Below are 54876 nucleotides of genomic sequence, written 5' to 3' on the forward strand. Positions count from 1 at the left end.
TGCGTTGCGGATGTTGTTGGTGGCCAGGCAAACCGTGACACCGCCGTCGCGCAGTGCACGCACCGGTGTCAGGGTGCGTCTGACATTGTGACTGTCACCCCGAGCCCCCAGGTGCAGGTCGGTGGCGGGCAGGCACATCACGCTGATGTCGGCCTCACGTAGCAACGCAATCACCTGTGCCTGTCGCGCTGGCGAGGCGGCGGCCAGGCTGGTCAGATGCCCAACGCAGACCCGTCCCTGGTAGCCTTCGGCAATGGTTCGACGTGCCACGTACTCGATGGTCATGTGCTCGGCGTCATCGGCGAAGTCCTGGTGCAAGTCGATGTCTTTGCCGTAGCGCTTGGCCAAGTCAAAGACGAAATCAATGTGCTCCAGCGGCGACACGTCGTTGTAGGGAATGCCGCCCACCACATCGGCGCCCATCTCCATTGCCTGGGCCATCATGGCCTGCATGCCAGGCAGCTTGAGAATGCCTTCTTGCGGAAAGGCCACGACCTGGATGTCGATCACCTCTCGGAACTGCTCGCGCAACTCCAGCACCACTTCGAGCCCGGTGAAGCCTTGGGCGGGGTCGAACTCGGCATGAGCACGTACATGCGTGGTACCGGCCTGAACCAGTGCCCGCAGCACCTGGATCGAACGTTCGCGGATATCCTCACGGGTCAGTGTGGGCTTCAGTTCGGCGGTGACGGCGATCGCTTCCTTCAAGGTGCCGGAACGGTTGGCCTTGCGCTGCATCACGTTGGCTTTTTCCAGGTGCAGGTGGCCTTCGACAAACCCGGCAACAAGCACTTTGCCGTCGCCTTGGATTTCGTGCGCTGCGGTGGTGGCGATGTGTCGCGCGATCTCGGCGATTTTGCCTGCTTGCACGGCCACGTCTACCAGTGGCTGGGCGTCGTCAATGCGTACATTGCGAAAGATAAGGTCCATCAACTTCAGTCCTCATATAGAGTGCTGCCGCGCTGGGAAGGCCGGGCTCAGTTATTCGAGCAGCCATTGCCCATCACGCGGTACTCAAGCACATGCTCATTGCCTTGGGAGTCTTCGTACGTCATGCGAGCGGGTACCACCTCGCAGACATCAGGTACCTGGCTCATGGAAATGACGCGAGCGATATCGAGGTGCCGGGAGTAGCTGTATTGTTCAACCGGTGCCTGCTCGACCTGCTGCTCGACGTCGGTCGCCATCGCCACGTTGCACAGCCCGCCTAGTATCAATGCGAACAACGCTTTCATTTTTGATCACCTTCAGGTTGGGGCCAGATCAGAACGGTTTGGTGGGCAGGTATTTGCCATCCAGGGTGATCACCGCGCGCGAGCCACCCTCGGGGTCTTCGACTTTCTGGATGTCCAGCTTGAAATTGATGGCACTGATGATGCCGTCGCCGAACTTTTCATGAACCAGCGCCTTCAAGGTGGTGCCGTACACCTGCAACATCTCGTAAAAGCGGTAGATGGTCGGGTCGGTCGGGACGCCATTTTGAATGCTGCCGCGCAGTGGCACGGTCTGCAGCAGTGCAATGCCGTCCGCGTCGAGGCCGAGCTTGTCACCCACCACCTGGGCGGCGGTCGCCGGCAACGGGTGCTGGCCCAACAGTGCTGCGGTGACGAACGCTTCGGACAAGCCGGTGCCTTCGGTGATCTGGGAGAACGACAGGTCTTTGCGGGCTTTGGCCAGAAGGATGACTTCGCTCAGGGCAAGGCGGGCGTTCTGGCTGATTTGCGATTGGATCATGGTGTTTCTCCTTGGTTGAAAAATACTTAGGCAACACGCTTGGGTTGATGGGAAACGGCGTGTACTTCGGGGTTGTGGGCGAGGGATACGAATGTGCCTGTACCGCCATCGAAGGCCTCGATTAGCCCGCTTTCGATGTCGTAGATCCAGCCATGCAATGTCACGCGGCCTTCTTCCAGGGCCAGCCGCACCGAGGGGTGGGTCTGGATGTTGGCAAGCTGGGCGATCACGTTTTCGCGCACCATGGCCTCGACCTTGGCCTGCGGGCCGAAATGGTTGCGGGCTTCGTTTACCACTCGTGCGGAATCGGCGTAGCGCAGCCAGCCGGCCACTGCGGGCATGTGGTCCAGGCATTTGCAGGTGGCGATGGCCGTCATGGCACCGCAATCGGAGTGGCCGCAGATGACGATGTCGGAAACCTGCAGGGCCGCCACGGCGTATTCCACCGAGGCCGATACGCCTCCAGGCTCGGGTCCGTAGGACGGCACGATGTTGCCTGCATTGCGGATGACGAACAGGTCTCCGGGTTCACGCTGGGTGACCAGCTCCGGCACCAGGCGGCTGTCGGAACATGAGATGAACAAAGCACGTGGGCTCTGCTGGCTGGCCAGGTCCTTGAACAGTTTGACGCGCTCGGGGTAGGCCTCTTTCTGGAACTTCAGAAACCCGTCGATGATGTCTTTCATGGTTGACTCCTTGAATGACGCGATGTGTTGAAGCAAAGGTTACGCAGGCCTTTCAATAAGGTAAAAGTCTGATTTATGATCTGGTAGATCAGATAATCTTATAGGTGCGTCCATGCTTGCCCGACACATCCAGTACTTCATCGCAGTGGCAAACCATCGCAGTTTCACGCGCGCTGCAGCGGCCTTGCATGTCTCTCAACCGGCCTTGTCGCAGCAGGTCCGGCAGCTGGAAGAGAGCCTCGGCACAACGTTGTTCGATCGCTCCGGCCGCACCACGCGGCTGACGGATGCCGGCGAGGTGTATCTGCGCTATGCCAAGCGGGCCGCGCAAGAACTGCAGGAGGCAAAGCGAGCCATTGATGACCTCGGCGATCTGAGCCGCGGGTCACTTAGGGTGGGGGTAACACCGACATTCACCAGCTATCTCGTTGGCCCGCTGGTTGAAGCGTTCCATGGCCGCTACCCGAACATCACGCTGGTGGTGCGAGAGATCGCCCAAGAGGCGATGGAAGAATTGTTGTTGGCCGACGAGGTTGATGTGGGCATAGCGTTCGACAACGGCCATCATCTGGACCTGGAGGCCCAAGCGCTCTTGGTCGAAACCCTCGCGCTGGTGGTAGGCAAGCAGCATCCCCTCGCCACGACGGCCAGTATTGGCCTGGAGGCGTTGAACTCAGAATCGTTGATACTCTTGAGCGCCGAATTTGCCACGCGTGAGCAGATCGACAGCTACTGCCGCCAGCACAACATTCGCCCTCACGTACAAGTGGAAGCCAATACCATCAGTGCGCTTATCGAAGTGGTCAGCAGGACCACGCTCTCGACCTTGTTGCCGGCCACCATCGCCCAGGCTCACGAGCAGCTGGTCGCTATCGAGCTTGACCAGCAGCGCTTGCAGCGCACTGCTGTTCTGATGCAACGAAGAGGGGTTTACCAAACGGCTGCAGCGAGAGCCTTTGTCGAACTGGCGATGAAAGTGGCCAAGCAACTTGAGGCGCCCGGCTGCTCCGCCCGGTTGATGTAGAAGGGCGCGATTGACTGCTATCGACCCATAGCTGCCAGTCACAGTGCCTAGAAACCTAAGGCCGACTCTGACTTGGACCTTGAAAGTTTTGATTTCCGAGCGGTGCAGGCGTTTGGGTTGAACTCATCGTCTACGAAATCCTCAGCAGTTCGTATAGTCTGGGCTAGGCCTCATCCAGGTTTCAGCGCTACCGGTGCGCAGACGAGTTGGAAGCGACTCTCGAATTCATTGGCAAAGGAAAATGTTGAGTGTTCAAAGATCAGGTCATCGAGCGGTTTCATCAAGAGTTCGGAAAGCCGGAGCGAATCACCGTGAAAGTTACCGCCTTCAATGTTGCGGGACTGGGTGTCGTTGTTCAGACCGACCAACCCAATCGCGAAGATGCTGCGTTTGTTTGGCTGCCTTATCCCCCAGACGATCAACCAGTACCGGAAATCGCCTTGGAATACGCGGGCGACTCAGGACGGCATAGTGGTACCCATGCTTCCGCGGGTCTGGAAAAAGGGCAGCCTGCGCTCAAGTTGATCCTAAGGTCTGACGCCGAGCTAAATGATGTTGTGGCTTATATCAAGGCCTTTGCCGCGAAGGCCGTGTTACCTTCGGTGATCGCTGCACCTCGGTCTGCCGCTTCACGCGAGGCGAACGCCGAAGGCGTGCTTATCCCCGTTAATATAAAAATGATGCCGCCACCTAAGCCTGTTGCCCCGCGCAGAGAGGCTATTCCCAGAGCCGTGCAGCGTGAAGTCTGGCAACGAGACGGTGGAGCTTGCGTACAGTGTGAGTCTCGAAAATTGTTGTGTTTCGACCATATCGTCCCATTTTCCCACGGTGGCAGTAACACCGTCAGAAATCTGCAATTACTCTGTGAACCTTGCAACCTGTCCAAGGGCAATCGGATCTAGATAATCAATAGGAGATGGTTAGGTGGACATTGCACATCAGCGGATTTTGGAGGGAAAGGTGTTCGAAGCAGTTCGCTCTCGCTCACCCCTAGCCGGAAAACAGATCATCAATGTAGGTTCGGTTAGCGTCTTGTTCGAAGGCGAAACATCAGCCTCGGTGTATCGATTGTCTTCCGACAATGCCACACATAACTTCGCAGCGAAGGCGAAAAAGCTCGGTATACTAGGTGTAGTCCAGCTATTGGCGGATTATGGCGCCGTTGCTCTTTATAAAAAAGACGTCTACTACCCCGATTATCTATGGTTGGCTCATCTAGAACATCTAAATAGCCTAGACACTTACCCCGATCAGCAAGCAGCCGTCGCGCGTCTCTTGCTGCATCTGACCGATAGTGATGACGGGGACCTGCTAGCCACGCCAGAAGACAAACATGCCCTTTTAGCAAGATTGGACGATGCCCCCATCGAGTCGTGCACGCGACAGGCCGTCGAAGCCATGCAACGCCTACTCCCTGAATACATCTTGGAAACAGACGTCGATGTGGATCTTGGAGCCACCAACTTCATGGTCCGCGCAACGACAGGTGACGTAGTATTAAGCGATCCAGCTAGCGGGCTTTCCAACATATCGGAAGAGCGGCGAAAGCGCTTGTTGGTGGACGAGATTGTGGTAGAAGTCTGCAATGAGTGAATCGCTCCGGCTTTTGTAGAGACTCGATGACCGCTCCTGGCCGTTAGCTGCCGTCCGCCAAGGGCAGCTTTGGGTCGAAAGCAGCCACACATGGCTGCTTTCAATCCCGGTCAGTGCTGCGCGCTATCTACCGCAATGCTTTCGCCGGACACTTCCAGGTACCTGGCGCTTCGATTGGCAATGGCGTAATGAATCAATCCGCCCAAACCCGCCCCGAAGAACCAGGAGAACTGCGACAGCGTCTCGAACGCCGGCACCAGTGCCAGCACGATGGCGATCAGCGCAGCGGGTATGAACGCCGCGACGGCGCGCAGGTTGACCCCGCCGCTGTAGTGATAGGCGCCCGCTGTGCTTTCGCTGTACAGCTGCGGCAGGTTCACCCGGCTGCGGCGTACCAGGTAATAGTCGGTGACGATGATGCCGTACAGCGGGCCGAGCAGGGCGCCCAGGCCGCCAAGGAAATACACGATCACGGACGGGCTGTTGTACAAGTGCCAGGGCAGGATCACCACCGCGATGGCGGCGCTGAGCAGGCCTGCGCGGCGGAAGTTCAGCAGGTTCGGCGCCAGGTTGGCGAGCACGTAGGCCGGGGCGACGAAGTTGGCCATGATGTTCACCGCCACGGTAACGATCAGGAAGGCCAGGCAGGCCAGCACCAGGCCGGCGGTGTCGGGGATGGCGGCGACGATTTCGGTCGGGCCCTGCACCAGCTTGCCGTCGATGCTGAACTGCGCACCGGCCAGCACCACGGCGATCAGCGCGAAGCCGAGCATGTTCACCGGCAGGCCCCAGAAGTTGCCCACGCTGATGGTGCGCCGGTCCGGGCAGTTACGGGTAAAGTCGCAGAAGTTGAGAATCATGGTGCCGTACAGCGAGACCCACAACGCAGCGGCGCCGAGCACCTTCAGCCACATTGTGGAGCCGGTTGGCGCGTTGCCGCTCGACCAGGCGATCGTCAGGCCGCTGCGCCAGTACATCCAGCCCGCCAGGCAAGCGAAAGCTACCAGAATGATCGGCCCGGTGATGGACTCGAAGCGGCGCACCATCTCCATGCCGTAGGCGAAGATCGCCACCTGTACGCACCAGATGCCGAGGAAGGTGAGCCAGCCCAGGGTCGACAGGCCGAGGATCGAGTTCTGGTCATAGGCCTTGAGGTCTGGAGCGATGGCGGTCAGCAGCACGCGCAAGACAACCGAGGCGAGGTAGGTCTGGATGCCGAACCAGGCAATGGCGATCACGGCGCGGATCAGCGCCGGGATCTGCGCCCCATGAATGCCGAAGCTGATCCGGCACAGGACGGGGTATGGCAGGCCGGTCTTCTGGCCCATGTAGCCGGACAGGTTCATCAGGCCGTAGATCACCAGCGCGCCGAGCGCGAAGGCGCAGAGGATCTGCGCGCCGCTCATGCCCAGGGCGAAGAGGCCGATGGCGAAGGAATAGTTGGCGATGTTATGCACATCGTTGGTCCACAGCGCAAACAGGCTGTAGCGCCCCCAGGTGCGATTTGCCGCGCGAGTCGGTGCAAGGTCGGCACTATACAGGCGCGGGCTCAACGCCAGCGGGCTGGGCCCAGCCGTATCGGCGGGGAGAGCATCGAGCTGGTCAACATCGGAACGTGAAATCGACGCCATCGGAACTCCGTGATGGTTGTGTACTTTTATTTTTGGATTTGTATACAAACAAGAATCATACCAACCCATGCGTATGGCCAGATCTAGGGTTTCAGCGCCTTCATCCGGCAAGTTCCATGGCGTGCGCTGCGCTTTTGAGTGGGAATTTTGTGCACATTTACTGTGCACAGTTGTTACCACCAGCTCCCGGTCTGGTCGCGTGGTATTCCGACAGCCTGGGCCGGTGCGTTGAACGTGTGGCTTTGCGGGTCATGTTCCGACTAAGCTGGCGGCAGGGTTCTATGGGGGCAATAGGATGTTGCATGTAACGCTCGGGCTGGGTCTGTTACTCACCGCTGCCTTGGTCGAAGCGGCTCCACTGCAGGTGCCCACACCGGCTGCACTCAGGAGCCAGCTTGAAAGCCTCAAGCCTGGCCAGTTTCTCTGGTACCCGCAGGTCTCGCCGGTGGGGCCGGTGACCGTCGTAGTCAGCCTTACCGAACAACGTGCCTACGTTTATCGCAATGGCATTGCCATTGGTGTCAGCACCGTGAGCAGCGGCAAGGCAGGGCGGGAAACCCCCACCGGGGTATTCAGCATTCTGCAGAAGAAGGTCGAGCATAAGTCCAGCCTCTACAACAGCGCACCGATGCCCTACATGGAGCGCCTGACGTGGGACGGCATTGCCCTGCACGCAGGCCATCTACCGGGGTACCCCGCCTCGCATGGTTGCGTGCGCCTGCCGATGGACTTTGCCAAGAAGCTGTACGAAGTCACCGGCTTCAGTTCCACCACCGTCATCGTTTCCGATACCAGCAGTGCCCCGGTGGAGGTCTACCACCCCGGCGTGCTGGCGCCCACGGTCAGCGATGGCAAGGCCCAAGGCCCGCTGATACTGAGCAACCAGCAATTCTGGAACGACCCAGACCCCACGGCAGGGCCCCTGTCGATCCTGATCAGCCGCGCCGACTTGCGTGCCTACGTGTATCGCGGTGGCCAGTTGGTCGGCTCGGCGCCAGCACTTTCGCCTGAAGGCAGCCAGCATCGCAGTGGCATGGCGGTGTATTCCCTGCTGCAAAAACCATCCGCCCTGGCACTCGATGGCGCGCTACCCTTACGGTGGTCGGTGGTGGGCCTGAGCAACCCGGAGTACGGGAATACCCCCTATGAACAACTGGGGCAACTGAACATCAACCCGGAGTTTCGCCGTCATTTACGTACGGCGATGGACGTCGGCACGATGCTGGTGATCACCGACTGGGCGTCCACCCGGGAAACCCGCACCGAAGGAAAATTCACGGTGATCACCACCGAAGGCAGTGAAGAATCTAAACCATTGGTCAAGAAGTGATCGGCTTTCCTGAGGTAATCAAGCAAAGTAGCCGCTTTTGGCTGCAAACAAGGCAAGAAAAGACAGGTTTTCAACAGGGTATTCCATGTCGATGTTCGAACCATTGCGGGGAGCCTTCCGGTTCTCAGCGGCCAGTATTGCCCTGTTTTTCCTCAGCGCCTGGCACGCTGCCTACGCGCAACCCCTGCCTAGCGCTGCCGAGCTGCAGCAGTTGGCGCCTAACGCCAGCCTTTCGACCCTGGCTCTGGCACTCACCGCCTACGCGTGCGCCAGTCACAGCGACGCGGACAAGTTGCTGACGGTGATCGATTACTCCAAGGCTTCGCGTGACAAGCGCCTGTGGGTGTTCGACCTGCGCGCCAGGAAGCTGTTGTTCGAGGAGTGGGTCGCCCATGGCAAGAACAGCGGCGCTGATGTGCCGACCACGTTCTCCAACGCGCCGAACAGCTACCAGTCCTCCATCGGCCTGTATGAAACCGGTCAGACCTACAGCGGCAAGCACGGCCGCTCGCTGCGCCTGCAGGGGCTGGAGCCGGGGTTTAACGATAACAGCATGTCGCGGGCGATCGTGATGCATGCCGCTGCGTATGCCGACCCCAAGGTCGTGCCCGGCCTCGGGCGCCTGGGGCGCAGCCAGGGCTGCCCTGCGGTTCGGCCGGCAATTGCCGGCAAGCTGATCGAGACGCTGCAGCGCGGCAGCTACGTGTTTGCCTATTATCCCCAGCAAGACTGGCTGAAGAAATCGCGTTTTCTTAACGCCCAGAGCTGTCCGCTCGTTAATCAATCGGTTGCCAGCAAGTAACTTGTCTCATTCCCTGGCTTGCGCGGCCCCTCGCAGGACCGCAGCAGCGCACACCACGGCCACAGGCAATCACACGCTGCGTGTCAGGCCGCCGTCGACCTTGATGTTTTGCCCGGTGATATAGGCAGCGCCCTCGCTGGCGAGAAACGCGATGGTGGCGGCGATTTCCTCGCTGGTGCCATAGCGTTTGAGCGGCACGCTGTCGCGGCGTTGTTCGGTGGCCGGCAGGCTGTCGATCCAGCCGGGGAGCACGTTGTTGATGCGCACGTTATCCCCGGCAAAATTGTTGGCGAAGATCTTGGTGAATGCGGCCAGGCCCGAGCGGAAAACAGCGGATGTCGGGAACAGCTCATTCGGCTCGAACGCCCAGGCGGTGGAAATGTTGATGATCACGCCCCCCTTCTGGCGTTGCATGTAAGGCGTTACCAGGCGAGTAGGGCGAATGACATTCAGCAGGTAGGTGTCCATGCCCTTGTGCCAGTCTTCGTCACTGATTTCCAGGATCGGCGCGCGCGGACCATGGCCGGCGCTGTTGACCAGCACGTCGACGCGACCCCACTTTTCCACCACGGCGTCGACCAGGCGTTTCAGGTCATCAACTGACTGGTTGCTGCCGGTTACGCCAATGCCGCCAAGCTCGGCAGCCAGTGCTTCGCCCTTGCCCGAAGAGGAAAGGATGCCAACCTTGAAGCCGTCAGCGGCCAGGCGCCGTGCTGCTGCCGCGCCCATACCGCTGCCACCGGCCGTGATAATCGCAACTTTTTCTACTGACATGCTGCCTCCAACGTGAACGGTTGATTGCTTAGGTGCAACCACCTTAGCAGCAGCCCCAGCGGTGAGGGAGGCAGCCAAACTTTACCGTGGCAGTAGATTAACTATTGTCAGCCTGTTGCTTGAGCCAGCGCTGCACAACGCTTAGCGACTCAGGCTGCTGCAGCTTGCGTGGCCACACCAGATAGAACGACTTATCGAGCCTGAGCTGCTGACCGAAGACCTGCACCAGCCTGCCCGCAACGATTTCATCGCTGACGAACGCCAGGCTGGCCAAAGCAATGCCTTGACCACTGATGGCCGCGTCGATGGCCAATGAAGTCTGATTGAACCGCAGGTTTTTCGCAGTCGGTTGGGTGTGTTGCGGGAACACTGCAGCAAGGTACTGAGGCCAGAAATTATGGGCATCGTGCAGCATGATGAATTCTTGAAGCTGGGCAAAGCTGGCGGGGGCATGAGTGCCTTCAAACAGCTTTGGGCTGGCCACGGCAACGATGCGCTGCTCCATCAGCAGTTCGCTGTTCAAACCCGCGCCGATTTCGGGCTTGCCATAGCGCACTGCGATATCCACGCCATCGGTGCTGAAGTGCGACAGCCGATCTGTGGCCAGCACACGCAGATCGATGTCTGGGTAGCTTTGCGCAAAGCTGCCCAGCCTCGGAATAAGCCATTTGGAGGCAAAGGTAGGTGTAACGCTGACCGTAAGGTGCGACGGCTGCGGCCGGAGCAGGCGGGTGGCTTCATCGATCATCGCCAAGGCGCTGCGAATGCTGGTGCTGTAACCCAGGCCCGCATCGGTCAGCGCCAGGCCCCGGGGCAGGCGCTCGAACAGGCGAAGGTTCAGGTTCGCTTCCAGCCCGCGTATCTGTTGCGCGACTGCCGCCTGGGTCACACCCAGTTCCTCGGCAGCCAGGCGGAAGTTCAGGTGGCGGGCAACCACTTCAAACACGCGTAGCGCGTTAAGCGGCGGCAATTCAGGGAAACCGTTTGGCATGACGAGGGCAATGGCCGGGCTGGGAAGATTCACCGCCGAGGCTACTCCCTGAGCACCTCTAAAGAAACCCGCGGCACCGCTGCCAATCCGGATCCTTGCACCCCTAACCCTCTGTTCGCTGCTGCACAAATTCAGGGTTCGGCTTGACTCGTGAAAATTTTCATGTAATTTTTCATGAAAAATAACTCCAAAAATTTCACGGCAGCCCAATCGATGAAGATGCACGAAGAGGTAGAAGCCCTCGCGATCCTTATTCACGACCTGCGCAAATTCAAGAACCTGACCCTAGGCGAACTGGCCGAGCGCATCAACCGCTCGGTCGGCTTCCTCTCTCAGGTCGAACGCGGTGTTTCGCGCCCTACCGTGGCGGACCTCACGGCCATCAGCGAAGCGCTCGGCGTATCGACCGCGTACTTCTACAACCTGAGCAAGCCCCGCAGCATTGGTTGGGTCACGCGCCCCCACGAGCGGCGCACGCTGTACCTGGAGTCGGGCATTACCGATGTGCTGGCTTCGCCCACCATCGCCGGTGCCTTCGCCATGCTCGACAGCCATCTGGAGCCAGGCGCCACCAGTGGCGAGGCATACCTGAGTGACCGTTCCGAGCAGGGTTGTTTCGTGCTTGAGGGCGAACTCACGGTATGGCTGGACGACGGCGAGGCCGTGACCCTGCAGGCCAACGACTGCTTCCAGGTGCAACCCCACGCGCAGTTCCGTTACGCCAACCTGACGGCAAAACCCACCCGCGTGCTCTGGGTCTTCAATTGAATTCGTTCACCTCACAAGGATAAGAAGATGAGTGTCATCTTTGCGGATCTGCTGGCTGAAGTGCGCTCGTTCCGAGCGGAGCACCCAGAAATTCGTTATGTCGACCTGATTGCGCTGGATATCCCCGGGCACTTCTACGGCAAGCGCTACCCCATGGACATGCTGGAGAAAGTCGCAGCCGGCGCGCCGCTGAAGCTGCCGCAGAACTGCGTGTTGTTGGGTACCCAGGGTGGCCTTTACCCGATTGGCGATTACTGCTTTGCCGACGGCGACCCGGATGCTGCCCGGCGCCTGGTGCCGGGTACCCTGAAGCCGGTGCGCTGGGAAAAGGAAGTGATTGCCCAGATGCTCATCACCTCCGACGGCACCGACAAGCCGATCGAGTTCGAGCCCCGTGAAGTGTTGGCCCGCGTGATTCAGCGCCTGGCCAAACGCGGCATACGCCCGGTGGTGGCTTTCGAGCTGGAGTTCTACCTGTTCGACCGCAAGCTCGACAACGGCCTGCCACAGTACCCGCGGGACACGGCGACCGGGGACGAGGACGACCAGCCGAACATGCACATCGAGCGGCTTTCACGCTTCTCGTCGGTGCTGCACGAGATGGTCGATGGCGCCAACGAGCAGGGCGTGCCGGCAAACGTCATTACCGCAGAGCTGGGCCCCGGCCAGTTCGAGATCAACTTCTCCCACAGCGACGATGCCCTGAGCGCGGCGGACTGGTCGGCGCTGTTCTGCCGCAGCACCCGTGGTATCGCGATGAAACACGGCTACCGTGCCAGCTTCATGAGCAAGCCATACCTGGACGCGCCGGGCAGCGGCATGCATGTGCACGTCAGCCTGTATGACGCTGCCGGCAACAACATCCTGGCCGGCGCTGAACAGCGCAAGCTGCGCCATGCAGTGGCGGGGTGCCTGGAGCTGCTGCCGCACTGCATGCCGATCTTCGCCCCCAACCACAATGCTTACCGCCGCTACGGCGCCATGGTGAACGCGGCGAGCAAGGCCAGCTGGGGCTTCGAAGACCGTGATGCGTGCATTCGCATCCCCGAGTCCGACCCGCGCAACCTGCGCATCGAACACCGCATCGCCGGTGCCGATGCCAACCCGTACCTGGTGTTGGCGGCCATCCTGACCGGCATGGAGCATGGCCTGGACCGCGGCGTCGAGCCCATCGCCCCGCTGAACGAAAACCGTCAGAGCGGCATCGACTTCCCCAAGGATGCCCTCAGCGCCCTGGCCGCCATGCGTCACCACCCGGTGGTCAACGAAGGCCTGGGCAGTGAGTTCGTGATGGTCTATTGCGAAAACAAATACCAGGAGCAACTGGACTTCATGCGCCACATCGATGCCCGCGAATACCGCTGGTTCCTGTAGGTGCCGAAGGTCGAACAGCGACGCTGCACCCTCCCTTTCAACACAACGCGCAATATGGATTTGCCGGAGGAAGATATGCCACGTGTGCCCGTTATCGGCATTACCGCATGCACCAGCATGATCGAGCTGCATGCAACCCAGACCATCAGCGAGAAGTACGCACGCGCGGCAGCCAAGGCAGCGTGTGGGCTGCCCATCGTGATTCCCAGCCTCGGTGAACTGATGGACAGCGCCGATATTCTCGACGTGGTGGATGGGCTGATCTTCACCGGTTCGCCGTCCAACATCGAGCCGTTCCATTACAACGGCGCGGCCAGTGCAGCGGGCACCCATCACGACCCGCTGCGTGATGCCACCACGTTACCGCTGATGCGTGCGGCCATCGCCGCCGGCGTGCCGGTGCTCGGCATTTGCCGTGGCTTCCAGGAAATGAACGTGGCACTTGGCGGCACCCTGCACCAGAAGGTCCACGAGACCGGTGTGTTCATGGACCACCGCGAAGGCAAGGGTGAGCCCATCGACAAGCAGTATGGGCCGCGCCACACCATGCATGTAGAGCCCGGCGGCCTGCTCGACCGCATGGGCTTGCCGGCGGTCTTCGACGTCAACTCCATCCATGGCCAGGGCATCGATGTACTGGCCCCGGGGCTACGGGTGGAAGCGCTGGCACCCGATGGCCTGGTGGAAGCGATTTCGGTCGAGAACGGCAAGGGGTTTGCCCTGGCCGTGCAATGGCACCCCGAGTTCCAGGTCATGGACAACCCGCATTACCTGACCATCTTCCAGTCGTTTGGCAAGGCCTGCCGGCATCGCTCGGTACTGCGCCAGAGGCTGTTGCTGTCGGCCTGAACGCCGACCGTTACCAACTATAAAAAGTACCCGCGCAGCCTGGCTGCGCAACTTGATGGAGTAGAAGTCAATGAGTGAAAAGAATTCGCAGACCCTTGCCTGGCAATCGATGAGCCGCGACCACCACCTGGCTCCGTTCAGCGATGTCAAACAACTGGCCGAGAAAGGCCCGCGCATCATCACCTCGGCCAAGGGCGTGTACCTGTGGGACAGCGAGGGCAACAAGATTCTTGATGGCATGGCGGGCCTGTGGTGCGTGGCGGTCGGCTACGGTCGCGATGAGCTGGCCGAGGTCGCCAGCCAGCAGATGAAGCAGCTGCCTTACTACAACCTGTTCTTCCAGACCGCGCACCCGCCTGCGCTGGAGCTGGCCAAGGCAATCGCCGATGTGGCGCCGCAAGGCATGAACCACGTGTTCTTCACCGGCTCCGGTTCCGAAGGTAACGACACCGTGCTGCGCATGGTTCGCCATTACTGGGCGCTGAAGGGCAAGAAGAACAAGCAGGTCATCATTGGCCGCATCAACGGTTACCACGGCTCTACCGTGGCGGGCGCAGCCCTGGGCGGCATGAGCGGCATGCACCAGCAGGGCGGGGTAATCCCGGATATCGTGCATATTCCGCAGCCATACTGGTTCGGCGAAGGCGGTGACATGACCGAGGCCGAGTTCGGTGTGTGGGCGGCCGAGCAGTTGGAGAAGAAGATCCTCGAAGTTGGCGAAGACAACGTCGCCGCCTTCATTGCCGAGCCGATCCAGGGTGCCGGTGGCGTGATAATTCCGCCGCAAACCTACTGGCCGAAGGTCAAGGAAATCCTGGCCAGGTACGACATCCTCTTCGTCGCCGACGAAGTGATTTGCGGTTTTGGCCGTACCGGTAAGTGGTTCGGTACCGACTACTACGACCTCAAGCCCGACCTGATGACCATTGCCAAGGGCCTGACCTCTGGTTACATCCCCATGGGCGGGGTGATCGTGCGTGACGAAGTGGCCAAGGTCATCAGCGAAGGCGGCGACTTCAACCACGGCTTCACCTATTCCGGCCACCCGGTGGCGGCTGCGGTGGGCCTGGAGAACCTGCGCATCCTGCGTGATGAGCAGATCATCCAGCAGGTGCACGATAAAACCGCGCCTTATCTGCAACAACGCCTGCGCGAACTGGCTGACCACCCGCTGGTAGGCGAAGTGCGCGGCCTGGGCATGCTCGGCGCAATCGAGCTGGTGAAAGACAAGGCCACCCGCGCCCGGTACGAAGGCAAAGGTGTCGGCATGATCTGCCGCCAGCACTGCTTCGACAACGGCCTGATCATGCGCGCCGTGGGCGACACCATGATCATCGCGCCGCCGCTGGTGATCAGCATCGAAGAGATCGACGAGCTGGTGGAAAAAGCCCGCAAGTGCCTGGACCTGACCTATGAGGCTGTTTGCTGAAGACACCGGGGCCGCAAGGCGGCCCCGGATTGCTTGCCTCACAGGCAGCAAATCCTTCAAGCAATTTGCTTTGTGAGATGAATCATGTACTTTTCAGGGCATTATTTTCCCGTCCGAAAGTCGCGATTCAACTATGAAAGTGCACGAAGAAATCGAAGGCCTGGCAGTACTGATTCGCGACCTGCGCAAGTTCAAAGGCCTGACGCTGGGTGAGCTGGCGCAGCGTATCGGCCGTTCGGTGGGCTTTCTGTCCCAGGTCGAACGGGGCGTATCGCGCCCGACCGTGGCCGACCTTACGGCTATTAGCGAAGAGCTGGGCGTCTCGACCGCCTACTTCTACAAACTGGACAAGCCCCGCGAGCTCGACTGGGTCACCCGCCCTCACGAGCGGCGCACGCTTCACCTGGCCGGTGGCATCACCGATGTGCTGGCATCCCCTACGATAACGGGCGCGTTCTCCATGCTCGATAGCCACCTGGAGCCAGGGGCGAGCAGTGGCGAGGAGTACCTGGACGACAGCTCGGAGCAGGGCTGCTTTGTGCTCGAAGGCGAGTTGACTGTGTGGCTGGGTGGCGGCGAGCCGGTAACGCTGCGCGCCAGTGACAGTTTTCAACTGCAACCCCACGCCAGTTTTCGCTACGCCAACCTCACCGACAAGCCTACCCGCGTGCTTTGGGTGTTCAGCTGAGAGGCGTTTGGATGCAGGTCACCTAGGTAAGCTGTTGTCCCGCTCGACAAGATACGACCCAGCGCAGACTATCAGAAGCTTCCACAAGGATGCCCAGGAACGAATGCCATGGATTGCTTGCCGACGCTGTATACCGATCGCCTTGTACTCACGCCCCTGCGACTGGAGGATGCACCTGCAATCCAGAAATTGTTCCCGCAATGGGAAGTTGTCCGCTACCTCGATCGTCGCGTCCCATGGCCATATCCGGAAGACGGTGCGCTGGCCTATGTGCGGGATATCGCCCTGCCTGCCATGGCTGCGGGCCGTGAATGGCACTGGATGATCCGCCTGCGCAACGAGGCTGACTGCACCATTGGCAGCATCAGTTTGTATGAGCAGCCTGGAAACAACAGAGGCTTCTGGCTTGCGCCGCAGTGGTGGGGCATGGGCTACATGCGCGAAGCCTGCAGGGTTATCAACGCCTATTGGTTCGAGGCGTTGTCACGCCCGCTCATGCAGGTTCCCAAAGCCGTTGCCAACCATGCCTCGCGCAAGGTTTCAGAGCATGAGGGCATGCGTAGGGTGAGTACCCGTGATGGATATTTTGTTTCTGGGCCAATGCAGGTCGAGGTATGGGAGATGACCCGCAGTGAGTGGTTCGGCGGGTCGAAAACCGGACAGTAGCTTGAGCATTCTGGTCACTCGACCAAGACAAGCCATGGCCAACGCTCCCGGTAGCTGGCGGCTTTTTCCCTGAACAAGCCTGGCCGTGGGTTCAGCTCGTTCATGTTCAGCAGATCGTGCTGCAGGTCATCCAGGCCATGGGTGCTGTACAACGTGCCCGTGCACACATCAACCCCAAGGCAGGTCGAGCGGATCAGGTAGCGGTCGATGCCATCCGTGACCTTAAGCAATGGCGAGTAAGCACCGCCGAATTTCCCCTGGTACCACAGGTGGACGCGGGCCTGGTTGCGCACTTCCACGTTGACGCCCAAGTGCGCGCAGGCCTGCTGCACCCTTGTGATAACCCGGTCCTCTGCCTCCCAGGACACGTCGGCGTCGAAATAGGCGATGTCATAGTCCTTGATACCCCAGCCGGCAGGCAGCCCTGCGCGGTGGTTCCAGAAGGTCTGGAACAGGGCGCCTGCCACCAGCATGCAGTGGGGGATCTCCAGCGTTGCCAGCAGCGCCAGAAGTGCTCGGTTTACCGGGTTCTCGCGGATGATCGCCAGTACCTGCTCGTCAGTCAGTGAATGCATGGGTACCGTCCTTGATGGTTGCATTGCAGGGGCTGAGCTTACCTGAATGGCGCCAGGCCCATCACTGGATGCCGTACAGTGCGCCGCTACACACGGGCGGGGTCAATACTTCCAGGTCACCGAAGCCGTCAGGTTGCGGGGCGCACCATAGCTGGCGGTTGTCGCGTTGTTGTACAGCGACAGGAGGTATTTGCGGTCGGTGACGTTGTTCAGGTTCAGCGACGTGCTCCAGTTGCTGTCAATGTCGTAGCTGGTCATCAGGTCAACCAGACCGTAGGCGTTCTGGTGGATGGCGCTGTTGGTGTCGTTCTCGACGCCGGTCTGCCAGCTGACACGGGCACCAACCTTCATCTGTGGCAGGGTCGGCAAGCGGTAAGTGACCATGCCGCGCAAGCTGTGGGCCGGCACATATTTGCGCGCACGCTCGCCGTTGTCATCGTCAATACGTACATAGGTGTAGCCGGCGAGCAGGTCGAGCCCTGGCGCCACTTCGCCGGACGCCTGCAGCTCTACGCCGTGGCTCTTGAAGTCGCCCGGAGTGTAAACCTCCTGAACCCCGTCGAATCCGGCATCCACGGCCACGTTGCGCTGCTCGGTCTTGAACAGCGCAGCGGTCAGGTGCAGGCGCTGGTCCATCACGCTGCCTTTTACGCCCACTTCCATGCTCTTGCCTTCCAGTGGGTCGAGCAGCTTGCCGTCGGTACCGACCACGTTGTATTGCGGGTTGTAGATCTTGGTCCAGCTGCCGTAGATGCTCCATACCTCGTTCAGGTCGTAGACCAGGCCGGTGTAGGGCGTGACCTTGCCGTGGGCGCGCGTGGAGTGTTCTGAACCGTAGCTCTCGCCCTTGCCGTCGGCGCTGAGCATGCGTGCACCGGCTATCCAGTGCAGGTTATCGACCAGGCTGAAGCGCGCACCGGCGAATACGCTTTTTTGCGTGTCCTGGAAGTTCTGCGCCAGGTCGTCACTGGTGACGCCAAACGAGGGCATAGGCGTATTGCCCGCCAGGATGCCCGAGAACGACGTGTTGAAGAAACTGCCATGCTCCAGGTCTTCGTCATACTCCTGGCCTTTTTGATGCGTGCGCCCGTACGCGGCACCGAAGGTCAGCTGGTGCTCGCGACCGAACAGGCTGAACGGGCCTTGCACCTTGGCCTCGCCCAGCAACTGGTGGGCCTCGCTGCGGGTGTGGTTGGCATACGCGTCGGCAACATCACCGGAGACGCCACCGACATAGAGCATGTTGGTGTTCTGCTTTTCCTGCTGCCCGGTGGTCGTGAGCGTGGCGTTCCAGTCATTGCCGAAATCATGCTTAAGCTCGACGAAGGCCCGCTGGGTGTGCAGGTTCCAGTAGGTCCACGGCTGGCCGATGCTGTTGCTGCGCCCGCTGTAGTGGATGGCATTGCCGTCATTGTCCACCAGTGGCAGGTTGCCCCAGGTGCTGCCGTTGGAATCACTGTTGTGCTGGGAGAAGCCCACAGTCACGGTGTCGGCGTCGGACACATCGAACGCCAGCAGGCCGGCAGCAACGTTGCGCTCGTGGCTGTAGCGGTCCATCCATGAGTTGCCCTTGTCGTGGGAGTAGATGAACCGGCCGCGCACATTGCCGCTGTCGGTCAGCGGGCCTGCAACATCGACGTCGATACGGCGGCTGTCCCACGAGCCGACGCTGGTGTCGACCTGCGCCTGGAAGGTATCTGTCGGGCGTTTACGCACGAAGTTGACCGTGGCCGACGGGTTGCCGGCACCACTCATCAAGCCATTGGCGCCGTGCAACACGTCGATCTGCTCGTACTCGGCCAGGTCCTGATCACCTACCAGCGTGCTGCTTACGAAGGGCATGCCCGTACCATCGTATTCGAAGGTATTGATGTCGAAGCCACGCGAGGTGAATTCGGTACGGTCGGTTTCGGTTTGCTCGACGGTTACCGACGGTGCTGCGCGCAGTGCGTCCTTGATACCGGTGATCTTGAAATCGTCCAGCGCCTGGCGGGTGATGGTTGTCACGCCCTGCGGGGTCTGCTTGTCGGTCAGGCCCAGTTTGGTGGTGCTGGATGAAGCCCTGCCTTCGTAGCCCTGGCTCACGCCATCCACCACTTCGCTCGTGCTGTCGATCTGGGTCGCGGGCAGGGTGAGGTTGTCGGCGGCATGAACGACAGGCATGGCGCCGCATGCGCCGACCAGCAAGAGGCGGGCAGGGAGATGACGTTTCACGGGGAATTCCTGAGGCGGGGGACTGATAAAAGGGTTACAGATTTCGTGCGAATGAGAAGCTACATCAAATGGGAATTTATATTGATAAATAATGTTTCATGCTTCTTCACATCTCGCGAAACAAGGCCTGGGTGGATGGCAGCAGCTAGCCGGTGCTCACGCAGGTTTCAAGCGGCTGCCGCGAGCAGCCTTGAAAGCGTTGGTTACAGTGCCCTGCGCTGTCTTGCGGCTGCCAGGGCCATAGTTCATACGTGTTCCGGGTCATCGCTCGAATCGGGGGGGACCGCTGGTCGCTTTGGCTTCGCAAGCGCTAGATTTGATCCGGATTTTGTACGATGATTTTCGTAATGGCAGGGATGAGCTATGAAAACCGGTTTCAGGGAGGCCCAGCGCGCAGTGATAGCGGCGCTTGAATCAGGGGAGTACCAACACGTTTCACGCGGGGATATCGATATAAAGAACCTGCTGGCTACAGGGGAAGTATCAGCCCGAGAGGTTGTGGAAGTCGTGCGCTCATGCCGGGGCATTCACCACGCAAGCAGCCCTCACCACGCTGTCGCTGCCGTAGAGGTGCATGTGCTCAAACGGGATGGCTGGTACATCAAGTTCTTTTTTATCGAACCAGACACCTGGTTCATAAGCGTTCACCAGTGAGTATCCAGATCATGAAGATTCTGTTCGAAGGGGATAGCGGAAAAGCACTGTGCGAGCAGTGCCAGGCAGTGGTGACCACTCGCTATGCCCGCCGGGATGTACCGTTCAGCGATGGCAAGGGTGTGGCCAGGGACATATTGGTGGGCGTGTGTACCCGTTGCGATGGCGTGGTCGCGCTTCCACCGCAATCCACACCAGCCATTCATGAGGCGCGCAAGCAGCAGCTCAAGTCTATCGAGGCGCGCTTGCCGGCCGTCTACGTGGACGTGCTGGATGCGGCCATGCATGCAGTCAGCAGCGACGCCGGGGCCAATTTACGCAAGTTGTTTCTGGCCCACTATGTTCAGAGGTTGGCGCAGGTTCAGCAGGGGGGGCGATTGCGGGCTGCGCACCTGGCGTTCATCCAGGCGCTGGATGAGCAGCGGGAGCAGCGCGGGCTTGCAAGGTCCAATGCAACCCGACGGTTGTCGATGAAGGTTAATCCGCACATGGCGGAGGACCTGCTTGCGCTGCAACAGCAAACAGAGATGAACCAGACTGAACTGCTGAAGGCAGTGATCGCCCTTATCCAGGCGGATGTGCTCGAAGAGCGGGACGAGGAAGTGATTGTGGCGCTGCAGCGGCTGGCGCGGTTGGCGGTATAGTCAGCACTGAACATTGTCGCTTGTGCGTGGGGCAACCACGCACAGGGCTCTTCGTTGGCCCGCCAGATTTTTTTTGCGCTCAGCTGCGTTTTATGGTGGCTGCGTACGGGTGGTCTTCGGACCAACCGGGCTTTCTAGTTGCCTCGGTCTTGCAGGCCCTTACGTAGCCGCCACCCAATCATCTGCAAGTGAGCAGGTGGCGATCTTGGTAGTGCAACTAGAGAGATTCGCCATGCTCAAAATTGTTCCCGATCCACCTTTCTCCGCTGACCCTTCGCACCACCTGGAAGACACCCTGATCCAGGCCACCGAATACGTCCTCTGCGCCTTGTCCGTAGGCCATCACGCCATCTCCACGCTGCCCAAGTCTCCCGCCACCGTCATGACCTTGGCGGTGATGCATGAAGTGGAGGCTGTGCGATCGTTGCTGGAGACGGCGATTGCGCAGGTGCAGTTCAAAGGCAAGCCGCAAATGCATACCTTGCATTGATGGGCTGAAATCAAGTTTTGCCAGCGGTGGATGGCACGGGCTGCGCCCGTGTTCGCGGGTGAACCCGCTCCCACAGGATAGTGGAGGGCAGTACCACTGGCTGGCATTTATCGGGGTAATGGACAACGAACCGGTGCTGGTCTGGGCCTCGCACTTCCTCTGCGACATGGCCAAAGCCTTGATGGATGACGCTCACATGGGCATGCGCAAGAACCGGTGAGCCAGCAACAAGCGGCGATGTTGCGCAGGCAACAGTGATCCGACAGCGTGTTTGACCACATGCAGTCAACATCGTCGACTAATTCCACTAACCCGTTGAAAGTAAAGCAATCCAGCCGTTGGCACGCTTGCTGCTCATGCCTCCTTGAACCCCAAGGATTCTCAAGGAGCTTCCCCATGAGCCACACCCCACTCAAGTTCGCCTACTGGGTCCCCAACGTCAGCGGTGGCCTGGTGGTCAGCACCATCGAGCAACGCACCAGCTGGGACATCGACTACAACCGCAAGCTTGCGCAAATCGCTGAAAAAGCCGGCTTCGACTACGCCCTGTCGCAAATCCGCTTCACCGCCGGCTATGGTGCCGACAACCAGCATGAGTCGGTCACCATCAGCCATGCGCTGCTGGCTGCCACGGAAAAGCTCAAGGTCATCGCCGCCATCCTGCCAGGGCCGTGGAACCCGGCGCTGGCGGCCAAGCAGTTGGCCAGCATCGACCAGTTCACCAATGGCCGCATCGCCATCAACGTGGTCTCGGGCTGGTTCAAGGGCGAGTTCCACGCCATTGGTGAGCCGTGGCTGGACCACGACGAACGCTATCGCCGTTCCGAGGAGTTCATCCGCGCGCTCAAGGGCATCTGGACGCAGGACAACTTCACCTTCAACGGCGACTTCTATCGCTTCCGTAACTACAACCTCAAACCCAAGCCGCTGCAGCAGCCGCACCCCGAGATCTTCCAGGGCGGCAGTTCGCGTGCGGCGCGGGACATGGCCGCGCGGGTGTCGGACTGGTACTTCACCAACGGCAACAGCGTGGAAGGGATCAAGGCCCAGGTCGATGACATCCGCGCCAAGGCCGCAGCCAACGGCCACTCGGTCAAGGTTGGGGTAAACGCCTTCATCATTGCCCGCGACACAGAGGAAGAGGCGCGGGCGGTGTTGCAGGAAATCATCGACAAGGCCAACCCCGAGGCGGTGCGGGCGTTCGGCCACGAGGTAAAGCATGCCGGGGCAGCCAGCCCGGAGGGCGAGGGCAACTGGGCCAAATCCAGCTTCGAGGATCTGGTGCAGTACAACGATGGCTTCAAGACCAACCTGATCGGCACGCCTGAGCAAATTGCCGAGCGCATCGTTGCGCTGAAGGCAGTCGGGGTGGACCTGATTCTGTCCGGCTTCCTGCATTTCCAGGAGGAAGTGGCGTACTTCGGCGAGCACGTATTACCGCTGGTGCGTGAGCTGGAAGCCGGGCGCAGCGTAGACAAGGCAGTGGCCTGAGGCCTGGAGGCAGGGTGGCTTGGCACCCTGCCAGTATTGTCGGATTGTCGTGCAGGGGTTAGGTTGCCGGGCTTACTTCAAGGAAGATAACCCCATGAAACGGACCTTACCGCTCCTGTTCGCCTGCGCGATGTTCCCCCTGCAAGCCTGGTCAGCGCTTGAAATCGGCCAGTTCACCCTCGGCATGCCCAAGCCCCAGGTGTTGGCCATCCTGCAGCAGCAGTTTGGCGAGGTTGAGCATTTCACGGGGTATCACTATCAGGTACCGACCGAGTTCTACAAGGGCGCCGGCCCGAAGGGGGACCTCAACCTGGGCGGTATTCCCATCTCGCAGGTGCAGGCGGCGTTCAACGAGGCAGACCAGCTGCGCCAGGTTGAGGTGCGGTTGGATACCACCGATGAAGCGCGGGTGCAGCAACTACTGCCAATGACCAGGGATGCGAAGCCTGTGCCGGATACCGGTGGCCGGCTGGAAGCGTTTTCCGCAGATGGCGAACTGGTTTACTGGGTGTCCAGGAACTGGGACAGGACGGTGGTGACCATTGCCGACAAGGCCAGTTCGGAAGACAACATCAAGGCGCGGGCCAAAAGCGACGAGAAGTTTGCCCAGTTGAACCGCAAGTTCGACAAGTTGATCGAGACGGCCAAGGCGGTGGAGGGCAAGGGCGCGCCTTGATCGATGGCGAGGATCGGGCGGTCTGTGAAGGTGAGTCGCGTTTGCTGGGTGCCGATGGCTGCGACCTGTGCAACTGTTACAAGGATGGCGGGCTGGCCACTGCCCTGAAACCTCGCCTACCGTGCAGGGGGCGTGCACTTGGCGTCGGTTTCAGGATGCGCCTGGTCGTTCGCACGCAACCCCCTGGCGCCACAAGTGCCATGCTTGCAGGATGCCTTCGGACCAGCGTGCGCAGATGCGCGGCCGTGGGCAAGGAGGCCGTCGGCGCCGCGCAACCGTGACGTGGCCGATGTGCCGCAGCAGAACACGCTGGATACCTGCCCTCACAATAATTCAGGCGGGGTCCGTGATGCCGAGGTCCGCTGTATGCCTGATGAACTGCTCCACCTGCCCGTGATCCAGCGCATTCTGGCTCGCGACAAGGACGCCCCTGGTGCCTTGTTGCCTATCCTGCATGCCATCCAGCACGACATCGGTTTCATCCCCGATGCTGCTGTACCCGAAATTGCCCATGCCCTGAACCTCAGCCTGGCTGAAGTGCGCGGGGTGATCAGCTTCTACCACGACTTTCGTACATCGCCACCGGCGCGCCACACCCTGCGCCTGTGCCGCGCCGAATCGTGCCAGAGCCGTGGCGCCGAGGCCCTGGCCGCGCAACTGCGCGATCAGCTGGCACTGGACGACCATGGCACCAGCGCCGACGGTGCCATCAGCCTGCGGCCGGTGTACTGCCTGGGTGCTTGCGCCTGCTCGCCGGCCCTGGAGCTGGACGGCCAGGTGCATGCGCGGCTTACCCCTGAGCGCCTGCGTGCATTGGTAAACGCTTGCCGGGAGGACGCAGCATGCTGAAGCTCTACATCCCGTGCGATTCGGTGGCCCGTGCCGTGGGGGCCGACCAGGTTGCCGATGCCTTGCAGCGCGAGGCCGAGCGCCGCCAGTTGCCGCTGGATATCCAGCGCACCAGTTCTCGCGGGCTGTACTGGCTGGAGCCGCTGATCGAGTGCGACAGTGCGCAAGGGCGCTTGGGCTTCGGCCCGGTTACCCCACAAGACGTGCCGGCATTGCTCGACGCCCTGGCCGGTGAGCCAGGTGGCCACTCGCTGGCGTTGGGGCTGGTCGAAGAAATCCCTTACCTGAAAACCCAGCAGCGGTTGCTGTTCGCCCGCGCCGGCATCTCCCGCCCGTTGTCGCTGGACGACTATCGCGCCCATGGTGGTTTCGCCGGCCTTGAAGCGGCCGTGGCCCTGAACGGTGCCGAAGTGGTCGCGGCCGTGCTCGACTCCGGCCTGCGTGGCCGTGGCGGTGCGGCGTTCCCGGCCGGCATCAAGTGGCGCACCGTGCGCGACGCCGGGGCTGGGCAGAAGTACGTGGTGTGCAACGCCGACGAGGGCGATTCTGGCACCTTCGCCGACCGTATGCTGATGGAAGGCGACCCCTTCCTGCTGATCGAGGGCATGATCATTGCCGGCCTCGCCGTGGGGGCCGACAAGGGCTACATCTATGTGCGCTCGGAATACCCGGATGCCATCCGCGTGCTCGACCAGGCCATCGCCATCGCCCGTGATGCCGGCTACCTCGGCACCGACGTAGCCGGCAGCGGCCAGGCGTTCGACCTTGAAGTGCGGGTGGGTGCCGGTGCCTACATCTGCGGCGAAGAAACTGCGCTGCTCGAATCCATCGAGGGCAAGCGTGGCATTGTCCGTGCCAAGCCGCCACTGCCCGCGCTACAAGGCCTGTTCGGGCTGCCCACACTGGTGCACAACGTGCTCACCCTGGCTTCAGTGCCCATCATTCTCGCCAAGGGGGCAGCGTTCTATCGCGATTTCGGCATGGGCCGCTCGCTGGGCACCATGCCGTTCCAGCTGGCCGGCAATATCCGCCAGGGCGGCCTGGTGGAGCGTGCGTTCGGCCTGACCCTGCGCGAGCTGGTGGAGGGCTACGGCGGCGGTACGGCCAGTGGCCGGCCGCTGAAGGCTGCGCAGGTCGGCGGCCCGCTCGGCGCCTGGGTACCCCCCAGCCACTTCGACACCCCGCTGGATTATGAAGCCTTCGCCGCCATGGGCGCGATGCTCGGCCACGGCGGTGTGGTGGTGGCCGACGACACCCTGAACATGGCCAGCATGGCGCGCTTCGCCCTGCAGTTCTGCGCCGAAGAATCCTGCGGCAAGTGCACCCCATGCCGCATCGGCTCCACCCGTGGCATGGAAGTGGTCGACCGGTTGATCGCCACGACTGATTTCACCGAGCGCCACGACCAGGCCCTGTTGCTGCGCGACTTGTGCGACACCATGCAGTACGGCTCGCTGTGCGCCATGGGCGGCATGACTGCCTACCCGGTGGCCAGCGCCCTCAAGTACTTCCCCGCCGATTTTGGGCTGACCACCACGGAGGCCGCGCAGTGATCAATTTCTTCGACCCCGCTTCTGATAAAAGCAGCGACCTCGGTACCCCGGCCCGTGATAGCGAAGTGCAGGTCAGCCTGAGCATCGATGGCCGCGCCATCAGCGTACCTGCCGGCACCTCGGTGATGCGCGCTGCGGCCATGCTCGGCACCAGCATCCCCAAACTGTGTGCCACCGACAGCCTCGAAGCCTTCGGCTCATGCCGCATGTGCATGGTGGAAATCGACGGCATGCGCGGTTACCCGGCGTCCTGCACCACGCCGGTCAGCGAAGGCATGGTAGTGCGTACCGAAACGCCACGCCTGGCCGGCCTGCGCCGCAACGTGATGGAGTTGTACATCTCCGACCACCCGCTGGACTGTCTGACGTGCTCGGCCAACGGCAACTGCGAGCTGCAGACCGTGGCCGGCCAGGTGGGCCTGCGCGAGGTGCGCTACGGCTACGACGGCGCCAACCACCTGGCTGAGAAAAAGGACGTATCCAACCCGTATTTCGATTACGAGCCCAGCAAGTGCATCGTCTGCAGCCGCTGCGTGCGCGCCTGCGAAGACATCCAGGGCACCTTCGCCCTGACCATCACCGGCCGCGGTTTCGAGTCGCGGGTGGCGGCAGCGGGTGGCGATAACTTCCTCGCCTCCGAATGCGTGTCGTGCGGCGCCTGCGTCCAGGCCTGCCCAACCGCGACGCTGACGGAAAAGAGCCTGGTGCAGCTTGGTCAGCCTGAGCGTTCGGTGATCACCACCTGCGCCTACTGCGGCGTCGGTTGTTCGTTCCGCGCCGAAATGAAAGGCGACCAGCTGGTGCGCATGGTCCCGGACAAGAACGGTGGCGCCAACCACGGCCACGCCTGCGTCAAGGGCCGCTTTGCCTGGGGCTACGCCACCCACCCGGATCGCATCACCAAGCCGATGATCCGCAAGCGCCTGGAAGACCCGTGGCAGGAAGTGAGCTGGGACGAAGCGGTCACCTACGCTGCTAGCGAGTTCCGCCGCATCCAGCTCAAGTACGGGCGCGATTCCATCGGTGGCATTACCTCCAGCCGCTGCACCAACGAAGAAGCCTATCTGGTGCAAAAACTGGTGCGCACGGCGTTCGGCAACAACAACGTCGATACCTGCGCGCGGGTGTGCCACTCGCCCACCGGCTATGGTCTCAAGCAGACCCTGGGTGAGTCGGCCGGCACGCAAAGCTTCGATTCGGTGATGCAGGCAGACGTGGTGCTGGTGATTGGCGCCAACCCCACCGACGCTCACCCGGTGTTCGGCTCGCAGCTCAAGCGCCGCCTGCGCCAGGGTGCGCGGCTGATCGTGATCGACCCACGGCGCATCGACCTGGTCGACTCGCCGCACGCCCGCGCCGAGCTGCACCTGCAACTGCGCCCGGGCACCAACGTGGCCATGCTCAACGCCCTGGCCCACGTGATCGTCACCGAGGGCCTGCTGGCTCAGCGTTTCATCGATGCCCGCTGCGAAACCGAAGACTTTGCCCGCTGGCGCGACTTCGTCAGCCAGGCAGACAACGCTCCCGAGGTGCTGGGCCCGGTGTGTGGCGTGCCCGCCGAGCAGATCCGCGCCGCGGCGCGCCTGTATGCCACCGGTGGCAACGCGGCCATCTACTACGGGCTGGGCGTGACCGAGCACAGCCAGGGCAGCACTGCGGTGATGGGCATCGCCAACCTGGCCATGGCCACCGGCAATATCGGCCGTGAAGGGGTAGGGGTGAACCCGCTGCGTGGGCAGAATAACGTGCAGGGTTCGTGCGACATGGGCTCGTTCCCCCACGAGCTGCCCGGCTATCGGCATATTTCCAACGAGGGCGTGCGCGCCGAGTTCGAGCGCGCCTGGGGCGTGACCTTGCAGCCCGACCCGGGCCTGCGCATCCCCAACATGTTCGAGGCAGCGCTGGACGGCAGCTTCAAGGCCCTTTACTGCCAGGGCGAGGATATCGCCCAGAGCGACCCCAACACTCAGCACGTCACGGCGGCCTTGCACGCCATGGAATGTGTGGTGGTGCAGGACATCTTCCTCAACGAAACGGCCAAATTCGCCCATGTGTTCCTGCCGGGCTGCTCGTTCCTGGAAAAGGACGGCACCTTCACCAATGCCGAGCGGCGCATTTCGCGGGTGCGCAAGGTCATGGAACCGCTGGCCGGCAAGGCCGACTGGGAAGCGACCGTGGCCCTGGCCAACGCCTTGGGCTACCCGATGAACTACCGTCACCCGTCCGAGATCATGGACGAGATTGCCCGCCTGACGCCGACCTTCCGCCGCGTCAGCTACGCCGAAATCGACCGCCATGGCAGCCTGCAGTGGCCGTGCAACGACGCGGCGCCGGATGGCACGCCGACCATGCATATCGACCAGTTCGTCCGTGGCAAGGGCCGCTTCATGCTCACCGGCTATGTGCCCACCGACGAAAAGGTCAACAACCGTTACCCGTTGCTGCTCACCACCGGGCGCATCCTCAGCCAGTACAACGTCGGCGCCCAGACCCGGCGTACCGGCAACGTTGCCTGGCATGACGCCGACCGTCTGGAAATCCACCCGACCGACGCCGAAAGCCGCGGCATCCAGGACGGTGACTGGGTGGGCATCGGCAGCCGCGCGGGGCAGACCGTGCTGCGCGCCAAGGTCAGTGCGCGGGTAGCGCCGGGGGTGGTGTACACCACGTTCCACTTCCCCGAGTCGGGGGCCAACGTGATCACAACGGACAACTCCGACTGGGCCACCAACTGCCCCGAATACAAGGTGACGGCAGTGGAAGTGGTGAAAGTGTTCCAGCCATCGGAGTGGCAAAAGCGCTATCAGGACTTCAGTGACGAACAGCGGCGCTTGCTGCAGGAACGCCGTACAGCGGAGAAAGCCGAGGTGCGCCGATGAGCAGCGATAACCTGGTCAAGATGGCCAACCAGATTGCCCATTACTTCGACAGCGAGCCAAACCGGGCGCTGGCGGTGCAAGGGGTGCGCCAGCATTTGCAAAGCTTCTGGACGCCGGCCATGCGCCGGCAGCTGGCAGAATGGATCGAGGCCAATGCAGGAGAGGGGCTGGACCCGAAGGTGCTGGAGGCGATGCCGTAACGGGTCTGCGCGGTCCTACAGGGACCGCGCCAATTGTGGAAATTGCGTCAGCCGCGGGCTAGTTCGGCCTGGTGGGCGATGGCTTCTTCGCTCTTGAGCACCAGCACATCCCCCTCAAGCGCATCCAGTACCACCTCCGAAGTATTGCCAATCAACGCCCCGGAAATCCCCGTGCGGCACACCGTACCAATCACCGTCACCACCGCGTTCAGCAGTTTCTCGGTATGCGGAATCAGTACATCTGCCGGCCCTTCAGCCACATGCAGGCACTCCTCGCTGATGCCGTACTCTGCCTGGAACGCCTTGCACGCATCGCGGTAGCGCTGCTCGATGGTCTCGCTCAACTGGTACGTCGGGTCCGAGGCCGACAGCATTGGCGACGGGTGCGCGCTGATGACATGCAGTTCGCCCTTGGCCAGCCCGGCGATGGCGTAGCCATGGTCGATGATGCTCGCATGCAGGCGGCGGTGGTCGTCGTCCTGGTTGCCCACGTCTACCGCAGCCAGAATCTTGCCACCGGTCCACGGCCGTTCGCTCTTGACCATCAGCACGGCACACGGGCACTGGCGCAGCAGCTTCCAGTCACTGGGGGTGAGCAAGGCTTTTTTCAGCGGGTTGTCCGGGCGGTGTTCCTTGATCACCAGCTCGCAGCCCTCGGCCTGCTGCACATAGATGATGGTGTCGTGCAGGTTGTCGCGCCAGGCCTCCTCGTGGGTGACGTTGTCGTACCCGTCATCGTGCAACTGGCTACTCAGCAGGCTAAGCAGTGCAGTGTGGTCATGCTTTTTGTCACACATCAGCAGGTGCAGGCGTGCGCCAGTGACGCCGGCAATCAGCTTGGCCCGGGTCAGCGCCCGGCTGTGGGCGTGCTCGGGGTCGAGGACGACGAGGATGCTGCGGACGGCTTGCATGGGCGTTAGCTCCCTTCAAAGGTGGCGACCAATGCCTGACTATAGACGGCGCGCCCCCCGCTGGCGCTTGATGTACATCAACAAGCATAGTCACTGGCGCCGCCCGCCGCCGCCGGTATAATCGCCGGCCCTGCCTGTTCTGTGTGGTTGCATGCTTATGTCCCTGATCCCCGAAATCGATGCCTTTCTTGGCTGCCCGACGCCAGACGCCTGGATCGAAGCGGCGCTGGCCGACCAGGAAACCCTGCTGATCGACCACAAGAACTGCGAATTCAAGGCCGCGAGCACTGCCTTGAGCCTGATGGCCAAGTACAACACCCACCTCGACCTGATCAACATGATGTCGCGCCTTGCCCGCGAGGAGCTGGTGCACCACGAACAGGTGCTGCGCCTGATGAAGCGCCGTGGCGTGCCACTGCGGCCGGTGTCGGCGGGCCGCTATGCCTCGGGGCTGCGCCGCCTGGTGCGCGCCCACGAGCCGGTCAAGCTGGTGGACACGCTGGTGGTAGGGGCGTTCATCGAGGCACGCAGTTGCGAGCGCTTTGCTGCGCTGGTGCCGCACCTGGACGAAGAATTGGGCCGCTTCTACCACGGCCTGCTGAAAAGCGAAGCCCGCCATTACCAGGGCTACCTGAAACTGGCGCACAACTACGGTGATGAGGCGGACATCGCCCGCCGGATTGAACTGGTGCGCGCTGCAGAAATGGAGCTGATCCAGTCTCCGGACCAGGAACTGCGCTTCCACAGCGGTATCCCGCAAGCGCTGGCCGCCTGATTCGCACCAGGCGGCCCAGGCTTCAGTTGCGCCGCCCCAGCAGCAGGCCCACCACCAGCCCCAGGCCGGCGGAAATGGCGACGGTCTGCCAAGGGTGGCCGCCGATGTAGTCCTGGGTGGCGTGCACCACCGGTTGCGCTTTGTCGCGCATAGTGCCAGCGGCCTGGCGCGCCTGTTTCAGTTTCAGGCTGACCTGCGCTCGCAGGGTTTCTGCTTCTTCGCCGACCAGGGCGGCGCTGTCGTTCAGCAGCTTTTCCGATTCTTCGATCAGCGATTGCAGTTCGCTGAATACCTGGTCCTTGATCTGGTCGCTGTCCGCCAGTGTGGCGTTTTTACGGGCCATGAACTCGTCCTCGTTGATGGGGTGGTGTGAACAATGGATGCCGCTGCGTCGGGAAAGTTGCGGTGGCTTTCCGATGTTGGGTTGCCTGGGTGTAAGATAGCGGCCATTTTCAAACCTGCAGGTACCTTCATGAGTTTCAATCTGGCCAACATGAGCTTCGAGGAACGGGCGCAGATCGAGGCAGAGAAGGCGCGGCTGTTCGAGATGTGGCAGAGCAGCCTGGGCAAGGCCAAGGGCGATGCGGCCCGGCTGATCGCCGAAAAGCCCCGGCGCAAGGGTAAATGGGCCGAGTGGGTGCGCGCCGAACTGGAGGGCATGTCGCCGCCCGAATACGCCAGCATGGTGCGCAGCGAAGTCAACAAGCTGATGGCCGCCGCCAGCGCCAGCCGCTGAATACCCCTGGCGGGCGCTTACCAGGTCGCGCCTTTCGGCAGGTCCAGCTTGCCCTCGTCAGTAAAGCGCACGGTCCCCAGCAACCCGCCCGCCAGCTTGCCGCGCAGCTTGTAGGGCAAACCCTTCAGTGAGTCCACCGTGCCCAGCCCATAGGCCTGGCGCAGGAAGGAAAACGCCGTGATGCTCACCGGCACCACGATCACCGCTTCGTCATAGCGGCCAATATGCCCCTGCTGGTCGCTGACCCCGGCGGCCAGCGGCTGGCCGTTCACTTCCAGGTTCAGGGCAATGCCGTTGTAGTCGATCGGCGACTCGTTAGGGTTTTGCACGCGCATTTTCACCGCCATGCGCAGTTCCAGTTCTTGGCCGGGCAGCGGCTCGATGCCGATCACGCTGATGTTGACCGGGTCGCGTGGCTGGAACAGTGCGCAGGCACCCAGGCCATAGGCCATCAGCAGGACGAGAAGCAGGCGGCTACAGCGGTGCAGGCGGGCAGTCATTGCGGGCGACCTTGCAAGAGTGAGCGAACCGCCAGTGTGGCAAATGCGCGTCGGCGTTGAAAGTCTCCTTGCAGATGAAAGATACTGTTTCTCATTAACGCCCGATAACTCATCCTGCTGGCAGTGCCCAAACCCATGCTGACGTCACCCGTGTCGGGCCTGCTGGCGACTTTCCAGGAGCACTACGACGACCTGCTGCAGTTCCTGACGCGGCGCATGAGCGACCGCCAGCGCGCAGCCGACGTGGCGCAGGAAACCTATCTGAAGCTGGTGAAAGTCGATGAACAGGCGGTGCCGGTGCTGCACGCCCGTAGCTTCATCTTCCGCGTGGCCGGTAACCTGGCAATTGATGCCTTGCGCCGTGAGCAGCGCCTGGCTGCCAGCCATGACGACTGTGACGCAGCGGGTGAGCTGGCCTGCCCGGCGCCAGCGCCCGAGGCGATGTTGCTGGCCCGTGAGCGCCTGCAAATCCTTGACGATGCGCTGCTGAAACTGCCCGACAATGCCCGCCAGGCGTTGTTGCTGAACCGCGTCGAAGGCCTGACCCAGGCGCAGATTGCACAGCGGCTGGGGGTTTCCGAGAGCATGGTGGCCAAATATATCGGCCAGGCCCTGCGCCATTGTCGCGACTGGCTCAAGCAGGCCGGTGTGGCTGCCTCCGTGGTGTTGCTGGTTGCCGCTGTGGCGGGTTGGCAGCAGGCACCGGTGTTGTTGGCGGACTACCACACCGCTGTGGGTGAGCGGCAGGTGATTACCCTGGCGGACGGCACGCGGGTGACGCTGAACAGCGCCAGTGCGCTGAGTGTGGTGTTCAGTGAGCACGAACGCCGTGTGGTGCTGGCTGCCGGTGAGGCCTTGTTCGAGGCCACGGATGATCCGCGGCCGTTTGTGGTCGATACGGCAGGCGAGCGGGTGCAGGGTGGTGCCGCCACCTTCAGCGTGCGTCGCGATGGCCGCGTGGTGTTGGCACGCGGTGAAGCCAAGGTCGGCGAACATGAACTGGCGGTGGCGGCTGATGCCGGTGCGCAGATGGCCTGGCAGCGCGGCAAGCTCATCTTCAACGGCAAACCGCTGGGGCAGGTGCTGACGGAGCTTGAGCGTTACCGGCATGGGCGCATCGTGCTGTCTGATAGCAAGCTGGCGGCGATGGAGGTGAGCGGGGTGTTTGACCTTGACGAGCCTGAGGCACTGCTGCGCACGCTTGAGCAGCGGTATGGGCTGAAGGTTACCTACCTGCCGTGGTTGGCTGTGGTTCATTGATCAGCCTGTGCCGGCCTCTTCGCAGCACAAGGCTGCTCCTACAGGCATGTGCGGTTCCTGTAGGAGCAGCCTTGTGCTGCGAAGAGGCCGGCACAGAAATAAAAATATTTTCCATTTGGCACTGCAAGTTCCTGCAAGCCAGATCGTCGTAGTGGGACTGATCAGCAACCCATTCTCATTTACGACTTGTCAGGAAGCTCATTCGTGCCTCTGATGCTCAAGCCCTTGCACCGCAGTCGCGGTCCTCTTCACCATGCCCTGATGTCCTGCAGCGCCCTGGCCATGCTGGTCGGCCCGCTGCATGCGTCGGCCGCGACCACCGCCGAACAAACCCAGATGCAGGCTCGCCAGGTTCAGCTCGACCTGCCAGCGCAGCCGCTGGACCAGGCCCTGACCACCTTTGCCGACCAGGCCGGGCTGCACTTGCTGTACACCACAGGTGACGTCGCAGGTATTGCCAGCCCGGCGTTGCACGGCAGCTACAGCGTCGAGCAGGCCCTGCAGCAGTTGCTGGCCGGCAGCGGCATGAGCTGGCACTTCAGTGACGCGGGCACCGTGACCCTGCGCAAGGCCCAGGCAGCGCCACAGGCGGTCAACCTCAAGCCGATCGAAGTCAGCGTGGCCTCGCGCACCAGCACCGCAATCAGCGAAATCCCCGGCACTGTGTGGGTAGTCGACCAGCAGCAGCTGCGCGAGCAGATCGACAGCGGCGTCAGCCTGAAAGAAGCCATCGGCAAGCTGGTACCTGGCCTCGACCTTGCGCCGGAAGGGCGTACCAACTATGGCCAGAACATGCGCGGGCGCAACGTGCTGGTGATGATCGACGGGGTCAGCCAAAACAGCTCGCGCGGCCTGTCGCGTCAGTTCGACAGCATTTCGCCGTTCAACGTCGAGCGTGTCGAAGTGCTGTCTGGCGCCAGCGCCATCTACGGCGGTGGTGCCACTGGCGGCATCATCAACATCGTCACCAAGAAGGGCGAACCCGGGCCGGCGCGCTTCGAGACCCAGCTTGGCGCCAGCAGCGGGTTCAACAACAGCGATGACCTGGCCACCCGCTTCGCCCAGTCGATCAGTGGCGGCAACGAGCGGGTCAATGCCCGGCTGGGTATTTCCGGCGAGCAGAACGAAGCCTTCTACGACGGTGCCGGCGACCAGATCTTCATCGACAACACCCAGACCGACCTGCAATACAACCGCACCATCGACGTGCTCGGCACCCTGGGCTTGCAGTTGAACGACCAGCAGAGCCTCGACCTGCTGGCCCAGTACTACGACTCGGGCAACCACGGCAGCACGGGAATTTACTTTCCCAACCTCAACTACAACGCGCCATCCGACCTGGAAGACGCCGAGCTGCGCAGCGGCTATTCGTCCGACCTGGAGCCGCGTACCCGGCGTTTGTTGCTGAACGCTAATTACCACCACAGCGATGTTCTGGGCCAGGATTTCTACCTGCAGGCCTCGTACCGCAAGGAAGACGACAACTTCTACCCGTTCCCGTACTACAACCGCGCCACGCCCACCGGCTCGCGCGGGGTGTACTTTGCTGCCTCGCAGCAGAACTTCGAGGTCACCAGCCTCAAGGGCCTGTTCGCCAAACAGTGGGATACGTTGAAGCTGACCTATGGCCTCGACCTGGATCGCGAGCGCTTCAATGCCGAGCAGACCACCTTCAACGCCCTGACCTCGTCCGAATCGGGCGGCCTGGAGATGGAAAAGGACAGCAAGGCCGCGCGCTATCCCAGCTACCGGGTCGATGGTGTGTCGGTGTACGCCCAGCTGGACTGGCATGCCACCGACAACCTGACGCTCTCCGGCGGTGCCCGTCGCCAGCAGATGGACGTCGACGTCAGCGACTTCAAGGGCGTGCCGGGCGGTAGCAACGATTACCAGGTCAACCTGTTCAACATAGGCGCCATCTACGACTTCAAGAACGGCCACCAGGTATGGAGCAACTATGGCGAAGGTTTCGACCTGCCAGACCCTGCCAAGTATTACGGCAAGCCGGGCCTGAGCGTGGCCGACAACCCGCTGGCCGGCATCAAGAGCCGCCAGGTGGAACTGGGCTGGCGCTATGCCGACCTGGACTGGGATGCCCAGGCGGCGCTGTACTACATCTGGTCGGACAAGATCATCAACGTCGATTCGCAAACGCTGACGATCAACGTGGAAGAGCAGAAGAGCCGCGACTTCGGCTTTGAAGGTGCGCTAACCCGGCACTTCCAGACGGGCTGGGAAGCGGGCGGTACCCTGCACCTGACCCGCTCCGAGGAAGAGGCTGCCGACGGCGGGTGGAACAAGCGTGATGCCCGCTATGCATCCTTGTCCAAGGCCACTGCGTTTGTTGGCTGGAAGGGCGATGGCCGCAGTGCGCGGCTGCAAGCCAACCATGCGTTCAGCCTGAAGGACGATGCCGACCACGAGATCGACGGTTACACCACCTTCGATTTGCTGGGCAGCCAGGACACCGGCTTCGGCACCTTCAGTGCCGGCATCCAGAACCTGCTGGACAAGCAGTACAGCACGGTCTGGGGCCAACGCGCGACGCTGTTCTATTCGCCGACCTACGGCCCGGCGTACCTGTATGACTACCAAGGGCGCGGGCGCACCTACACCCTGACCTGGAGCATGGCTTACTAACCCTTCTCCAAGGCGTGCCCGGCCCTTGTAGGAGCGCATCAGGCAAACGCCGCGAGTAAATCCTCGGCAATCGCCTGCTGCGCTTCACCCGTCACCTGTGCCCGATGCCTGGCCAGGGTAAACGGCACCACAAAATCCAGCCCTGGGTTTAACGCCCACAACAACCCCTCCGCCTCCCAGGCGTGCGCGCAGTGGCAGGGCAGGTAACCAATATGCCGCCCCGACAGAATGAACGTCAGCACGCTCTCGATCTGCTCCGCCACAGCCATGCTGTGCCGGCTCTGGAACGGCTCACCGCCTTTGAGAAACCGGTATGGATGGCGCACCTGGTCCATCTCCAGCAACCGCTCAAGCTCAACACCCGATTCGCCGAACAGCACATGCCCCTTGCCGCAATACAGCCGTTGCGGTTCCTCGAACAATGGCTGGTAATCAAAGGCCGCCTGGTTGCCGGAGAAGTAGCTGATGGCGTAATCCAGCCGCTGCTCCAGCAACAACCGCTCCAGCTCCGCCGGTGGTGCACTGATCAGCTCCAGCTGCACTGATTCCTCTCGTGTGCGGAACGCGGCAATGGCCGCCGCCAGTTTCAGGCTCACTGCCTTGTCCTGGTTTTCCGCCATGCCGATGCGCACGGTCCCTAGCAACCGCCCGGCAACGCCGGTGGCCTGCTGGCGAAACTGCTCGATGTTCAGCAGCAGCCCGCGCGCTGCATCCAACAGCAACGCGCCTTTCTCCGTCAGGTGAAAGCCACCTTTGCCTCGGCTGCACAGGCGGTAGCCAAGGCGTGTTTCCAGCTGCGCCATGCGCTGGCTGATGGTGGGCTGGCTCAGGCCCAGCACGCCTTGCGCGGCGCTGAAGCCCCCGGCCTCGACTACAGTGACGAACAGCCGCAGCAGGTGCAGGTCGGGATCGTGCACTTGTCCGAGCATTACATTGCTCCTGATGAATGTCAGCTTTGCAAACTTGCCATTTCTGCAATGTAACCCGGCTGGCATGCTCGCGGCATCCACCCATTTGCCGAGGTGTCCGTCATGCGTCGATCGTTGTGCCTGTTGTCCCTGGTTCTGGCCCTGCCGCTGCAGGCCGAAGAAAAGGTCGTCAACCTCTACAGCTGGGCCGACTACGTCGCCCCGCAAACCCTTCAGCGTTTCGAACAGGAAACCGGCTACAAGGTGCGGTATGACACCTTCGACACCACCGAAGTGCTGGAGACCAAGTTACTCACCGGTGGCAGTGGTTACGATGTGGTGGTGCCATCGTCGACCGTGCTGGCTCGGGCGCTGAAGGCCAATGCCCTGCAAGCGCTCGACCCCCAGGCCATGCCCGGCTACAGCAACCTCGACAAGGACCTGCTGGCCAAGCTCGCCGAGGCCGACCCCGGCAACCGCCATGCCGTGCCGTACACCTGGGGTACGCTGGGCCTTGGGGTGAATGTGGAGGCGGTGCGCCAGCGCCTGGGCGACGTGCCGCTGGACAGCCTCGACCTGCTGTTCAAGCCCGAATACGCCAGCCGGTTGAAGGACTGTGGCATCGCCATGCCCGATTCGCCGCAGGAAGTGATTGGCGTGGCCCTGAACTACCTCGGCAAGGACCCTTACAGCCAGGACAAGGATGACCTGGCCGCCGCGCAGCAGCTGCTGAGCCAGCTGCAACCCTCGATCAGCTACGTCGCCAATGGCCGGCAGATCAGCGACCTGGCCAACGGTAGCGTGTGCCTGGCGCTGACCTACAACGGCGATGCCGCGATGGCGGCCGACCAGGCCCGCCGCGCTGGCAAGCCGTTCGAGCTGATCTACCGCATCCCGCGTGAAGGCACGCTGGTGTGGCAGGACAACCTGGTCATCCCCAAGGACGCGCCGCACCCCGAGGCCGCGCGGGCGTTCATCGTATTCATGCTCAAGCCCGAGTCGGTGGCTGCGCTGACCAACACACTGTTCTTTGCCAACGCCAACCAGGCTGCCACGCCGTTGGTGGACGAGGCGGTGCGCAATGACCCGGACATCTACCCGCCTGCCGAAGTGCGCCAGCGCCTGTTCGCCGACCGCAGCATGGCCCTGGCCGACCTGCGCCAGCGCAACCGCCTATGGACGGCCTTTCGCAGCCGCCAGTGACTGATAACAACCAAGGAGCCCGACCGTGGAGCAAGCCGCAAGCAACGACCAGGCGATGACTCGCGACAGCCTGTATGGCACTGCCGCTGAAAGTACCTACGCCGGCATTACCAGTTTCTCCCGCCGCCGCTACAGCCGCGATTTGCGTGGTGTGGATGTGGTGGTCAGCGGAGTGCCGTTCGACACTGCCACCAGCAACCGCCCAGGTGCGCGTTTCGGCCCGCGGGCGATCCGCGCCGCCTCGGTGCAGCAGGCCTGGGCCCGGCACTGGCCGTGGGCGTTCGACCCGTTCGACCACTTGGCAGTGATCGACTATGGCGACTGCGCCTTCGACAGTGGCACACCGCAGTCGGTGCCGGACAGCATCGAGGCCCATGCCACCCATATTCTGGAAGCGGGCTGCGCCATGCTTACCCTCGGTGGCGACCACTTCATCAGCTACCCGCTGCTCAAGGCCCACGCCCGCCGCCATGGCCCGCTGGCGCTGATCCACTTCGATGCCCACAGCGACACCTGGCCGGACGAGGAGGGCAAGCGTATCGATCATGGCACCATGTTCTGGCATGCCGCCCGTGAGGGCCTGGTTGATCCTGCCTGTTCGGTGCAGATCGGCCTGCGCACCACCAATGACGACAGCCAGGGCTTTGCCATCCTCGACGCCCGCCAGGTGCACCGTCAGGGCACCGAGGCGGTGATTGCGGCAATTCGCCAGCGTGTAGGTGAGCGGCCGGTGTACCTGACCTTCGACATCGACTGCCTCGACCCGGCCTATGCGCCTGGCACAGGTACGCCGGTGTGTGGTGGGTTGAGCACGGTGCAGGCGCTGGAGATTCTGGGCGGGCTGCGGGGGATCAACCTGGTGGGCATGGACCTGGTGGAGGTGGCGCCGGCTTATGACCATGCTGATATCACTGCGCTGGCGGGGGCGACCCTGGCGATGGAAATGCTGTGCCTGTATGCGGCGCGGCACAGGGTAGACAAGAGCCAGTGATCCGGGGCCGCTTTGCGGCCCATTCGCAGCACAAGGCTGTTCCTGCAGGGCCTTGCGTCCCAATGGTCTGCAAAGCAGCCCCACGAGCACATACTGAAACATCAGGAATCATCTCCGCCCAAATTCACACTTTTGTCTCGAACCCCTCGCGCCTTAGGCTATCAAACCCACGAGGCGCGGCATTTTCGTACAGGAGGTGAAGCATGAACCCGACATTGCCCATCCTGGCCCTGGGCCTGGCCTTGTGCCTGCCTGCGCACGCTGCCCCGCAACAGCCTTTGCAGCTTGCCGCTGGCAACAACAACCCCTACAACAGCCCGATCCAGCGCGCCAACCCCAACAGCCGCCAGGGCAGTATGCCGGCCACGCCCCCAGTGCGCGGCCCGTCCACCGACCCGTACCAGCGCACGCCCAGCCTGGACAACCGCGGCATCGGCAACGGCGACAACCTGCGTCGGCAGCAACAAACCCCAAACCTGGAACCGAGCCGGCCGCCCCGCGACAGCACGCGGGCGCCGTGAGCCCATACGGAAGGAATCCTGCATGCCCAGAGCAACCTGGCTAGCTACCCTGACTGCCGCCGCACTCATGCCCCTGCTGGCACAGGCGGCGGCAGAGCAACAGTTTCGCAGCGAAGAAGGCACGTTGACCGTCACCACCCTGGCCGACGGCCTGCGCAATCCTTGGGCGCTGGCATTTCTGCCGGGCGGCAAGGACATGTTGGTAACCGAGCGCGCCGGCAACCTGCGGGTGGTCAACGCTGAAGGCAAGGTCGGCCCGCCGATCAGCGGCGTGCCCAAGGTCTGGGGCGAGGGCCAGGGTGGCTTGCTGGACGTGGTGCTGTCACCGCAGTTCGACAAGGACCGTACCGTGTACCTGTCCTACGCCGAGGAGGGCAGTGACGGCAAGGCCGGTACCGCCGTCGGTCGTGGCCAGCTGTCCGAAGACCGCGCGCGGCTGGATAACTTCAGCGTGATCTTCCGCCAGCAGCCCAAGCTGTCGGTGGGCAACCACTTCGGCTCGCGCCTGGTGTTCGACCGCGACGGCTATCTGTTCATCGCGTTGGGTGAGAACAACCAGCGCCCCACTGCCCAGGATCTGGACAAGCTGCAAGGCAAGATCGTGCGCATCTTGCCGGATGGCGAAGTGCCCAAGGACAACCCCTTCGTCGGCAAGGACAACGTGCGGCCGGAGATCTGGTCGTTCGGCCACCGCAACCAGCAGGGCGCCGCGCTCAACCCCTGGACCGGCAAGCTGTGGACCCACGAGCACGGCCCGCGCGGTGGCGACGAAATCAACATCCCCGAGCCCGGCAAGAACTATGGCTGGCCGATTGCGACCCATGGCATCAACTACTCGCTGCTGCCGATACCCGAGGCCAAGGGCAAGCATGTGGACGGCATGGTCGACCCACACCATGTGTGGGAGAAGTCACCGGGTATCAGCGGCATGGCGTTCTACGACAGCCCGACATTCAAGGCTTGGGACCACAACCTGTTCATTGGTGCACTGGCGACACAGGAGCTGATCCGTTTGCAGTTGAAGGGCGACAAGGTGGTGCATGAGGAGCGTTTGCTCGGTGACTTGAAGGCGCGTATCCGCGATGTGCGGGTTGGGCCGGATGGCTACATCTATGTGCTGACCGATGACAAGGACGGCGCATTGCTGAAGGTAGGCCTGGCCGACTGACGCGGTCCCTGTAGGAGCGGCCTTGTGCCGCGATGGGCCGCAGAGCGGCCCCAACAATCTATGCTGCAATGCCGAAGTCCTGGGGCCGCTGCGCGGCCCATCGCGGCACAAGGCCGCTCCTACAGGGACCTGTGTAGAATGCGGCCATGGCCATCACTCCCCAATCCCTTTACCAGCAAGCCCTGAGCACTCAGGGCTACGCTGACGACCCTGCCCAGGCCCGCGCCGTCAATGCCTTGCAGGCCTGCTTCCTGGCTGTCGAGCAGGGCCGCCCCACCCAGGGCATCTACCTCTGGGGCCCGGTCGGCCGGGGCAAGACTTGGCTGATGGACCAGTTCCACCGCTGCTTGTGCGTATCCAGCCGGCGCCAGCACTTTCATCACTTCATGGCCTGGGTCCACCAGCGCCTGTTCCAGCTCAATGGCACCGCCGACCCGCTGCTGGCGTTGGCCCGGGAGCTGGCCGGGCAGATCCGCGTGTTGTGCTTCGACGAACTGTTCGTCAACGACATTGGCGACGCGATCATCCTCGGCCGCTTGTTCCAGGTACTGTTCGACCAGGGCGTGGTGATCGTCGCCACCTCCAACCAGCCACCCGACCATCTCTACCGCGACGGTTTCAACCGCGAGCGGTTCCTGCCGGCCATCGCCGCCATTGAGCGGCACATGCAGGTACTGCCGGTGACGGGCGAGCAGGACCACCGCCTGCACCCCGGTGCAGAACGGCAGCGCTACTGGGTTGCAGCGACAGGGCAGGCCAGCCCGCTGGGCGAGGTGTTCTGCCAGCTCAGCCCGGATCACACGGGTACTGATCAGCCCTTGGTTATCGGCTCCAGGCAGGTACAGGTCGTGCGGCGCAGCGAGCAGGCTATCTGGTGCCGCTTCACCGACCTGTGCGAACAACCGCTGGCGGCCATGGAATTCATGGCACTTTGCGACCGTTTTCCGGCCATCCTGGTGTCGGGTATTCCGGCGCTGGGCGGTAAGCAGCAGGCCGGTCGCATTGCGCGTGGCACTGAAGATGGTGCGGCGCGGGTGGTGGCAGGCGACCGTGAGCTGCCGGCGCTGTCGCCCAAGGACGATGCGGTACGCCGCTTCATCGCGCTGGTCGATGAGTGCTACGACCGCCGTGTGGCACTGTACCTCGAGGCCGAGGTGCGGCTGGAAGAGCTGTATACGCAGGGGTATCTGGCATTCCCGTACCAGCGGACCTTGAGCCGGTTGCGGGAGATGCAACTGCAACGGTTTGGCTGAACGGTGCAGGGGGCCGCTGTGCGGCCCATCGCGACGCAAGGCCGCTCCCACAGATACCGTGCTGGTCTCGAGCCGCCGTTTTACTTGGCCAGCCACTCGACCAGCGTGCGGTTGAACCGCACGGGTTCTTCGATCTGCGGCGCATGCCCCATGCCTTCGAAGGTGATCAGTTCACCTTTGGGGATCAGCTTGGCCACCTGCGGGCCAAGCACTTCATACTTGCCCAGCTTCGCCTTTACCTCCGGCGGTGCGATATCGCTGCCAATGGCCGTGGTGTCCTTGTCGCCGATCAGCAGCAAGGTCGGCATTTGCAGGTCCTTGAACTCGTGGTACACCGGTTGGGTGAAAATCATGTCGTAGATCAGCGCCGAGTTCCACGCCACCGCTTCATGCCCCGGCCCCTTGTTCAGGCCCGCCAGCATCTGTACCCAGCGCTCGTACTCCGGCTTCCAGCGCCCGGCGTAGTAGGTCTTGCGCTCATACTCGCGCACGCCCTCGGCATCCAGCTTGAGCTCGCGCGCATACCACTGGTCCACCGTACGGTAGGGCACGCCCAGCGCTTTCCAGTCCTCCAGGCCAATCGGGTTGACCATGGCCAGGCGTTCCACCTGCTGCGGGTACATCAGCGCATAGCGGGTGGCGAGCATGCCGCCCGTGGAATGCCCGAGCACGATGGTTTGCCTGATACCCAGCTGTTCGAGCAAGGCATGGGTGTTGTCGGCCAACTGCTGGAAGCTGTACTGGTAATGCGCGGGCTTGCTGGAAGTGCAGAAGCCGACCTGGTCGGGGGCGATGACCCGGTAACCGGCCTTGCTCAGGGCGTCGATGGTGGTTTCCCAGGTGGCGGCGCAGAAGTTCTTGCCGTGCATCAGCACCACGCTGTGGCCGTTGGCTTGGCCTTGTGCGGGGACGTCCATGTAGCCCATCTGCAGGGACTGGCCCTGGGACTTGAAGTCAAAGTGCTTGAGCGGGTGGGGATAGCTGAAGCCTTCGAGCTGGGGGCCGTAGGTAGGCGTTTCGGCGGCGATGGCCGGGCTGCCGGCAAGGCAGGCCAGGGCCAGGGCGGTTGCGCGCAGCATGGGGGCACTCCGTGTAGGGCCATATAGGAGAAGGCGACTTTAGCAGCCAGGCGCGCGCCGGGAACGTGAAAGGTGTTACCAGGCGTGAAACCAGCCCAGGGTAATCATCGCCAGCACCGCATAACGGCCAGCCTTGGCCAGGGTCACCAGCAGCAGGAAGCGCCAGAACGGCTCCCGCATGATCCCGGCGACCAACGTCAGCGGGTCGCCGATCACCGGCATCCAGCTGAGCAGCAACGACCATTGCCCCCAGCGCTGGTAACGCTGCTGCGCGCGCTGCAGTTGGGCAGCGGTGAACGGGAACCAGCGTTTGTCGCGCAGGTGCTCGACGGCGCGGCCCAGCAGCCAATTGACGACCGAACCCAGCACATTGCCCAGAGTGGCCACCAGCAGCAGGGTTGCCCAGGCCTCGGGCTGGCGCAGCAACAGGCCGACCAGCACGGCCTCCGATTGCAGCGGCAGCAGGGTGGCGGCGCCGAAGGCGCTGAGAAACAGCGCCCACAAGCTGAGCATCAGTAGTTGGCTACAACGGTGTCCTGGCCATCCTGGGTGACGCCGATGACCTGGTAGGCATCCTTGTGGTCACCCATTTCCATGCCGGGCGAGCCCATGGGCATGCCCGGTACGGCCAGGCCCTTGAGGTCGCTACGCTTTGCCAGCAGGCGCACTTGCTCGGCCGGCACATGGCCTTCGACGAACTTGCCGTCGATCACCCCGGTGTGGCACGACGCCAGGCGCGGCGCCACGCCCAGGCGCTGCTTGACCGCGCTCATGTTCGGCTCGACGTGGTCGTTGACGGTGAAACCATTGTCACGCAGGTGGCTGATCCAGGCCTTGCAGCAGCCGCAGTTGGGGTCGCGGTAGACGTCGATGGTCTCGGCGGCCTGGGCCAGGCCGGTGATGGCCAGCAGGCCCAGGGCCAGCAGGTGTTTGCGCAGCATGGTGAGGCACTCCTTTAGAAACGCAGGCGGATACCGGCAACCAGGCGGGTCTGGCCCAGGTCTTCGCCGTCTTCGCGGGCCTGGTCGGCACGCGTGCCGTGCAGGCGATTGAAGCTGACCCCGATGTAGGGCGCGAAACCGCGCGTGATCTCGTAGCGCAGCCGCAGGCCCACCTCGCTGTCGGCCAGCCCAGCGCCTTGCTCGCGCCTGGCGTCGTTGCGGCCGTAGAGGTTGGCTTCCAGGTTCGGTTCCAGTATCCAGCGGTTGGTCAGCAGCATAGCGTAAGCGGCTTCCAGGCGCAGCGCGGTCTGTTGCCGCTCGCCGGCGTAGGCGGTGGCTTGCAGCTCCAGGCCATACAGCGGCGTGCCTTGAATGCCGAAGCCGGCCCAGGTCTGGCCGCTGGCGGGCTTGAAGTCCTGGCGCACGCCGGCCACCAGCTCCCACCACGGGCTCACGGCATGGCCCCACAGCGCCTGCACTTCGGCCTTGTGCGTCTTGCCTTGCTCGCGTTCGCCTTCCGTGCGCAGCCACAGGCGGTCGATATCGCCGCCGACCCAGGCCGTGGCGTTCCAGTTCAGCGCACTGTTGCCCTCGAAGTTCTGGTATTCGAGCTTGTCGACGATCACGGCCCAGTTCAGCGCCCGGTCGTGTACCTGGTGCCCAGGCAGTGGCGGGAAGGCGGCGCGGCGGTCGGCGTCGGTGATTGCAGGCAGGGGCGTGCGCGGCGGGCTGGGCGTAGCCGGGCCATGGCTCATGCTTTCATGGTTCATCTGGCCATGGTTCATGTGCGCCATGCCAGCGGCCAGCGCACGTTCGCTGGCGAACAGGGTCAGCAGGGCCACGCCGGCCACGACGCTGCGGTTGCGTGTGTCATTCATCGACGCGTACCTCGCGGAACATGCCGGTCTCCATGTGGTAGAGCAGGTGGCAGTGGTAGGCCCAGCGGCCAAGGGCGTCGGCAGTCACCCGGTAGGAACGTCGGCTGCCGGGCGGGATGTCGACGGTGTGCTTGCGCACCAGAAACTGGCCGTGCTCGTCTTCCAGGTCGCTCCACATGCCGTGCAGGTGGATGGGGTGGGTCATCATGGTGTCGTTGACGAGGGTGATGCGCACCCGCTCGCCGTAGGCCAAACGCAACGGCTCGGCATCGCTGAACTTGACGCCGTCGAACGACCAGGCGAAGCGCTCCATGTGGCCGGTCAGGTGCAGCTCGATGTCGCGGGATGGCGTGCGGCCGTCCGGGTCGGGGTAGGGGCTGCGGAGGTCGGCGTAGGTCAGCACGCGGCGGCCATTGTTGCGCAGGCCTATGCCAGGGTCGGCCAGGTTGGCGCGCGGGGCCATGGTCTGCATGTCCACCAACGGGTTGCCGGTTTCACTGGCCGGGTGTTGTTGCATCGCTGACATGGCCGTGTGGTCCATGCCGGCCATGTTGCTGTGATCCATGCCGGTCATGTCGCTGTGATCCATGCCCGCCATGGCGCCCATGCCGCCGTGGCCCATGTCGTCCATGCTCAGCACCGGGCGCGGGTCGGGGGCAGGCACCGGGGCCTGCAGCCCGGTGGCGCGGGCCAGGGTGCCGCGGGCGAAGCCGGTACGGTCCATGCTCTGGGCGAACAGGGTGTAGGCAGGTTGGTCGCCCACGGTCACCAGCACGTCATAGGTTTCGGCCACGGCAATGCGCAGCTCATCCACGCTCACCGGCGTCACCGGCAAGCCGTCGGCGGCGATCACCGTCAGCTTCAGCCCGGGGATACGGAAATCGAAATAGGTCATGGCCGAGGCGTTGATCAGCCGCAGGCGCACGGTTTCGCCCGGTTGGCACAGGCAGGTGAAGTTGCCCTCCGGCGGCTGGCCATTGAGTAGGTAGGTATAGGTGGCGGCGCTGATGTCGGCGAGGTCGGTAGGGCTCATGCGCATGCGCGCCCATGCCGTGCGCTCGGCGACGGTGGGGCTCCAGCCGTTGTCGGCCAAGTCATCGATGAAATCGCCGACCGTGCGCTTGTGGTAGTTGTACGCGTCGGACTGTTTCTTCAGGGTGGACATCAGCTGTTCCGGCGCCTGGTCCGACCAGTCGCTGAACAGCAGCACGTGGTCGCGCTGGTAGTGGTGCGGTTCGGGTTCGCGCGGCTCGATCACGATGGCCCCGTATACTCCGGCCTGTTCCTGCAACCCTGAATGGCTGTGGTACCAGTAAGTTCCACTTTGGCGCAAGGTGAACCGGTACAGGTAGACCCCGCCGGGTTCAATGCCGGCGAAGCTCAGGCCAGGTACGCCGTCCATGTTGGCGGGCAGGATGATGCCGTGCCAGTGGATCGAGGTGTCCTGTGCCAGCCGGTTACGCACGCGCAGGGTCACGGTGTCGCCTTCGCGCCACCGCAGCACCGGGCCGGGCAGGCTGTTGTTGATGGTCAGTGCGGTGCGCGGGCGGCCGGTGATGTTGACCGGGGTCTGGCCGATGAACAGCTCGAAGTGCTGGCCGGCCAGGTCCTGGCCTTCGGCGGCCTGGGCCAGCGGGCGCCACAGCCCCAGGCCCGCCAGTGTGGTGGCGGCGCCCAGGCCTTTGACGAAGGTACGGCGGGTGGGGGTGCGCAACATGGCGTGGCCTCATGCGGGGGAGCCACGATGTTCGCTGCAGGCGCCTGTCAGGCAGCTGAGGCGCACATTACAGCATTGTCAGCTTGCCACCTCGTCGGCGCGCAGGTCGCGCATCAGCAGGGCGTAGTCAAGTGCGACCTGCTCCGGAATGGGCAGGTACACCACATGGCCGTCGCCTGGTGCCACGTCGATGGCCTGCTGCTGGCGGTTGCACAGGCGGTGCAGGTCGAAGTGGTAATTGCCACGCGGGGTCATCAGCTCCAGGTGGTCACCTACGGCAAAGCGGTTCTTCACCTTGACCTCGGCCAGGCCTTCGACACGCACGCCGGTCAGTTCACCGACGAACTGCTGGCGCTCCGAGACCGAGTTGCCGCGTTGGTAGTTCTGGTATTCATCGTGCACGTGGCGGCGCAGGAAGCCTTCGGTGTAGCCGCGTTGCGCGAGGGATTCGAGGTTGCCCATCAAGGCGCGGTCGAACGGCCGCCCGGCCACGGCGTCGTCGATCGCCTGGCGGTACGACTGTACGGCACGGGCACAGTAGAAGTGCGACTTGGTGCGGCCTTCGATCTTCAGCGAATGCACGCCCATGCCGGCCAGGCGCTCGACGTGCTGGATGGCGCGCAGGTCCTTGGCGTTCATGATGTAGGTACCGTGTTCATCTTCGAACGCCGGCATTTCGGTGCCGGGGCGGTTGCTTTCCTGCAGCAGGAAAACCTGCTCGGTAGGGGCGCCCAGGCCAAGGGTGGGCTGCACTTCGCGCACGATGTCGCCGGTGGCGTTCTCGGTGGCCGGCGTGGCGTCGTACTTCCAGCGGCAGGCGTTGGTGCAGGTGCCCTGATTGGCGTCACGCTTGTTGAGGTAGCCCGACAGCAGGCAACGGCCGGAATAGGCCATGCACAGCGCGCCGTGGACGAACACCTCCAGCTCCATGCCCGGCACCTGCTGGCGGATTTCCTCGATCTCTTCCAGGGACAGCTCGCGTGACAGGATCACCCGGTTCAAGCCCATTTGCTGCCAGAACTGCACGCTCGCCCAGTTGACTGTGTTGGCCTGCACCGACAAGTGCACCGGCATCTGCGGGAAGTGCTGGCGCACCAGCATGATCAGGCCGGGGTCGGACATGATCAGCGCGTCCGGCGCCATGTCGATGACCGGTGCCAGGTCCTTGAGAAAGGTCTTGAGCTTGGCGTTGTGCGGGGCGATGTTGACCACTACGTAGAAGCGCTTGCCCAGGGCATGCGCCTCCTGGATACCCAGCGCCAGGTTGGCGTGGTCGAATTCGTTGTTGCGCACCCGCAAGCTGTAGCGCGGCTGGCCGGCGTAGACTGCGTCGGCGCCGTAGGCAAAGGCGTAGCGCATGGTCTTGAGGGTGCCGGCAGGAGCGAGCAGTTCGGGCTTGGCGGTAGGGTTCATGTGCGCACCGGGGCAAAAAGGCCGGGATGCTAGGGGCGATGGACAAGGCGCGTATTGATTTGCGTCAAGTGAGCGCGGCACTTTTGCCCGAGTGCCATGCACTAATCTCTCACAAGCCATGAGAGGAACTGCAATGAACGAAACCGCGCTACAGAACAAAGCCCTGGCAGTACTCCTGGCGCTGGTGACCATTGCCTTCTTCTGGATCCTGTTGCCGTACTATGGCGCAATCTTCTGGGCGGTGATCCTCGGCATCCTGTTCGCCCCGCTGCAGCGCCACCTGCTGATCCGCTTCGGGCGGCGACGCAACCTGGCTGCGGCCACGACCACGCTGGTGTGCCTGCTGGTGGCGATCCTGCCGGTGATCATCACCAGCGCGCTGTTGGTCCAGGAGGGCGCCACGCTGTACCAGCGCATCGAAAGCGGGCAACTGGACATTGCCGGTTACGTCGAGCACGGCAAGGACCTGCTCCCGGCATTCGCCCAGCATGGCCTGGACAACATGGGCATGGGCAACCTCGACGGGTTGCGTGACAAGATCACCAAGTGGGCAACCCAAGGTAGCCAGGTATTGGCCAGCCAGGCATTCAGCTTTGGCCAAGGCACGTTCGAGTTCGTGGTCAGCTTTGGCATCATGATGTACCTGCTGTTCTTCTTTCTGCGCGATGGCCCGGAAGTGGCCCGCCGGGTGAGGCAGGCCGTGCCGCTGCCCGAGCACCAGAAACGCCGTTTGCAGCTGAAGTTCAACCGTGTGGTGCGGGCCACGGTAAAAGGCAACGTATTGGTGGCCATTACCCAAGGGGCGCTGGGCGGGTTCATTTTCTGGGTGCTGGATATTCCCAGCGCACTGGTGTGGGCGGTGCTGATGGCGTTCCTGTCGCTGCTGCCAGCGGTGGGTGCGGGCATCGTCTGGGCGCCGGTGGCCGCGTATTTCCTGCTGACCGGGGCAATACTGCCGGGGATTATCCTGACCGCGTTCGGGGTGCTGGTGATTGGCCTGGTGGATAACGTGCTGCGGCCGATTCTGGTGGGCAAGGATACGCGCATGCCGGACTACCTGATTCTGGTGTCGACGCTGGGTGGGCTGGCAGTATTCGGGCTCAACGGCTTCGTGATCGGGCCATTGATCGCGGCGCTGTTCGTGTCCAGCTGGGCGATCTTTGCCGCGACCAAGCCGCAGGTGCAATTGCCACAGTAGGGGTTTACCAACGCGCCAGGGTTGGGTTCAATGCCGTCACAGTCGCCGCCATGGACAACAGCCAGATCGACAAGCCCAGCTACACCTACCAGGCGGTCTACCGCTACTTGCTCGACAGGATCGAGGCAGCGCCCTGCGATGTGGAGCAGCGCTTGCCGTCGCTGCGCGAGTTGGCCCAGCGCCTGAGTGTTTCGGTATCCAGTACCAAGTACGCCTATGCGCTGCTGGAAGACGAAGGGCGGGTGTATGCGCGCCCCAAGCAGGGCTACTTCAGCCGAACCCGCGCGCCCGCCATGCGTGGCCATCACTCACCGAGCCTGCTCGACACGGTGTTCGCCAGTGCCCGTCAGCCGGGTATGCTGGCCCTGGGCAGTGATGCGCCGGCCATGTTGCTGTCGCTGCAACAGCCGCTGATGATGATCGAGCGCGAACTGGCGCGCCAATACCCGCACTCGTTGGCACCGTTGTTCCAGCCGTTCGGTGAGCCTGAGTTGCGCAGCGTGCTGGCCGACCGCTACACCCGCTCGGCGCAGCATTACTGGAGCGCCGATCAGGTGTTTATCGGCGCGGACCTGCGCAGCATCCTCGAATTGTCGTTACGCGCCCTCGACCTGGAGGGCCAGGTGGCGCTGGTGGAGTCGCCCTGCAACTGGGCGGTGCTAAGGCAGTTGCAGGGTGCACGCATGACCATCATCGAAGTGCCATTGGGTGATGACGGGCGTTTCGATCTGCAGCAGTTCCACCGACTGATGTGCGATCAGCCTGTGCGCCTGGCAGTGCTGTCGTCAGCGGCCAACGTGCCGCAAGGCGGTTTGATGCCCGCAGCGGACAAGCAGCAGATTTGTCACTGGCTGGCTGAGCACGCTGTATGGTTGTTCGAGAACGATGGCTACGGCGAGTTGTGTTTCCACGCGTCAGCGCCGCTCTACCGGGACTTCGCCGACCCTGACCGGCTGCTGGTGTTTTCGACCTTGGACAAGCTGATCGGCGCAGAGGCGCCCTTTGGCTACCTGCTTTGCCGGCAGCATAACGAGCGGTTGCAGCAGCTGTTTCTCGAACGTGCTTTTCGCTTGTCACCGATTCGCCAAAAGGCCATCGCCAAGCTGTTCACCTCGCGCCGGGTCGAGCTGCATGTCAAGCGCTTGCGGCCTATGCTGCGCCAACGCCTGCAGCAGATGAAGGCGCTACTGGACGTCTACGGCCAGGGCTGCCTGCGCATCACCGAGCCCCAAGGCGGGGCCAGCCTGTGGTTGCAGGCGACCCGGCCAGTGGATATGGGCCGGGTCTTCGAGCGGTTGCTGGCGCAGCGCATCGTCATCGCCCCCGGGGAGCTCTTCAGCCAGTGTGGCCTATGGCGCAGCCACCTGCGGCTGTGCTGCACAGTGGACTGGAGCAAGAATATTGCCTCCGCGCTGCAATGCCTTGTCGAGGCGATTCAGGCCGAAGCTCAAACCCCGTAGCAGTGGTGCAAGCCAGGGAACGCCCCGTCGCGCACTTCGTCTGCATAGCGCGTGCAGGCCTCGCGGATCACCTGGCCGACGTCGGCATACTGCTTGACGAAGCGTGGCACGTGGTCACCCCCCAGCCCCAGCAGGTCTTCGGTGACCAGCACCTGGCCATCGCACGCGGGTGAGGCGCCAATGCCAATGGTCGGTTTATCGCTGGCCTGGGTGATGGCGTGGGCCACGGGCTCCGCCACGCCTTCGAGCAGCAGGCTGAAAGCACCCGCGTGCAGGTTCGCCTGCGCATCGGCGCGCAGGGCTGCAGCGCTGTCAGGGGTCAGCCCCTGAGCCTTGTAGCCGCCCATGGCATTGACGAACTGCGGCATCAAGCCGATGTGCGCCATGATCGGAATACCCCGTGCGACCAGGAATTCGACGGTGCTCGCCAACGCCTGGTTGGCCTCCAGCTTGAGCGCATCGCAGCCGGTGCGGGCCAATACCTGGGCGCAGTTGCGAAAGGCTTGTTCGTGGGATTCCTGGTAGCTGCCAAACGGCATGTCGGCGACCACGCAGGCCAGACGGGTGCTGTCGACCACGGCGCGGGTGTGGGCGATGGTCTCGTCCAGGCGCATGCCCAGGGTGGACGGGCGGCCGTAGCCGACCATGGCCGTGGAATCGCCGACCAGGATGAAGTCGACCAGCGGGTCGATCACCCGGGCAATGGAGCTTGAGTAGGCGGTGAGCGAAACGATCTTTTGCCGGCCTTTCATGGCTACCAGTTGCGGGACGGTAAGGCGGCTGGTGCGGGTGTGTGTGCTCATTGGGGGCTGGGCATCTCAGGACAGGGATGGCCCATTTTTGGGAACTTGCACCGGCAACTCAATGTACAGATCCAGGCTGAAAAGCGACCCAGGTTACCTTCTCGATTCGGCCGGCTTAGCAGCCTTTTGTGGGAGCGGCCCCTCGGATTCAGCCAAAAAAGGTCTGGATCGCTGGGGCTGCTGCGCAGCCCGATCGCGACACAAGGCCGCTCCCACAGAGAAGGTGCATGGCTTCAGAAGGCTTGTGGCATCTCGCCTTTGGCCAGGCGTCGGTTGATGTCCGCAATCACTTGGGGCAGTTCGTTGATGGTGTCGATCAGGTAGTGCGGGCGCGAGCCGGCGAACAGCGCATGGATGCGCTGACGCTCGCTTTCCAGCTGCTCGGCGCTCAGCGCCCGGAAGCCTTCCCAGGTCAGCCCCAGCGCGTTGCCCGAGCACACCAGTGCCACGGTCCACATGCCGGCACGGCGGCCTTCGAGAATGCCAGGCACGGTGTCGTCGACCTTCACGCAGGCCGCCACATCGTCAATACCCAGTGCAATCACGTTGGCCAGGGCCTGGGCTGGCCATGGTCGGCCGTTAGGGGTTTCGTCGGTGGCCACCACGTGGTCGGCCACGTAGCCGTTCTGCGCCGCCAGTTCCACCACCTTGTCCATCACTACCTTCGGATACCCCGAGCACGAGCCGATTTTCAGGCCGTCCTGGCGCAGCCGGGTAAGGGTGTCCAGCGCACCGGGGATCAGTGCCGAGTGCACGGCGATCTTCTCTATCTGCAGCGGCATGAAGCGGTTGTAGATGGCGGTGACGTCGTCGTCGGTCGGCGTGCGGCCGAACACCTTGCGGTAGCGTTCGGCAATTTCCGGCACGTCGCACAGGGTGCGGATGTGGTCCCATTTGCCCATGCCCATCGGGCCACGGGCTTCCTCGATGGACACTTGCACGTCGAACTCGGCAAAGGCCTCGACAAAGATCTGGGTGGGGGCGAAAGAGCCGAAGTCGACCACGGTGCCGGCCCAGTCGAGGATGGCGGCTTGCAGCTGGGTGGGGTTGCTGTAGTTCATGTGCGCTAATTCCTGAATTCGGGTGGGCAAAGGGTCAGATGTCCAGCACTTCCATTTCCCGCAGTACTTCGGCCACGGCATTCACGGCGGCCTGCATGCCATCGGCACCGACCACGCCAATGCAGCCGACGCGGAAGGTTTCGACCTGGGTCAGCTTGCCCGGGTAGAGGATGAAGCCCTTGGCCTTGACCCGCTCGTAAAAGTCCTTGAACTGGTAGCGGGGATCGTTTGGTGCGTGGAAGGTGACGATGATCGGCGCCTGGATGTCAGCTGGCAGGAAGCTGCGCAGCCCGATGGCGGCCATGCCGTCGAGCAGGGTCTTGCAGTTGTCGGCATAGCGTTGGTGGCGTGCAGGCAGGCCGCCTTCTTCGTTGTATTGCTGCAGTGCTTCGTGCAGGGCCGCGACCACATGGGTGGGCGGGGTGAAGCGCCACTGGCCGGTCTTGGCCATGTAGGTGTGCTGGTCGTACAGGTCCATGGCCAGCGAGTGGGCATTGCCCTCGGCGGCAGCCAGGGCGGTTTTTTCGGCGAAGACGAAGCCCATGCCGGGTACGCCTTCCAGGCACTTGCCGGAGGCGGCGATCAGCGCTTCGAAGGGGATTTCGCGGGCATCGATCGGCAGCGCGCCGAACGAGCTCATGGCATCGATGATCAGGCGCTTGCCGTGGCGTTTGATCACCTGGGCGATTTCGGGCAGCGGGTTGAGGATGCCGGTGCTGGTTTCGCAGTGGATCAGTGCCACGTGGGTCACGGCCGGGTCGGCAGCCAGCAGCCTGTCGACATCAGCGGCAGTGGTGGGCTGGTCTTCGGCGGTTTCGAAGGTGCTGTAGGTGCGGCCCAGCACTTTGCAGATCTTTGCCAGGCGCTGGCCATAAGCGCCATTGATCAGCACCAGGACCTTGCCGTCGCGTGGCACCAGGGTGCCGATGGCCGCTTCCACGGCAAAGGTGCCGCTGCCTTGCAGGGGCACGCAGTGGTGGCTGGCGCTGCCGCCGATGATCGCCAGCAGTTGCTCGCAGACGCTGGCAGTCAGCTGGTTGAAGTCACGGTCCCAGGAGCCCCAGTCCACCAGCATGGCTTGGCGGGTGCGGATTGATGTGGTCAGGGGACCGGGGGTCAGCAAGATAGGGGCGTTGCTCATTCCGTTTTCCTCACAAGCGGTGGAGTGAAACTACGGGGCCTAGGTTGCAATTCGGGCTGTCATCAATCAAATTGTTTGTTGTTATCCCAGCTATAAGTCAGGCCGATAAATATGAACCTGTTCCAGCTACGTGCCTTCGACGCGGTGGCCCGAGAGGGCAGTTTTACGCGTGCTGCCGAGCGCCTGTTCATCAGCCAGCCGGCGGTGACCGGGCACGTCAAGGCACTGGAGGAGCACTACCAGATCACCTTGCTGCGGCGCACCGCACGGCGTGTGGAGTTGACCGAAGAAGGCATCCGCCTGGCGGCCATCACCCGCGCCATGTTTGGCCTGGCCGAAGAAGCGCAGGCCATGCTTGAAGCCAATCGCCAGTTGCTGACCGGGCGCCTGGAGGTGGCAGCCGATGGCCCGCACCGGGTGATGCCGATGCTGGCGCTGTTGCGCGAGCGCTACCCGGGCATCACCGTCAACCTGCGCCTGGGCAATGCCCAGGAAACCCTGGCTGCGTTGCTTAGCGAGCATGCCGACGTGGCTGTGCTGACCGAGATCGAGCCGCGCAAGGGGCTGCATTTGCAAAGTCTTTGTGAGTCTCGCCTGTGTGCCTTGTTGCCGGCGGGGCATGCCTGGGCGAACGATGGGGAAGACTTGCCGTTGGCCGAGTTGCACCAGCAGATCATGGTGCTGCGCGAACCCAGCTCCACCACCCGGCGTACCTTCGACAAGGCCTGTATCAAAGCGGGTGTGCAACCGCGTGTATTACTGGAGCTGGACAGCCGTGAGGCGGTGACCGAGGCGGTGGCCTCGGAGTTGGGTATTGGCGTTGTTTCATCCACTGAAGTGGCCAATGACCCACGGGTGGTCGCACGACCATTATCTGGCGAGGGCCTGATCAACCAACACTTGATTGGTTGTCTGGAGCGTCGTCGAGAATTGCGCCTTATCCAGGCATTCCTGGGGCTGGCGGCGGGGCTGTGATGGCTGTTTTCAGCGTGGCAGCCTAAGATGGCCGGCAACCAGCCGACAGGACCGTCGATGAGCGACAAAGATACCATTTCGATGCAACTGGTGCGCGAAGCGCTGTTGCAGACCTGCCCCGCCGGTGAGCCCGATAGCGGCTTGCTGGCCCGGGCAGGCATTGCCGTTGAACAATTGCACCTGCCAGAGGCGCGGGTCAGTGCCGAGGCCTATGCTCGACTGTGGCGCTTGCTGGCACGGCGCTGCAACGACGAGTTCTTCGCGATGGATCCGCGCGGCCTGCGCAGCGGCAGCCTGGCGTTCATGTGCCGTGCCAGCATGGGTCAACCGACCTTGGGCGCCGGCCTGGAAACCGCGCTGGCGTTCCTGTCGCTGATGCTCGAAGACATGCAACCCAGCCTGGTGCGCCAGGAAGGCCTGGCTGAGATTGTCATCAACGAACCGCGTGACGAACCGCGCCGCGCATTCACCTATTTCACGTTCTGGATGATCGTGCATGGGGTGGCCTGCTGGCTGGCCGGGCGGCGCATCCCTATCCTGGCCATTGACCTGCGCTGTGCCGAGCCGCCGTTCTGTGACGACTATCGGGTGATGTTTTCGGAAAACCTCTGCTTTGAGCGCCCGCGTACGCGCATGATCATCGCGGCTGATTGCCTGGAACTGCCGCTAAAGCGCAGCGAAGAGGAGTTGCAGCGGTTTCTCGCCGGTGCGCCGGATAATATCCTGGTGAAATACCGTGACCCCGCCAGCCTGGCGCGGCGCATCCGTGATCAGTTGCGG

The 54876-nt window shown here is 62.7% G+C and carries 55 protein-coding genes and 1 pseudogene (2 of these 56 cut by a window edge); 33 read left to right on the plus strand and 23 right to left on the minus strand.

Annotated elements, in window-relative coordinates:
- The 4 genes in view from MRBLPB4O_RS08415 to MRBLPB4O_RS08430 are tightly spaced (at most 47 nt apart) and all read right to left on the minus strand, a layout consistent with a single transcriptional unit that may run on beyond the window.
- Window positions 1-930, minus strand: partial view of an amidohydrolase family protein gene (locus MRBLPB4O_RS08415; protein ID WP_341798067.1) — the 5' portion only. Its footprint begins 294 nt before the window's first position; the window shows 930 of its 1224 coding nt (coding positions 1-930); the start codon lies at window positions 928-930; its stop codon lies beyond the left edge, outside the window.
- Between the two features lie 47 nt (window positions 931-977).
- The gene (locus tag MRBLPB4O_RS08420; protein WP_049273517.1) at window positions 978-1235 is read right to left on the minus strand and encodes a DUF2790 domain-containing protein; all 258 of its coding nucleotides are present in this window, start codon (window positions 1233-1235) and stop codon (window positions 978-980) included.
- A gap of 28 nt (window positions 1236-1263) precedes the next feature.
- Entirely contained in the window at window positions 1264-1734 is a 471-nt protein-coding gene (gene cynS, locus MRBLPB4O_RS08425; protein ID WP_241799459.1) for a cyanase, read from the minus strand.
- A 26-nt stretch (window positions 1735-1760) separates the two neighbouring features.
- Window positions 1761-2420 carry a carbonic anhydrase gene (locus tag MRBLPB4O_RS08430; RefSeq protein WP_016500698.1) on the minus strand — a complete coding sequence of 220 codons (660 nt, stop codon included), beginning with the start codon at window positions 2418-2420 and terminating at the stop codon, window positions 1761-1763.
- A 112-nt stretch (window positions 2421-2532) separates the two neighbouring features.
- Between MRBLPB4O_RS08430 and cynR the strand changes: the two genes are divergently transcribed.
- The 3 genes from cynR (at window position 2533) to MRBLPB4O_RS08445 (ending at window position 5037) form a co-directional block, all read left to right on the plus strand.
- A complete protein-coding gene (cynR, locus tag MRBLPB4O_RS08435) occupies window positions 2533-3444 on the plus strand; it encodes a transcriptional regulator CynR (RefSeq protein ID WP_341798069.1) in 912 nt (303 codons plus the stop codon).
- A 248-nt stretch (window positions 3445-3692) separates the two neighbouring features.
- Window positions 3693-4346, plus strand: coding sequence for an HNH endonuclease (locus MRBLPB4O_RS08440; RefSeq protein ID WP_341798070.1), 654 nt, complete (start codon window positions 3693-3695; stop codon window positions 4344-4346).
- Window positions 4347-4368: 22 nt separating this feature from the next.
- Window positions 4369-5037: a hypothetical protein gene (locus MRBLPB4O_RS08445; RefSeq protein WP_341798071.1), complete on the plus strand. Its 669-nt coding sequence runs from the start codon at window positions 4369-4371 to the stop codon at window positions 5035-5037.
- A 110-nt stretch (window positions 5038-5147) separates the two neighbouring features.
- Here MRBLPB4O_RS08445 and MRBLPB4O_RS08450 read toward each other — a convergent pair whose 3' ends face one another.
- Window positions 5148-6668 carry an NCS1 family nucleobase:cation symporter-1 gene (locus tag MRBLPB4O_RS08450; RefSeq protein WP_341798072.1) on the minus strand — a complete coding sequence of 507 codons (1521 nt, stop codon included), beginning with the start codon at window positions 6666-6668 and terminating at the stop codon, window positions 5148-5150.
- A 295-nt stretch (window positions 6669-6963) separates the two neighbouring features.
- On the opposite strand from MRBLPB4O_RS08450, the gene MRBLPB4O_RS08455 reads away from it, so the two are divergent.
- The gene (locus MRBLPB4O_RS08455; RefSeq protein ID WP_341798073.1) at window positions 6964-7998 is read left to right on the plus strand and encodes a L,D-transpeptidase; all 1035 of its coding nucleotides are present in this window, start codon (window positions 6964-6966) and stop codon (window positions 7996-7998) included.
- An 85-nt stretch (window positions 7999-8083) separates the two neighbouring features.
- Window positions 8084-8800 (plus strand): murein L,D-transpeptidase catalytic domain family protein, encoded by a 717-nt coding sequence (locus MRBLPB4O_RS08460; RefSeq protein WP_341798074.1) that lies wholly within the window; start codon window positions 8084-8086, stop codon window positions 8798-8800.
- A 69-nt stretch (window positions 8801-8869) separates the two neighbouring features.
- Here the strand turns inward: MRBLPB4O_RS08460 and MRBLPB4O_RS08465 are convergent, their stop codons facing one another.
- Window positions 8870-9574 (minus strand): SDR family oxidoreductase, encoded by a 705-nt coding sequence (locus MRBLPB4O_RS08465; RefSeq protein WP_341798075.1) that lies wholly within the window; start codon window positions 9572-9574, stop codon window positions 8870-8872.
- A gap of 97 nt (window positions 9575-9671) precedes the next feature.
- On the minus strand, window positions 9672-10565 hold the full coding sequence (locus tag MRBLPB4O_RS08470; RefSeq protein WP_341798865.1) for a LysR substrate-binding domain-containing protein: 894 nt from the start codon (window positions 10563-10565) through the stop codon (window positions 9672-9674).
- Between the two features lie 213 nt (window positions 10566-10778).
- Here MRBLPB4O_RS08470 and MRBLPB4O_RS08475 point away from each other — a divergent pair, with 213 nt between their 5' ends.
- The 6 genes from MRBLPB4O_RS08475 to MRBLPB4O_RS08500 all read left to right on the plus strand — a co-directional run bounded on the left by MRBLPB4O_RS08475 (window position 10779) and on the right by MRBLPB4O_RS08500 (window position 16339).
- On the plus strand, window positions 10779-11333 hold the full coding sequence (locus MRBLPB4O_RS08475) for an XRE family transcriptional regulator (RefSeq protein ID WP_016500678.1): 555 nt from the start codon (window positions 10779-10781) through the stop codon (window positions 11331-11333).
- Between the two features lie 27 nt (window positions 11334-11360).
- A complete protein-coding gene (locus MRBLPB4O_RS08480) occupies window positions 11361-12707 on the plus strand; it encodes a glutamine synthetase family protein (RefSeq protein WP_233692861.1) in 1347 nt (448 codons plus the stop codon).
- Between the two features lie 75 nt (window positions 12708-12782).
- Window positions 12783-13556 carry a gamma-glutamyl-gamma-aminobutyrate hydrolase family protein gene (locus MRBLPB4O_RS08485; RefSeq protein ID WP_016500676.1) on the plus strand — a complete coding sequence of 258 codons (774 nt, stop codon included), beginning with the start codon at window positions 12783-12785 and terminating at the stop codon, window positions 13554-13556.
- 70 nt (window positions 13557-13626) lie between these two features.
- Window positions 13627-14985 (plus strand): aspartate aminotransferase family protein, encoded by a 1359-nt coding sequence (locus MRBLPB4O_RS08490; protein ID WP_341798076.1) that lies wholly within the window; start codon window positions 13627-13629, stop codon window positions 14983-14985.
- A 133-nt stretch (window positions 14986-15118) separates the two neighbouring features.
- A complete protein-coding gene (locus tag MRBLPB4O_RS08495) occupies window positions 15119-15673 on the plus strand; it encodes an XRE family transcriptional regulator (protein WP_016485777.1) in 555 nt (184 codons plus the stop codon).
- 108 nt (window positions 15674-15781) lie between these two features.
- Complete coding sequence (locus MRBLPB4O_RS08500; RefSeq protein ID WP_341798077.1) at window positions 15782-16339, plus strand: GNAT family N-acetyltransferase; 558 nt, start codon at window positions 15782-15784, stop codon at window positions 16337-16339.
- A 14-nt stretch (window positions 16340-16353) separates the two neighbouring features.
- Here the strand turns inward: MRBLPB4O_RS08500 and MRBLPB4O_RS08505 are convergent, their stop codons facing one another.
- From MRBLPB4O_RS08505 to MRBLPB4O_RS08515, 3 genes are all read right to left on the minus strand, one after another.
- Window positions 16354-16914: a nucleotidyltransferase family protein gene (locus MRBLPB4O_RS08505; RefSeq protein ID WP_016500673.1), complete on the minus strand. Its 561-nt coding sequence runs from the start codon at window positions 16912-16914 to the stop codon at window positions 16354-16356.
- 102 nt (window positions 16915-17016) lie between these two features.
- A complete protein-coding gene (locus tag MRBLPB4O_RS08510) occupies window positions 17017-19077 on the minus strand; it encodes a TonB-dependent siderophore receptor (protein ID WP_341798866.1) in 2061 nt (686 codons plus the stop codon).
- Between the two features lie 564 nt (window positions 19078-19641).
- Window positions 19642-19776: a hypothetical protein gene (locus tag MRBLPB4O_RS08515; RefSeq protein ID WP_341798078.1), complete on the minus strand. Its 135-nt coding sequence runs from the start codon at window positions 19774-19776 to the stop codon at window positions 19642-19644.
- A gap of 17 nt (window positions 19777-19793) precedes the next feature.
- On the opposite strand from MRBLPB4O_RS08515, the gene MRBLPB4O_RS08520 reads away from it, so the two are divergent.
- The 9 genes and pseudogenes from MRBLPB4O_RS08520 to MRBLPB4O_RS08560 all read left to right on the plus strand — a co-directional run bounded on the left by MRBLPB4O_RS08520 (window position 19794) and on the right by MRBLPB4O_RS08560 (window position 28564).
- Entirely contained in the window at window positions 19794-20426 is a 633-nt protein-coding gene (locus MRBLPB4O_RS08520) for a hypothetical protein (protein ID WP_341798079.1), read from the plus strand.
- 232 nt (window positions 20427-20658) lie between these two features.
- On the plus strand, window positions 20659-20916 hold the full coding sequence (locus MRBLPB4O_RS08525) for a hypothetical protein (protein ID WP_341798080.1): 258 nt from the start codon (window positions 20659-20661) through the stop codon (window positions 20914-20916).
- A 103-nt stretch (window positions 20917-21019) separates the two neighbouring features.
- Window positions 21020-21136 (plus strand): annotated as a pseudogene (locus MRBLPB4O_RS08530) (DUF3077 domain-containing protein); the annotation flags it as partial.
- 176 nt (window positions 21137-21312) lie between these two features.
- Window positions 21313-22407: a dimethylsulfone monooxygenase SfnG gene (sfnG, locus tag MRBLPB4O_RS08535; protein ID WP_341798081.1), complete on the plus strand. Its 1095-nt coding sequence runs from the start codon at window positions 21313-21315 to the stop codon at window positions 22405-22407.
- 94 nt (window positions 22408-22501) lie between these two features.
- Window positions 22502-23083: a hypothetical protein gene (locus MRBLPB4O_RS08540; protein WP_341798082.1), complete on the plus strand. Its 582-nt coding sequence runs from the start codon at window positions 22502-22504 to the stop codon at window positions 23081-23083.
- Between the two features lie 366 nt (window positions 23084-23449).
- Window positions 23450-23932, plus strand: coding sequence for a formate dehydrogenase subunit gamma (locus tag MRBLPB4O_RS08545; RefSeq protein WP_016500667.1), 483 nt, complete (start codon window positions 23450-23452; stop codon window positions 23930-23932).
- Window positions 23926-25485, plus strand: a complete 1560-nt coding sequence (locus MRBLPB4O_RS08550) for an NADH-ubiquinone oxidoreductase-F iron-sulfur binding region domain-containing protein (RefSeq protein WP_341798083.1) — start codon at window positions 23926-23928, stop codon at window positions 25483-25485. Before MRBLPB4O_RS08545 ends, MRBLPB4O_RS08550 begins: the two co-directional genes overlap by 7 nt.
- Window positions 25482-28364: a formate dehydrogenase subunit alpha gene (fdhF, locus tag MRBLPB4O_RS08555; RefSeq protein WP_341798084.1), complete on the plus strand. Its 2883-nt coding sequence runs from the start codon at window positions 25482-25484 to the stop codon at window positions 28362-28364. Before MRBLPB4O_RS08550 ends, fdhF begins: the two co-directional genes overlap by 4 nt.
- Window positions 28361-28564: a formate dehydrogenase subunit delta gene (locus MRBLPB4O_RS08560; protein ID WP_174369982.1), complete on the plus strand. Its 204-nt coding sequence runs from the start codon at window positions 28361-28363 to the stop codon at window positions 28562-28564. Before fdhF ends, MRBLPB4O_RS08560 begins: the two co-directional genes overlap by 4 nt.
- Window positions 28565-28611: 47 nt before the next feature.
- Here MRBLPB4O_RS08560 and MRBLPB4O_RS08565 read toward each other — a convergent pair whose 3' ends face one another.
- The gene (locus MRBLPB4O_RS08565) at window positions 28612-29475 is read right to left on the minus strand and encodes a universal stress protein (RefSeq protein WP_341798085.1); all 864 of its coding nucleotides are present in this window, start codon (window positions 29473-29475) and stop codon (window positions 28612-28614) included.
- Between the two features lie 157 nt (window positions 29476-29632).
- Here MRBLPB4O_RS08565 and miaE point away from each other — a divergent pair, with 157 nt between their 5' ends.
- Window positions 29633-30250 carry a tRNA isopentenyl-2-thiomethyl-A-37 hydroxylase MiaE gene (gene miaE / locus MRBLPB4O_RS08570; RefSeq protein ID WP_016500662.1) on the plus strand — a complete coding sequence of 206 codons (618 nt, stop codon included), beginning with the start codon at window positions 29633-29635 and terminating at the stop codon, window positions 30248-30250.
- Window positions 30251-30272: 22 nt separating this feature from the next.
- On the opposite strand, the gene MRBLPB4O_RS08575 is transcribed toward miaE, so the two are convergent.
- Entirely contained in the window at window positions 30273-30593 is a 321-nt protein-coding gene (locus tag MRBLPB4O_RS08575) for a DUF883 family protein (RefSeq protein WP_341798086.1), read from the minus strand.
- 129 nt (window positions 30594-30722) lie between these two features.
- Here MRBLPB4O_RS08575 and MRBLPB4O_RS08580 point away from each other — a divergent pair, with 129 nt between their 5' ends.
- Window positions 30723-30986 (plus strand): hypothetical protein, encoded by a 264-nt coding sequence (locus MRBLPB4O_RS08580; RefSeq protein WP_049273556.1) that lies wholly within the window; start codon window positions 30723-30725, stop codon window positions 30984-30986.
- A 17-nt stretch (window positions 30987-31003) separates the two neighbouring features.
- Here the strand turns inward: MRBLPB4O_RS08580 and MRBLPB4O_RS08585 are convergent, their stop codons facing one another.
- A complete protein-coding gene (locus MRBLPB4O_RS08585) occupies window positions 31004-31486 on the minus strand; it encodes an LEA type 2 family protein (protein WP_341798087.1) in 483 nt (160 codons plus the stop codon).
- 135 nt (window positions 31487-31621) lie between these two features.
- Here MRBLPB4O_RS08585 and MRBLPB4O_RS08590 point away from each other — a divergent pair, with 135 nt between their 5' ends.
- Together MRBLPB4O_RS08590 and MRBLPB4O_RS08595 are read left to right on the plus strand one after the other, a co-directional pair.
- On the plus strand, window positions 31622-32746 hold the full coding sequence (locus tag MRBLPB4O_RS08590) for a sigma-70 family RNA polymerase sigma factor (RefSeq protein WP_341798088.1): 1125 nt from the start codon (window positions 31622-31624) through the stop codon (window positions 32744-32746).
- 213 nt (window positions 32747-32959) lie between these two features.
- Window positions 32960-35386: a TonB-dependent receptor gene (locus tag MRBLPB4O_RS08595; RefSeq protein ID WP_341798867.1), complete on the plus strand. Its 2427-nt coding sequence runs from the start codon at window positions 32960-32962 to the stop codon at window positions 35384-35386.
- 38 nt (window positions 35387-35424) lie between these two features.
- On the opposite strand, the gene MRBLPB4O_RS08600 is transcribed toward MRBLPB4O_RS08595, so the two are convergent.
- Window positions 35425-36315: a LysR family transcriptional regulator gene (locus tag MRBLPB4O_RS08600; protein WP_341798089.1), complete on the minus strand. Its 891-nt coding sequence runs from the start codon at window positions 36313-36315 to the stop codon at window positions 35425-35427.
- 102 nt (window positions 36316-36417) lie between these two features.
- Between MRBLPB4O_RS08600 and MRBLPB4O_RS08605 the strand changes: the two genes are divergently transcribed.
- The 5 genes from MRBLPB4O_RS08605 (at window position 36418) to zapE (ending at window position 41430) form a co-directional block, all read left to right on the plus strand.
- The gene (locus MRBLPB4O_RS08605; RefSeq protein WP_341798090.1) at window positions 36418-37497 is read left to right on the plus strand and encodes a polyamine ABC transporter substrate-binding protein; all 1080 of its coding nucleotides are present in this window, start codon (window positions 36418-36420) and stop codon (window positions 37495-37497) included.
- A gap of 25 nt (window positions 37498-37522) precedes the next feature.
- Window positions 37523-38488 carry an agmatinase gene (speB, locus tag MRBLPB4O_RS08610; protein WP_341798091.1) on the plus strand — a complete coding sequence of 322 codons (966 nt, stop codon included), beginning with the start codon at window positions 37523-37525 and terminating at the stop codon, window positions 38486-38488.
- A gap of 203 nt (window positions 38489-38691) precedes the next feature.
- Window positions 38692-39009: a hypothetical protein gene (locus MRBLPB4O_RS08615; RefSeq protein ID WP_063425292.1), complete on the plus strand. Its 318-nt coding sequence runs from the start codon at window positions 38692-38694 to the stop codon at window positions 39007-39009.
- A 22-nt stretch (window positions 39010-39031) separates the two neighbouring features.
- The gene (locus MRBLPB4O_RS08620; RefSeq protein WP_341798092.1) at window positions 39032-40177 is read left to right on the plus strand and encodes a PQQ-dependent sugar dehydrogenase; all 1146 of its coding nucleotides are present in this window, start codon (window positions 39032-39034) and stop codon (window positions 40175-40177) included.
- A gap of 146 nt (window positions 40178-40323) precedes the next feature.
- Complete coding sequence (gene zapE, locus MRBLPB4O_RS08625) at window positions 40324-41430, plus strand: cell division protein ZapE (protein WP_341798093.1); 1107 nt, start codon at window positions 40324-40326, stop codon at window positions 41428-41430.
- An 80-nt stretch (window positions 41431-41510) separates the two neighbouring features.
- On the opposite strand, the gene MRBLPB4O_RS08630 is transcribed toward zapE, so the two are convergent.
- The 6 genes from MRBLPB4O_RS08630 to yegQ form a co-directional block, all read right to left on the minus strand.
- On the minus strand, window positions 41511-42509 hold the full coding sequence (locus MRBLPB4O_RS08630) for an alpha/beta hydrolase (RefSeq protein ID WP_341798094.1): 999 nt from the start codon (window positions 42507-42509) through the stop codon (window positions 41511-41513).
- Between the two features lie 75 nt (window positions 42510-42584).
- Complete coding sequence (locus tag MRBLPB4O_RS08635; RefSeq protein WP_341798095.1) at window positions 42585-43022, minus strand: YqaA family protein; 438 nt, start codon at window positions 43020-43022, stop codon at window positions 42585-42587.
- Window positions 43022-43450, minus strand: a complete 429-nt coding sequence (locus tag MRBLPB4O_RS08640) for a DUF411 domain-containing protein (RefSeq protein ID WP_341798096.1) — start codon at window positions 43448-43450, stop codon at window positions 43022-43024. Before MRBLPB4O_RS08640 ends, MRBLPB4O_RS08635 begins: the two co-directional genes overlap by 1 nt.
- Window positions 43451-43464: 14 nt before the next feature.
- On the minus strand, window positions 43465-44328 hold the full coding sequence (locus MRBLPB4O_RS08645) for a copper resistance protein B (RefSeq protein ID WP_341798097.1): 864 nt from the start codon (window positions 44326-44328) through the stop codon (window positions 43465-43467).
- A complete protein-coding gene (locus MRBLPB4O_RS08650) occupies window positions 44321-46045 on the minus strand; it encodes a copper resistance system multicopper oxidase (protein ID WP_341798098.1) in 1725 nt (574 codons plus the stop codon). Before MRBLPB4O_RS08650 ends, MRBLPB4O_RS08645 begins: the two co-directional genes overlap by 8 nt.
- A 78-nt stretch (window positions 46046-46123) precedes the next feature.
- Window positions 46124-47458, minus strand: coding sequence for a tRNA 5-hydroxyuridine modification protein YegQ (gene yegQ / locus MRBLPB4O_RS08655; RefSeq protein ID WP_341798099.1), 1335 nt, complete (start codon window positions 47456-47458; stop codon window positions 46124-46126).
- A gap of 133 nt (window positions 47459-47591) precedes the next feature.
- On the opposite strand from yegQ, the gene MRBLPB4O_RS08660 reads away from it, so the two are divergent.
- Both MRBLPB4O_RS08660 and MRBLPB4O_RS08665 read left to right on the plus strand, forming a co-directional pair.
- A complete protein-coding gene (locus MRBLPB4O_RS08660; RefSeq protein WP_016500644.1) occupies window positions 47592-48656 on the plus strand; it encodes an AI-2E family transporter in 1065 nt (354 codons plus the stop codon).
- A gap of 50 nt (window positions 48657-48706) precedes the next feature.
- Window positions 48707-50116: a PLP-dependent aminotransferase family protein gene (locus MRBLPB4O_RS08665; protein ID WP_341798100.1), complete on the plus strand. Its 1410-nt coding sequence runs from the start codon at window positions 48707-48709 to the stop codon at window positions 50114-50116.
- Here MRBLPB4O_RS08665 and panB read toward each other — a convergent pair.
- The 3 genes from panB to MRBLPB4O_RS08680 all read right to left on the minus strand — a co-directional run bounded on the left by panB (window position 50104) and on the right by MRBLPB4O_RS08680 (window position 53121).
- Window positions 50104-50919 (minus strand): 3-methyl-2-oxobutanoate hydroxymethyltransferase, encoded by an 816-nt coding sequence (gene panB / locus MRBLPB4O_RS08670; RefSeq protein ID WP_341798101.1) that lies wholly within the window; start codon window positions 50917-50919, stop codon window positions 50104-50106. The two genes, MRBLPB4O_RS08665 and panB, sit on opposite strands and share 13 nt — an antisense overlap.
- A gap of 233 nt (window positions 50920-51152) precedes the next feature.
- Window positions 51153-51980, minus strand: a complete 828-nt coding sequence (gene phnX / locus MRBLPB4O_RS08675; protein WP_341798102.1) for a phosphonoacetaldehyde hydrolase — start codon at window positions 51978-51980, stop codon at window positions 51153-51155.
- 34 nt (window positions 51981-52014) lie between these two features.
- Entirely contained in the window at window positions 52015-53121 is a 1107-nt protein-coding gene (locus tag MRBLPB4O_RS08680; RefSeq protein WP_341798103.1) for a 2-aminoethylphosphonate--pyruvate transaminase, read from the minus strand.
- Window positions 53122-53232: 111 nt separating this feature from the next.
- Between MRBLPB4O_RS08680 and MRBLPB4O_RS08685 the strand changes: the two genes are divergently transcribed.
- On the plus strand, window positions 53233-54096 hold the full coding sequence (locus tag MRBLPB4O_RS08685) for a LysR substrate-binding domain-containing protein (RefSeq protein ID WP_341798104.1): 864 nt from the start codon (window positions 53233-53235) through the stop codon (window positions 54094-54096).
- 57 nt (window positions 54097-54153) lie between these two features.
- Window positions 54154-54876 carry the 5' portion of an AraC family transcriptional regulator gene (locus MRBLPB4O_RS08690; protein WP_341798105.1) on the plus strand. It continues 312 nt past the right edge of the window, so the window shows 723 of its 1035 coding nt (coding positions 1-723); its start codon is at window positions 54154-54156; its stop codon lies beyond the right edge, outside the window.

This window comes from Pseudomonas sp. LPB4.O, from assembly GCF_038383825.1.
Taxonomy (GTDB): Bacteria; Pseudomonadota; Gammaproteobacteria; order Pseudomonadales; family Pseudomonadaceae; genus Aquipseudomonas; species Aquipseudomonas putida.

Bases quoted from the DNA above. Each gene is read 5' to 3' on its own strand.
- MRBLPB4O_RS08680 (WP_341798103.1), bottom strand. From the start codon at position 53,121: ATGAGCAACGCCCCTATCTTGCTGACCCCCGGTCCCCTGACCACATCA.
- panB (WP_341798101.1), bottom strand. From the start codon at position 50,919: ATGAGCACACACACCCGCACCAGCCGCCTTACCGTCCCGCAACTGGTA.
- MRBLPB4O_RS08480 (WP_233692861.1), top strand. From the start codon at position 11,361: ATGAGTGTCATCTTTGCGGATCTGCTGGCTGAAGTGCGCTCGTTCCGA.
- cynR (WP_341798069.1), top strand. From the start codon at position 2,533: ATGCTTGCCCGACACATCCAGTACTTCATCGCAGTGGCAAACCATCGC.
- zapE (WP_341798093.1), top strand. From the start codon at position 40,324: ATGGCCATCACTCCCCAATCCCTTTACCAGCAAGCCCTGAGCACTCAG.
- MRBLPB4O_RS08460 (WP_341798074.1), top strand. From the start codon at position 8,084: ATGTCGATGTTCGAACCATTGCGGGGAGCCTTCCGGTTCTCAGCGGCC.
- MRBLPB4O_RS08490 (WP_341798076.1), top strand. From the start codon at position 13,627: ATGAGTGAAAAGAATTCGCAGACCCTTGCCTGGCAATCGATGAGCCGC.
- miaE (WP_016500662.1), top strand. From the start codon at position 29,633: ATGTCCCTGATCCCCGAAATCGATGCCTTTCTTGGCTGCCCGACGCCA.
- MRBLPB4O_RS08580 (WP_049273556.1), top strand. From the start codon at position 30,723: ATGAGTTTCAATCTGGCCAACATGAGCTTCGAGGAACGGGCGCAGATC.
- MRBLPB4O_RS08475 (WP_016500678.1), top strand. From the start codon at position 10,779: ATGAAGATGCACGAAGAGGTAGAAGCCCTCGCGATCCTTATTCACGAC.
- MRBLPB4O_RS08590 (WP_341798088.1), top strand. From the start codon at position 31,622: ATGCTGACGTCACCCGTGTCGGGCCTGCTGGCGACTTTCCAGGAGCAC.
- MRBLPB4O_RS08450 (WP_341798072.1), bottom strand. From the start codon at position 6,668: ATGGCGTCGATTTCACGTTCCGATGTTGACCAGCTCGATGCTCTCCCC.
- MRBLPB4O_RS08510 (WP_341798866.1), bottom strand. From the start codon at position 19,077: ATGCCTGTCGTTCATGCCGCCGACAACCTCACCCTGCCCGCGACCCAG.
- MRBLPB4O_RS08525 (WP_341798080.1), top strand. From the start codon at position 20,659: ATGCTCAAAATTGTTCCCGATCCACCTTTCTCCGCTGACCCTTCGCAC.
- MRBLPB4O_RS08430 (WP_016500698.1), bottom strand. From the start codon at position 2,420: ATGAAAGACATCATCGACGGGTTTCTGAAGTTCCAGAAAGAGGCCTAC.
- MRBLPB4O_RS08420 (WP_049273517.1), bottom strand. From the start codon at position 1,235: ATGAAAGCGTTGTTCGCATTGATACTAGGCGGGCTGTGCAACGTGGCG.
- phnX (WP_341798102.1), bottom strand. From the start codon at position 51,980: ATGAACTACAGCAACCCCACCCAGCTGCAAGCCGCCATCCTCGACTGG.
- MRBLPB4O_RS08520 (WP_341798079.1), top strand. From the start codon at position 19,794: ATGAAGATTCTGTTCGAAGGGGATAGCGGAAAAGCACTGTGCGAGCAG.
- MRBLPB4O_RS08550 (WP_341798083.1), top strand. From the start codon at position 23,926: ATGCTGAAGCTCTACATCCCGTGCGATTCGGTGGCCCGTGCCGTGGGG.
- yegQ (WP_341798099.1), bottom strand. From the start codon at position 47,458: ATGAACCCTACCGCCAAGCCCGAACTGCTCGCTCCTGCCGGCACCCTC.
- MRBLPB4O_RS08630 (WP_341798094.1), bottom strand. From the start codon at position 42,509: ATGCTGCGCGCAACCGCCCTGGCCCTGGCCTGCCTTGCCGGCAGCCCG.
- MRBLPB4O_RS08575 (WP_341798086.1), bottom strand. From the start codon at position 30,593: ATGGCCCGTAAAAACGCCACACTGGCGGACAGCGACCAGATCAAGGAC.
- MRBLPB4O_RS08635 (WP_341798095.1), bottom strand. From the start codon at position 43,022: ATGCTCAGCTTGTGGGCGCTGTTTCTCAGCGCCTTCGGCGCCGCCACC.
- MRBLPB4O_RS08540 (WP_341798082.1), top strand. From the start codon at position 22,502: ATGAAACGGACCTTACCGCTCCTGTTCGCCTGCGCGATGTTCCCCCTG.
- MRBLPB4O_RS08645 (WP_341798097.1), bottom strand. From the start codon at position 44,328: ATGAATGACACACGCAACCGCAGCGTCGTGGCCGGCGTGGCCCTGCTG.
- MRBLPB4O_RS08685 (WP_341798104.1), top strand. From the start codon at position 53,233: ATGAACCTGTTCCAGCTACGTGCCTTCGACGCGGTGGCCCGAGAGGGC.
- MRBLPB4O_RS08585 (WP_341798087.1), bottom strand. From the start codon at position 31,486: ATGACTGCCCGCCTGCACCGCTGTAGCCGCCTGCTTCTCGTCCTGCTG.
- sfnG (WP_341798081.1), top strand. From the start codon at position 21,313: ATGAGCCACACCCCACTCAAGTTCGCCTACTGGGTCCCCAACGTCAGC.
- MRBLPB4O_RS08640 (WP_341798096.1), bottom strand. From the start codon at position 43,450: ATGCTGCGCAAACACCTGCTGGCCCTGGGCCTGCTGGCCATCACCGGC.
- MRBLPB4O_RS08485 (WP_016500676.1), top strand. From the start codon at position 12,783: ATGCCACGTGTGCCCGTTATCGGCATTACCGCATGCACCAGCATGATC.
- MRBLPB4O_RS08545 (WP_016500667.1), top strand. From the start codon at position 23,450: ATGCCTGATGAACTGCTCCACCTGCCCGTGATCCAGCGCATTCTGGCT.
- MRBLPB4O_RS08660 (WP_016500644.1), top strand. From the start codon at position 47,592: ATGAACGAAACCGCGCTACAGAACAAAGCCCTGGCAGTACTCCTGGCG.
- MRBLPB4O_RS08615 (WP_063425292.1), top strand. From the start codon at position 38,692: ATGAACCCGACATTGCCCATCCTGGCCCTGGGCCTGGCCTTGTGCCTG.
- MRBLPB4O_RS08565 (WP_341798085.1), bottom strand. From the start codon at position 29,475: ATGCAAGCCGTCCGCAGCATCCTCGTCGTCCTCGACCCCGAGCACGCC.
- MRBLPB4O_RS08650 (WP_341798098.1), bottom strand. From the start codon at position 46,045: ATGTTGCGCACCCCCACCCGCCGTACCTTCGTCAAAGGCCTGGGCGCC.
- MRBLPB4O_RS08495 (WP_016485777.1), top strand. From the start codon at position 15,119: ATGAAAGTGCACGAAGAAATCGAAGGCCTGGCAGTACTGATTCGCGAC.
- MRBLPB4O_RS08455 (WP_341798073.1), top strand. From the start codon at position 6,964: ATGTTGCATGTAACGCTCGGGCTGGGTCTGTTACTCACCGCTGCCTTG.
- MRBLPB4O_RS08500 (WP_341798077.1), top strand. From the start codon at position 15,782: ATGGATTGCTTGCCGACGCTGTATACCGATCGCCTTGTACTCACGCCC.
- MRBLPB4O_RS08595 (WP_341798867.1), top strand. From the start codon at position 32,960: ATGCTCAAGCCCTTGCACCGCAGTCGCGGTCCTCTTCACCATGCCCTG.
- MRBLPB4O_RS08605 (WP_341798090.1), top strand. From the start codon at position 36,418: ATGCGTCGATCGTTGTGCCTGTTGTCCCTGGTTCTGGCCCTGCCGCTG.
- MRBLPB4O_RS08600 (WP_341798089.1), bottom strand. From the start codon at position 36,315: ATGCTCGGACAAGTGCACGATCCCGACCTGCACCTGCTGCGGCTGTTC.
- MRBLPB4O_RS08620 (WP_341798092.1), top strand. From the start codon at position 39,032: ATGCCCAGAGCAACCTGGCTAGCTACCCTGACTGCCGCCGCACTCATG.
- MRBLPB4O_RS08470 (WP_341798865.1), bottom strand. From the start codon at position 10,565: ATGCCAAACGGTTTCCCTGAATTGCCGCCGCTTAACGCGCTACGCGTG.
- cynS (WP_241799459.1), bottom strand. From the start codon at position 1,734: ATGATCCAATCGCAAATCAGCCAGAACGCCCGCCTTGCCCTGAGCGAA.
- MRBLPB4O_RS08505 (WP_016500673.1), bottom strand. From the start codon at position 16,914: ATGCATTCACTGACTGACGAGCAGGTACTGGCGATCATCCGCGAGAAC.
- MRBLPB4O_RS08665 (WP_341798100.1), top strand. From the start codon at position 48,707: ATGGACAACAGCCAGATCGACAAGCCCAGCTACACCTACCAGGCGGTC.
- MRBLPB4O_RS08560 (WP_174369982.1), top strand. From the start codon at position 28,361: ATGAGCAGCGATAACCTGGTCAAGATGGCCAACCAGATTGCCCATTAC.
- MRBLPB4O_RS08465 (WP_341798075.1), bottom strand. From the start codon at position 9,574: ATGTCAGTAGAAAAAGTTGCGATTATCACGGCCGGTGGCAGCGGTATG.